A 57,671-nucleotide genomic window follows, 5' to 3' on the forward strand; every position below is an offset into this window, starting at 1 on the left:
TGAAGGATTTGCGCGGCGCCGGCCTGGTCACGTTCCGCGACAACCGGGTGACGATCCACGATCTGCCCGGCCTGCGCCGCGCCGGCGAATTCGATCCGACCTATCTCTATCTCGATCAGTTGCACCGCCAGCGCGGAGACCTCGAACCCACTGCTATGCTGGTCGCGACCGCACGTTAACGCGATCCCACCATCTTTCGTTTGGGTCGCAGTTGCCAGCGCAGATAGGCGGCGTAGCGATCGGCCAGCTCGTGGTGTATGCTGGCAACATGCGGGTCGCTCACCCGCGCCGCCATATCGCGCTCGCGCTGCTCGCGGCTCTGGTAATATTCGAGATTTTGCTGGTCTGACACCGTCGTTGCTCCTGTTGCCCGGACAGGATGTGGCACGAGCGCGGAAGCGGTCCCGATAACGTACGTTACTCACTAAATATATTAAGCTGTCTTCGCCCAAGCGATTGTGCTCAGCCACCATTTTTCCGCACCCATTCCGCCACTTGATAGCCGGCGAACGGCTTGGCCAGCACCGCGTGGTTACGCAGGGCCGGCGGCACGACCGCCGACTGCAGCAGCGATAGGTAGGGAATGCCCCGCTCGGCCAACGCCGCCACCAGGCGGCCGCGCGACTCGAGACTCTGCTGGCGGCCCAGGATCGCGGTCTGCGGCGGGGTGTCCACGATCGCGGCAAGTGCCGTCTCGACATCGCCAAACGGCCCCAGCACCGCAACATTGCGCTCGGTCAGCACGCTGGCGACGTATCCGGCCTCAAAGCTGTCGGTATCGACGACCAACGCCGTGACGCGCGGCGGCTGCCGATCTTCCGGGGCGGCCGCCATCACGCCACTTTCTGGCCGAGCTGCATCGCGGCGGTCTCGGACCGGGCGTCCGGCGTGACCACGGCCAGCCGACGATACGTCGCCAGCGCCTGCCCCACCACCTGATCCATATTGTAGTAGCGATAGGTCGCCAACCGGCCCACGAAGCTCACGTTCGGCTCGGCCAGCGCCAGCGCCTCGTAGCGTTTGTACAACGCCTGGTTCTCGTCGCGCGGGATCGGATAGTAGGGATCGCCCGTCGCACTGGGATATTCGGTGGTGATGCTGGTGCGTTCGGCAGTCTGTCCGGTCAGATGCTTGTATTCGGTGATGCGCGTGTACGGCACATCCTCGTTCGGATAGTTCACCACCGCGACCGGCTGGTGCCATTCCTGCTCTAGCGTACGATGCTCGAAGCGTAGCGAGCGGTACGGCAGCCGGCCATAGCGATGCCCGAAATATTCGTCGATCGGCCCGGTGAAGACGAGGTGATCGTGGGGATAGGCTTCGCGCACATCGGCATAATCGACGCCGAGCAGCAGATCGATATTGGGGTGATCCAGCATCCGCTCGAACATCAGCGTATAGCCTTCCAGCGGCATCACCTGATAGCGGTCGCTAAAATAGCGATCGTCGGTATCAGTGCGCGTCGGCACCCGTGCAGTAACCGATTTGTCGAGCTCGGACGGGTCCATGCCCCATTGTTTCCGCGTATAGCCGCGGAAGAACGTCTCGTAGAGTTCGCGTCCCACTTTGGAGACGACCACGTCGGCCGAGGTGCGGATTGGATCGACCGGCTCCGCGCGAGCCGCGAGAAACGCTTCCACGTCCGCCTCGGTCTGCAGATCGAGACCGTACAGCATGTTCATCGTGGTACGGTTGATCGGCATCGGCACCTGCTTGCCGTCCACCTCGGCGAGCACGCGATGTTCGTACTGCCGCCACTCGGTGAAACGCGACAGATAGTCGAAGATCTCGGTCGAATTGGTGTGGAAGATATGCGGGCCATATTGGTGGATCAGGATGCCCGCCGCATCCCGATGATCGAACGCATTGCCGGCGATATGCGGTCGGCGATCGACCACCAGCACGCGCTTGCCACCATCGCGCGCCAACCGCTCGGCCATCACCGCGCCAGCAAACCCGGCGCCGACGATCATCACGTCGTAATGCTCCGCCTTGGCCGGCCAGGTGGTCGGCGACACGACCGGTTCATGCGCGTCGCGCGTCGCGATCTCTGCCTCGATCAGCGCCGTCATCTCCAATGCGGTGCTGCTCCACGAGCCGCGCCCGAGCTGCGCATCCGCCGCATCGCGCCACGCGTTGCCTGCGCTGCGCAGCGCCAACGCATTCTCGCACGCAGCGATGAACGCCTCCGCCGTGTCGGCGATCGCCACCGCGTCGAGCGCACCATAATGCCGCACCACGTCGGTGATCGGAGTCGATACCACCGGGCACCCGGCGGCGAGATATTCCGGCGTCTTGGTCGGGCTGATGAAGCGCGTTGCTTCGTTGATCGCGAACGGCATCAACGCCACGTCCCAGCCGGCCATATATTCCGGCAGGGCGGCATAGCTCTTGCCGCCGAGATAATAGATGTTGGCGCGGCGCGGCAGTGCATCCTCGCCGATCTTAACCACTGGGCCGACCACCACCAGCGACCAGTCAGGCCGCGCATCGGCGATCGCTGCGAGCAGATCGAGATTCATCCGTTCGTCGATCACGCCGGCAAAGCCCAGCCGCGGCCCCGGGATCGCAGCCTGGTCCGCCGGCACCTCCGTCGCGCCGCGCGCGCGCGCGAAATGCGCGGCGTCGATGCTCGAGGGGAAAGCGTGGACGTTGGCATGCCGGTCGCGCTTCGCTTCGTACAGGCTAGTCCCGCCGGTGAACACGATGTCCGCGCGCTCGATCAGCCGCTGCTCGCAGACGAGCAGCTCGGGCGGCGCATCCTTGAACGCGGACAATTCGTCCATGCAATCATAGACCACGCAATCAGCAGCCAGATGATCCGAGAAATCGAGCATCATCGGCGTATAATACCAGCGGATCAGCGACCCGTCGGCGCCGCTCAGTTCCGCATCTAGCAGGTCGCGCAGCATCGCCTCCTCCTGCCCGCGCATCGCTTCGTCCAATTCGGGCGTCAGTGCGATTACGCTGCTGTCGGGGCACACGCTGCGCAACAGCCGCGCGGCTCCAAGACCGGTACGATAGATCGGCTCTTCCCAGAACAGCACGCGGTGGTTGGCGGCGAAACGCGTCATCAAATGTTGCGGCCGCTGGAATACGAAGCTCCAGCGCAAATGGCTGAAGCAGATCAGTACCGGCTGACCGACGCGCAGTTCATGGTCAGAAGACGGCGCAAAAATCGATGGCGTTTCAATGTTCACGTCCGGCCCTTTATGATTGTGTTCTGGCCACTGAAAACCGGAACGGCGGACGGAATGTTCCCGGATGTGACGGGCGCTAATACAGGTTAGCGCGTTTCCAGGAACGTTGCCGAACGGCGATCCGTTGGCACGGTGGCAGTTCGGGGAATCGACATGACGGCATTGCAGCTCTGGGGCGGCCTGGAATGTACGGTCAATCGAACGCACGACGGTTATGGCGACCAGGTCCGGCTTAGCGGCCATCACGACCGTGCCCAGGATCTCGACCTGTTCGCGGGCCTCGGGCTGCAGGCGCTGCGCTATCCGGTCCTGTGGGAACGCGTCGCGCCCGGCGATCCGGCCAGGCCGGATTGGTCATGGACCGATGCGCGGCTCGGCCGGCTCCGCGCGCTCGGCATCCGGCCGATCGCGGGATTGGTGCATCATGGCAGCGGCCCGGCGCACACGCATCTGCTCGACGACGGCTTCGCCCCCGGCCTTGGCCGCTTCGCCGGACAGGTCGCCGAGCGCTATCCATGGATCGAGGACTGGGCTCCGGTCAACGAGCCGCTGACAACCGCACGCTTCTCGGCGCTGTACGGCCATTGGTATCCGCATGTACGTGACGAGACCGCCTTCTGGCGCGCGATGCTCAACCAGGTCGATGGGACGCGCGCGGCGATGCGCGCGATCCGGCGCGTCAATCCGGCAGCGAGGCTGATTCAGACCGACGATCTCGGCCGCACCTACGCGACCAGCCGATTGGCCGAACAGGCCGCGTTCGACAATGTCCGCCGCTGGGCCGGCTGGGATCTGCTGTTCGGCTGCGTCACGCGCCACCACTCGTTATGGCGCCGGCTCGATCGCATGGGGCTTGGCGATCGGCTACGCGCGATCGCCGACGATCCCTGCCCGCCGGACGTGATCGGCGTGAACCACTATCTTACTAGCGACCGCTTCCTTGATCACCGCCTGCAACTCTATCCGGCCCAGACGCACGGCGGCAACGGTCGCACCGCCTATGCCGATATCGAGGCGGTGCGCACGCTCGATCCGGCCCCGCCGGGCTTGGGCGGCGCGCTGCGCGAGGCGTGGCAACGCTACGGCGTACCGCTGGCGATTACCGAGGTGCACAATGGCTGTACGCGCGAGGAACAACTTCGCTGGGTCGTCGAGGCGTGGGACACCGCGCTCGCCCTGCGCGCCGACGGCGTCGATATCCGCGCGGTCACCGCCTGGGCCTTGCTCGGCAGCCACGGCTGGAACACCTTGCTGACCGCCCCCGGCGTCTACGAACCCGGCATCTTCGACCTCGCCGCCGCCACGCCGCGCGCCACCGCGCTCGCAACATTGTGGCGCGGGCTGCCGGGCGGCGCTCCGCGTCACCCCGTAACCGCCGAGCCCGGCTGGTGGCGCCGCCCCGACCGACTGAGCTATCCACCTTTGCCGCGCCCTGCCAGCGCCAGCGCCAGCGCCACGCAGACCAAGCCGGACGACGCTTCCCCCACGCTGCTGATCTGCGGCGCGACCGGCACGCTCGGCCAGGCCTTTGCGCGCGCCTGCACCGCCCGCGGCATCCGCCACGTGCTCAGCGGGCGCGACACGCTCGATCTGGAGCAGACCAACACGATCGCGCCCGCGCTCGATCGCCTGCATCCCTGGGCGGTCGTCAACGCCACCGGCTGGGTGCGCGTCGACGATGCGGAGCAGGACGAGGCCGCCTGCCACCGCATCAACGCCACCGGCGCGATCGCGCTGGCCGAGGCGTGCGCCGCCCGCGGCGTCGGCTGCGTCACCTTTTCCAGCGACCTGGTGTTCGATGGGCAATTGGAACGCCCCTATGTCGAATCCGATACCCCCAACCCGCTCAACGCCTATGGCCGTAGCAAGGCGGCGATGGAGGCGGGCTGCGCCGGCCTGCCCGGCATGCTGGTGGCGCGCACGGCGGCGTTCTTCTCGCCGCACGATGCGCACAATTTTGCCGCCGCTGTGGTAGCGACGCTGGCGCGCGGCGAGCGTTTCGTGGCGGCGCGCGACCAGATCGTCACGCCGACCTTCGTGCCCGCTTTGGTCGATGCCGCGCTCGATCTGCTGATCGACGGGGCCGCCGGCATCTGGCATCTCGCGGGCGACGAAGCGGTCAGTTGGGCGCAGTTCGCGACCCGGATCGCGCAGGCATGCGGCCACGACGCCGGGCTGATCGATGCGGTCGAGGGCGCGACGCTGGGCTGGCCCGCCCCACGCCCGCTTAACGCGGCGCTCGCCAGCGAACGCGGCGCGCCGGCCGGCACGCTCGCTGCGGGCATCGCTGACTTCGCTCACCACTATTGGCAGCACCGCGGACAGGCTCAGGCAGCCTAGCTTACAGTGGCCGCCCCTGCTGGCAGCGCTCCAGTTCGACCGGATCGTGCGCACAGGTCACGACCAGTTCGACGCGGTGCTCGCGCGACAACAGGCGTAATCGTTCCTGGTTGGTCATGCGGCTGGTGGCATCGACTTCCATCAAGCGCTGATAGGCGCGCAAGCCCGGTGTGCATTTGCGCCGCGCACCGCGCATTTCCCCGCGGTAGAAATAGGCGTCGCCGGCGTGGAGCAGCCACTTGCCGTCATCGCCGCGGATCGCAACCCCAGCATGCCCCCAGGTATGGCCGGGCAACGGCACCAGCAGGATTTCGGGCGGCAGCCCATCGAGATCGCGCACCGCGTCGAAGCCGAACCAATGGTCCCCGCGCGCGCCGTAAAGGCGCCAGTTCTGCACGTCGTTCAGCTGCCGCCCCCGCCAGCGATTGCGCGCGACCACGCCGGCATGCGGGCCCGTCGCATCGTCATATTCGCGTTGCATCACGTGCATTCGCGCATTGGGGAAATCCTCCAGTCCACCGGCATGATCGAAATCGAGATGCGTCAGCACGATATGCTGCACATCGTCGGCGCGAAAACCGAGCGCTTCGATCTGTCGGATTGCTGTTTCCTGCTCGCGCAGCCGGATGTTGAGCATTAGCCGCCACGGCAAGGTAATCCGCGGTTCGGGATGGCGATGGGGGTGCGCCACGTCGCGCAGGCCGTAGCCGGTATCGACCAGCACCAGCCCGTGCGCGTCGGTCTCGATCAACAGGCAATGGCAAACGAGGTGGCCGAGCGGCCCCAGGCTGCGACCGTCGAACAAGGCGCCGCCAAGCGGGCAATCAGTGCCGCAGTTAAGGTGATGGATACGCAAATCTCGTTCCTCAATAGGGCTAGGCACGGCGGGACACTGTCCCGCCGTGCTCACCGTCAGCCGATCTGGTTGAGCTGAGCGCCGCTGTCCGGACGCGCTGGTCCGAGCACCGGTTCTTCGCCCAATGGACGATTGGCGAACACCGTAAACTCGCCCCGGCCGTCCGGCGTCGGCCCGCTGGTCCAGGTGCCTTCGGGCACCGTACCGTCGACCGAGGTTGCGTAAAAATTGTAGTTGTTCTCCTGGTCTTCCATTTCTTGGGGGAAGCTGTTGGGGATCGGCATGTTGCCCGGCGCGCCGCCCAATTCCTCAACTACCGACAGCCATTGCTGCTGATGCATCGTGTCGCGCGCGATCATATAATGCAGCATCTTCTTCATGCCGTCATCTTCGGCAGCGTTGAACAGCCGCACCGCCAGCACGCGACCGGTGGCCTCGGCAGCGACGTTGCAATACATGTCTGCCGCGATGTTCCCGCTGGCATAGATGTGGCTCATGTTAAACGGCACGCCATCGGAATCGATCGGCATCGCCGCGAGCCCGCTGGAGAGCAGGTTCTTGTGAATCATGCCCTCAATCGCATGACGACCGTTACCGCCACCCATCACCGCGCCGACAATGCTGTCCGCTGCGCCTTCTTCCTGTAGCGTGGTCGGCGCCTTGTCGAGATTGAGTGCGACCGCGGTGGCGAGCATCTCGATATGGCCGATTTCTTCGGTCGCCGTGTGCAGCAGCATGTCGCGATATTTGGTCGTCGGCGCGCGATTGCCCCAGGCCTGGAAGAAGTATTGCATGCAGACGCGGATCTCGCCTTCCACGCCGCCGATCGCCTGCTGCAGCATGCGCGCGAATTCTGGATTGGGCTTATCGACGGTGACCGGAAACTGCAGGCGCTTGTCGTGATAATACATGATCGGTGCTCCGCTGGTTGTGGCATCGTGCCGCGGAGAGAACAAACGAGGCGACGCCAAGTCGCTGATCTTCTTGGATCAAATTGCCAAATCGCGCTGATCCATATTAGCCCCAGCGTTACCGCCGGCGTTCCTTGCCGCGTCGCGGGCGGGGCCAAATGCCCTGCCGCGCGTGGAGGCGTGTCGCAAACCGCCAGGGCGGCGTGTATCTCACCATTGATCCACCTCGGTTGTTCGGGCTGTAGATCCGCACTGGCGCAGGTCTTCCGTCCGCAGAAGCTTGCGGTGCAGGACTGGTTCGCCTTCTGTGCCGACATTTCGACACGGTCGAAATCAATAACAGCTACTATCCTTTGCCGGAGGCATCGACGTTCGCAAGCTGGCGCCTCCAGGCGCCCAAGGACTTTCGCTACGCGGTGAAAGCCAACCACTACCTCACGCAGGCCAAAAATCTGAAAGACTGGGAGGAACCCCAAAAAAGGATGATGGAGCTGTTTCGACATCTGCGTCTGCGCTGGCCCGATCTAAACCCATAAGGCGACATTGGCATGCCGTTCTTGGCTGCCCGATACCTGCCATTATGGGATGGCCCGCCCCTTTTCCCAACATCGGGTATGGTGCTGGCGTCAGTGGAAGGAACGGACTGATGTCTATTGTGATCCTTGATGCTGATCTCGGCAAGATCTCGTGCAGCATTGTGCGCGTCGACGTAGCTGGCGCGGTAGTCGTTCGCCGAACGATGCGCCGGCAGACATTGATCGACTATGTGCTCAAGCTCCCATTATGCGTTGTCGCGATGGAAGCGTGCTGTGGCGCGCATCATCTCGGCGCTTGCTTGCCGCGCGAGGTCACGAGATTCGCTTGATGTCGCCAGAGTATGTGCGACCGTACGTAAAAGCGCAAAAGAACGATGGCCGCGACGCCGAGGGGATCGCCCAGGCCGCATCGCGCCCGACGATGCGGTTCGTCGAGTTGAAAAGCGAGGAGCAACTGGACATCAAGACTCTGCATCGGGTGCGCTCCGCCTCGTGGCCGGGCCCACGAACCTGATCAATCAACTGCGGGCAATACTGCTGGAACGCGGAGTGATCTTCCTGGCTGGGCGGCGCAAGTTCGAGCTGGGCCTCGAGCCCACGGTCAAGATGGGCATCCGCGCGCTTGGAGTCTCATAATGTCCTCGGCATCGAGTGCCAATTCGTTCACCGGGCTTTCCAAACGCCGATCGACTGTCAGGCCATCTGCTCGATCCTTCCTCCAAACTTCGTAGGCTACACGCGCCGGAGCGCGCTGCCGATCTGATTACGCGGCGGCCGCATAGCCGCGCTCGAAACTTGTTTCCTTGCGCAGGGTCGCCCAGGCGATGCGCGCCAGCTTGTTGGCCAAAGCGACCACCTCAGCGTGGCGGTGAACACCGCGCTCAAGCATGCCCCTTAACCATTTGCCCAAAGGCGTATCGCTCTCGGATAGCGATGGTAGCGCTGCTCGGGCTCCGTGGATGAGCAGGGTGCGCAAGAAGGTGTACCGCGCTTGGAGATGCCCATCAGCCGAGGCTTGGCCGCTAGGCGTCCGTCCGCCTTTCACTGCCGATCTAGTTAAGCCGCCATTGGTTTAGCACGCAGTCGCCGCGTGGCCGAGCGCTCCCGAGCGGCCGCGCGGCCGCTCAGGAGCAGCCTTCACGTCGAGGAGCCGTGACCCCATCCGCCCAAGTTCTTGCGAAAGGCGCAGCGTCGCGGCGTCATCCGAGAGTGATAGGGACCAATTCTGGCTGAATATGGCCTTCGTCGGCTTCATTGAGTTGTAAGGCCGCGAGGTTGCGTTCGTGTTGCTTTCTGTCGATTTTATAAAGAAACAGTAGCCCGATGGCCACGACGGTCATCCCGATTACCGTCGGCAGATACAGTAGGCCGAGCCCATAGATCATGTCGGGATCCACCGCGCCGGGTTTCGCGTCGCGCGGAAAAGCGATCAGCGAAAGGACGCCGCCGGACACCATAACACCGAGGCCCGACACTGCCTTCGTGAAGAATTGATCTGCCGAAAAAAGCAGCCCTTCCGATCTCTGGCCGGTGCCGACCGCCACATCCTCGACCACGTCGGCGAGCATCGAGTTCATCATTACCGCGCTCATCACGTAGAGCAGACCGAGGAAGAAAGCCTCGCCCGCGAGTATGGCAAAAAGTGCGTCCGATCCGTTCGGTGGCATCAAATCCAACAGCCTAAGAGCGATTGGTACCACGCCGTTTAGCAGACCCAGCGTATAACAGGTTATCGTCCCGCGTCGCTTGCCCAGCTTGCGGCTGACGAACCCCACTGCCAGAGCACCGCAGAGTGCGCCCACAGCACCGAGCGTGGCCATGAGTGAGAGCTGAGCCTGTGACAGCTCCCAGAAAAACAGTCCGAAGTAGAGATCGAGGCCGGTCTTCGCCCCGGCCGCCACCGACTGGAACGCACCTACCCCTAGCATCACGAGCGCCGACCGGTTGCGGAGGATGCCTCGCGTATGGCTCCAGAATGTACCGCCTCTTCGGTCCTTCGGGGCCGGACGCCGTAAAAAGGGAATGAAGCGGTGCGTCGCTGCGGCCGAGATCACGATCACCGCGAACATGATCATCGACATCGTCAGCGAGAAACCGAAATAGCCAGCGCTCTCCGTTGCGCCGCCCGATCCGTCCGGCCGCTCGCGCATGAAGACTTCAAGCCCAAGGACCGTCACCAGAAGCCCGGCGATGGTACGAAAGAAGATGCGGAAATTCACGATCCGCGTGCGGCCATCGTAATCCTCTACGAGTTCGGGGGCGAGCGCAGCGGACGGGAGTTCGAAGAAGGTATCAGCCACGCGGATCAAGAGCAGGCAACCGAACAGCCAGGCCAGCAACATATTATCGCCCAAGCCACCCGGGGGGTTCCAGAGCAGGAAGAACCCGACCGCCAGCGGCGCGGCCGAAAAATACATGAAGGGGTGCCGCCGCCCCCACGGCGAGCGAAAGCGGTCCGACAGATGACCGACGACAGGATCGCAGATAGCGTCGAACACCAGGATCACCGTGATGATCACGGAGACGCTCGTCGGCGACATTCCCAGAACCTGATTGTAGTAAAGAAGCAGGAACGCGCTGAGCGCGCGCATCTTAATGCCGCTCGAGACCGCGCCCAGCCCGTAAAGCGCCTGAGTGATGAGACCGGCGTTCGGTCTCCCGCCGACGCGAGAGAGTTCAGAGTTCGACATCAAGCAGCCTGACGTATTGCTGGCCGCCGTGCATATCGCGTTCGACCGCCCCGCCTTGCGGCGTGGCTCGGGGGTAGGAGAACTTGAGCACCGAGAGATCGGTCACCAGGAAGCGCTTCAACCGTACGGGATCGACGCCGAACATCGCGGCGACGGCCGAACTCGAGAGCGACGGCGCATGCGAATAGCGCGCGAAGGTCTCGGCATTGGGAAAGAACAGATCGACGGTGATCCAGAAGGGGCCGGCATTCTTTGAACGGACGTGCGAGCAGACGTCACTCAGCTTCGGCATGGCTAACCTTTTCCGTTGCGAGATATCGGATTCGGACGAGCTCCAGCGGGTCGTCGACCCGAACCACGTGATTCAGCCTGAACTCATAGACCTGCCCGCGCTCTATCTCGGCGGGAGAGAAGGGAAACGCGTAGCTCGGCAACTCCTGATCGGCGTTGAGCGGCATATGGAAGAATGCGGGGTTGCACGTCTTGGCGATCTGGGTCGCCAGCTCCTGCGTCGCCGCGGTGGCGACGAACATCAGGCCGATCTCGCGCGGCACTGACGCCGCAGCGTCCACCACATCCCCGGTGACGCCGTTCCAACCATAAGCACGAAGGGAAACATCGTAGTCGCCGAGACGGGGGCCGATCGTCGCCTGCAGCCTTGATCGAAAGAATTCCTCCATCTGTATGAGGAAGCGCGGGATTTCAGCCAGCACACGGCGGTCTTGGATGCCGACGAGCATGATGGTCTGAAAAGCCCCCCCGGATGCGCCCTCCAGCTTCATTGTGTAGGGTGCGGGCTCGAAAACAGACCCTGACACGCGCACGATCCGATCGTCGAGCGCCTCATAGCACGCCGCGCTGACGTCGAGGACGCCGCCGGGTTCGGTGAGCCGGAACGGATCACTGTTCTCGTAGAGCATGTGGGCCGATACCGTCGTCGTCGTGCACGCATTGCTCGTGGCCAGTGGCTCTACGTCGAAATGGTGGGCGCCGACCCGGACAATGACGCCGCCGTCGCGGGATCGAACCGTGCAAAGCCCGCCGCATTCCGAAGTCTTGCCGGCATGCCAAGCCGCACCCGCGCCGGCGCCCATCATCAACGGGACCGCGGCGATGACGGCGGTGTCGGTCGTCCGCCCGCCAAGGACGATGTCGGCACCCCCGCGCAGCGCTTCGATATACGGTTCGGGCCCCATAAGTGCGACGATGTGGTCGCACGCTGCAAAGACGCCCGGCAGAATGTCCTCGACCGGTGCCAGCGGCATAATCCCCCCGGCCGCAGCCCGCTCCTCGAGCAATGACGCTTCCTGTTCCGAATAGAGCAATGCGATGCGTGGGCTCAACCCGTTCTCGCGCGCGATCTCGACGGCGATGTCGTGCATCCAGTCGAGCGCCATGTCGCACCCGCTGGTGCCGCACGAGCCGATCAGCAGTGGGATGCCGGCGGCGGCTTGCGCTCGCATCAAGATGGCAAGATCGGCCTTGACCGCATCACGCGAGTATTTGGACCTGCCCGTCGCAAGATATGCCGGTCCGCTGTCGGTCGAACCGGCGTCGCACGCGATCGCGTGCGCACCCAACGAAATGCCGCGAGCGAGGTCCTCCGCACGCACGCCGGCTCCGAGAGCCCCGACCGGCACGATCACGTCGCAGGTGCGTCCAGGTGCCAGCGTCATGGTCGCGCCCTGACGGGAATAGCAAGGCCGAGTTCAGAAACGCGCATCGAGCGTCACTCCGATCTGTCGCGGGGCGCCATACTGCACGAATAGGCCATTGGCCTGGTCCACATTGTAGACGCGGTATTCCTTATTGGTCAGATTTTTGACCCAGAATCTTGCCGAGAACCGCTGGTCGGCATGATAGGTCACGCTCGCGTCCCAAAGGGTCCGCGGGCGACGATACTCGATGAAATCGTTGTCATTATCGTCGAAAATATCGCTCTGATAGTCGAGCGAAACGACGGCGCGTAACCAGCCCCAGTCCGATTTTGGTGATGTGAACCCCAGGTCCGCGGTCACCGCATGCTGGGGCGTACGGCTCAGCCGGCTACCCGCCAGGTCGCGCTGAACCGCACTACCATCGGCGAGGATCGCCGACGTTTGGGTCAGCCGATCGAAAAAGGGGTGTAGATACGTATAGCGCGCCGTTAGATCGACGAACTCGACCGGCGCCAGCACCAGTTCACTCTCGATACCCTTGATCGTTGCATCACCGGTGTCAGTAGATACGCGGGTGCCACCGGGTCCCGCCGTCGCATCCGGGATGACCTGGATCGTCTGCAGATCGCGGTATTTGGCCTGAAACACTGACACGTTTAACCGCAGCCGGCGATCGAGCCAGTCCGTCTTGATGCCCGCCTCGTAGTTGGTGACCTTCTCCGGCGCGGTCGCAACGCGGGCCAGGACCGCCGATCCCGGCTGTTCCTGGAACGCCCCCGACTTGAAACCCGTCGAGACCGTGCCGAACACGAAAATGTTGTCATTCAAGCGGAAGTCGGCACCGACGCGATAGGTCACGAGCTTCTGTCGCGTCACGCCAGGAGAGCCGAACGTGGAATAGCTCACCACCGGCAGCGTCGGATCGCCCGTCAGCCGCGTGACCTCGTACGTCTTTCTCTCATCGGTGTAGCGCGCGCCGCCAAACAGCCCGAGACCGAAGTCGAACTTGTACTGGGCCTCGCCGAAGGCGGCATAGCTCCGGTTGCGCGAATGCGCGACGAAGCGGTTCTCGCTGTTATCGATAACCGCGGTTTCGCTTTCGCGCTCCCGGTCGATGTTGTCGCGATTGTAGTAGAGCCCTGCGACCCAGCTGAACGGTCCCGAACCGAGCGAGGTCAGCCGAGTTTCAGCAGAATAGGAATCCGCCTGTTCCCTTGCGAGCACTTGGATTGCCGGCGCCAGCACGCCGGTGGCGGCGTTGACGGCGGCTGTCGTCCCGTCCAGATCATCCGAGGAGTCGTAGTCCAGCGTCCGCCACGCTGCGGTCGCCGTCAACGTAGCGAAGCCGAGCACGTCCGTGTTGAGTTCGCCGCGGACGCCGCCCGTCGACGTCTTAATGAAGCCGTAGCGATCGGGGTCGGCGACGCGCGGCTTGTTGTAGTCATCAAAACCAGCGTTCGGCCTCGTGGAATTGAACGCAAGCCGTCGTACGTTGAATCTCGATCCCTGTGCGAGATCCTGATCGGCAATGTCGGCTGAGATCAGGAAGGTCGTGTTTGTGCCGAGGCCAAACATCGTCTGCAAACGAGCGCTAATCTTGTTCTCGTCGTCCAGTGGTCTACCGATCGGGGTCTTGCGGAAACCGTCGTTGCTGACCGCGCCGAGCACGATGCGCGTGGCGATCGTATCGGTGATGGGGACGTTCAGCATCACGTTACCGTTCAACTGCTCGAATTCACCGGCGGTGAACTGGACCTGCGCCTCGGCGTCCCGGGTCGGCTTAGCGGTGATGAAGTTTATCGCGCCGCCGACGACATTCTTGCCGAACAGCGTACCCTGCGGCCCCTTCAGGACCTCGATGCGCTGCATGTCGAAGAAGTCGATGCCGAGCATCGCAGCCCGACCGAGATAGACGCCGTCGAGGAACGCGACCGAGGACGGGTCCCCCCCCGCTCCCTGGTTGGCGCTGCCGATCCCCCGAAAGAACGGGCGTGGAGCGGCTCTTGGAAAGGCGTCGAAGTTCACCCCGGGCGTGGCCTGTGCCAACTTGGCGAAATCGTTGATGCCCTTCTCTTGCAGCTGGGCGTTGGTGAACGCCGTAACCGTGACAGGCGCGCTTTGAAGCGTTTCCTCGCGTCGACGCGCTGTGACGACGATGTCGGCGATACCTGCGGCCTGCGTCTCCTCGGCCTCCGGCAACTCCATTGTCGTGGCGGTCTGTGCGCTGACGGGCATCGCGACAAAACTGCTTAGAGCGGTCGCGGCGCATAGGAGCGATCGGTATTTGATCATATTCAGGTCCTCCCCTGACCCCGCTGTTTATCAGCGGGGTTGTTGACGCGATGACGCTGTTCGCCATTCGCTGTCGGACGCGTGGACCTTCCGATGAGCTAGTACGTGTCACCAATGTTACACCCGATCGGATTTCTTACGGGTAGAGAAGTGATTGCTCATCGACATGGAGAGAGGATCGGCGATGGACGACGGCGTGGGACAACCGGCTCCCGGCATCATCAACCGGGAGAATTGGATCGGTGCGCTTCCAGACTCCGTACGTATTGCTGTCGAGGCGCGCATGACCAGCTTTGCCATCGAGCCCGGCCTGCCGGTCAAGCGCGCCGGCGAAGCAGCGACCCGCATCTTCCAAGTCGAGAGCGGTTTTCTGAGCTTGATCGGGCTGCACGCGGATGGACGCCAGGCGTTGATTACGATCTATGCGGCGGGAAACTGCTTCAGCGAGACCGCGATGATCTCGCGGCGCATGCACAATCACACGACGATCGCCCTCACCCCCGCCGTGATGCGCCAGCTCGACCGCGAGGACTTCTGGGAACTTTACCACCGACACCCGGAGATACCTGAAGCGCTATGCCGAAAGTTCGCTGAGGCGATCTCTCGCCAGATGGCCAGCCGCGAGCAGCGTGCGACCCAGCGTCTTGGAAAGCGCGTGGCGATGATGTTTTCCAACTTCGCTGAACATGCCGGATCGGGTACGGGCGAAGGTGGCGTCCGCATCGCTCTGCCAATCACGCAAAGTGACATTGCCGATCTTTTTGACGTTACCCGCCAGAGCGTGCACCGCGAAGTGACGTATCTTAAGCAGTTGAAGCTGGTCGATAGGCACCACAAGGAATGGATCATTCTGGATCCCTCGCGGCTACGCCAATTTTGCACCTACTAGATAATTATCTACCGGTTCGAGTACGCTTGGTTGACAGAGCAATAGGCGCGATTACCCGATGTCGGACCTGCGACCTAGCGGGTCGCTTTGTAAAACTGGAAGTTCGTTTACAAGATATGTTCGCGCACCGAGTCCATTCCGCGCGGCCGGACGTTGAGGTGGCTCAGTCGCTTTTCCGGTCCCGGCGGAGCCCTGCTCAGACGGAGAAGAGACATGCGCGCATTATGCTGGCACGGTAAGGGCGACGTTCGCGTCGATACCGTCGCGGACCCCGAGATCAAGCATCCGCGCGATGCGATCATAAAGGTCACCGCCTGCGCGATCTGCGGCTCGGACCTCCACCTCCTTGACGGCTATCAGCCAACCATGGAAGCCGGTGATATCCTTGGCCACGAGAACATGGGCGAGGTCGTTGCGCTCGGTTCAGAGGTCACTAACCTTCAAATCGGTGATCGCGTGGTAGTGCCGTTCACGATCAGCTGCGGGGACTGCTGGTTCTGCCGCAAGGGCCTGTTTGCGGCTTGCGACCGGACCAACCCGAATGCCGAAATGGCCGCGAAGGCGATGGGCCACTCGCCCGCTGGGCTGTTCGGCTTCAGCCATATGCTAGGCGGCTATTGCGGTGGCCAGGCCGAATACCTCCGCGTGCCGATGGCCGATATCGGCCCGATCAAAATCCCGGACAGCGTCACTGACGATCAGGCGCTATTTTTGTCCGATATCTTCCCAACCGGCTACATGGCCGCTGAGAACGCGCAGATCGAGCCCGGCGATACGGTGGCTATCTGGGGCTGCGGCCCGGTCGGCCAGTTCGCCATCCGCTCCGCGCTGATGATGGGCGCCGGCCGCGTAATCGCGATCGACGAGGTGCCCGAGCGCCTTGCCATGGCCGAGGCCGGCGGTGCCGAGACGATCAACTTCGCTGAGACAGACGTCTTCGACGAATTGCAAGCGCGGACGAAAGGACGCGGCCCTGACAGCTGCATCGATGCCGTCGGTTGCGAGGCGGCAGGACATGGAGCGGCGGACGCTGTCATGGACAAGGTCAAGGCGTCGATGTTTCTTGCCACCGATCGCGTTCACGTGTTGCGACAGGCGATCATGAGCTGCCGCAAGGGTGGCACGATCTCCGTGCCGGGGGTCTATGTCGGCATGGGCGACAAGTTGCCGATCGGTGCAGCCATGAACAAGGGGCTGACCATCAAACTCGGCCAGACCCACGTCCAGCGCTATACCAAGCCACTGCTGGAGAAGATCGTGGCCGGGGAGATCGACCCTAGCTTCGTGATCACCCATCCAGCCAGCCTGGAGGACGCGCCTGAAATGTACGCCAAGTTCCGCGACAAGGAGGACGGCGTCATCAAGGTGGTCATGCGCCCGCACGGGTAAGCAGCACCATTCACCTCTGCGGCATCCAACTCCTTCAAAGGGATTGGATGCCGCAATGACCTAAGTCCGGTCACTCGCGCCGCCTTCGCTGCTTCCTGAAACCGGCCACTATTCAAGTTTTCGTCGACTCGATTTCGGCTGATAGTTGCATCTTCGACCGGCAGCCGCCCGGACAAGCAGCGCTGATTCAGTGACATCCTGATCGGTCGATTGTTGTCCGTTCGCCTTGAAGGACCCGACGGCTGACACCCGCGCGCGCTCGACGGCTAGTCACCCTCAGACGCTAAGCCACATCCAACGCAACATCCTCGTTGACTGTGCAACACACAGGGTGTATCGCACCGCCTGTCCTGGAGGTGATTATGAGTGAATTGGTTGCCCTCATCGCCGCGACGATGTTGCCCTTCAATATCATCCCAGGTCGCGCAGAACCGACACCGGCTTTCTCAACCGCCGCGGACGCTACGATCGTCGCAAACGGGATTATCCTTACCTACCGCATCGTTGGTCCCGCGAACGGCCGTCCGCTGCTGTTGATCGCGGGCACCGGCATGCAACTGATCGAATGGCCACCGGCGCTGATCGACGGGCTCGTCAAGCAGGGCTTCCGCGTGATCATTGACGATCAGCGCGACGTCGGCGGTTCGACGCACTTTACCGCAACGGGGGCGCCCGACTGGTCCGCTATCATGACGGCGCTTGGCTCCGGAAAGGCGCCGCCCCTTCCTTATACAGCTGACGACATGGCGCGCGACGCAGTAGCGTTACTCGACGCGGTGGGCATTCAGCACGCCGATCTGCTCGGTATCTCTGGCGGTGCCACGGTGGCCCAGTTGGTTGCTGTCGTTCGGCCGGATCGCGTCCGATCCCTCCAACTCATCGCCGCTAACTCGGGCAATCCGACGATCCCTATGCCAGCCGAGCCTGCTCGCATAGCGTCCGTCCAGCAGCCGGAACCGGACGACAGCGCCGCAGTGTTGATCACTAAGCGAATTGCCATGCGGCGGGCCCTCGCGGGGCGGAGCTCGATGATCACAGAAAAGAAGGTTCGGGCGGCAGTGGCGCAGGCCGTCGCACGCGAGCCGGATCCGCTGGGCTACGCACGCCAGGGGGCGGCTCTCATCGCCCTTGGCGACCTGCGAGCGCGCCTGGCGGCAATCAACGTGCCGACCTTGGTTGTTCATGGCGACGATGACCCGCTCATTTCGCCCACTGCCGGCCGGGAAGTCGCAAAGGTGATACCGGGCGCGACCTTCTTGCCCGTCGCGGGCATGGGCCATACGATCGAGCCAAGAGACATCCCCACCATTCTAGCAGCGATCCAGATGAACGCGGCAAGAACCCAATGACGATCTCCGAACCCCTGCCGATGAAGCGCTCGATCGTCGACGCGCTCCGCCAGGAGCTGCGCAGAGGCACGCTAGTGCTTGCGGTGCTGGCCGTGCTTCGGGAAGAGATGAACGGTTCGGCCGTACGCGAAGTACTCGCGTCGGGCGATGTCGGAATTGAGGACGGTGCGCTTTATCCGATGCTCCGCCGTCTCGAGGAACAAGGTCTGCTCACCAGCGAGTGGCGCGTCGATGGGTCGCGCAAGAAGCGCTTCTATCTTCTGTCAGCCGACGGGATCGCGACATTTTCCACGCTACTCGACGAATGGCGTCGCCAGACTGCCGGATTAAACACCCTGACAAGGAGCAACTCCGATGATGACTCTTGACCGTTATTTGCGCAGGGTCGGTTTTTGGCTACCCCGACGCGAGCGTGCAGATATTCTCGACGAGCTACGCGGCGCGATCGACGAGCGCCTGGATGCGGCCGAACAGCGCACGGGCCGTCCGTTACACGAGCAAGAGCTCGAGGAGGTGCTCCATTCGTTCGGCGACCCTGTTCTCGTGGTCGCCCGCTACGTTCGCCGGGCGCCGGTGATCTCGGGCGGCCTTGCCTTTTTCTTCTGGCGCGTACTTGCAATAGCGCTGGGCGGCACAATCGTTGTCCAGCTCGCATTGCTTGCCGTGGAAGCGGCGCAAGCACCGTCGATTGCCGCAGCACTACTGAACGGCATGACGCGGATGGCAGTTGCTCTCCTGCTCGGCTTCGCCTGCGTGACAGCCGCGTTTGTCATCTTAGATCGGCGGTACGGCCTACAGTCGCCGCGATCCTCCGACTGACCGCGATTGACTGGAGTGTCAGTTCCCCCACCCATCGCAGACCTACTTTTGGGGGGGGGTGCTTTAACTGCGGTATGACTTTGTCGACCTTAGTTGAGTTTGCGCCCGTCAACGGCATGTGTGTTCGGAAGCAACCCAAACCCGATCAATAACTGGCTTATCGTCACTTCCCTAAACAATGCCTGGCAAGCCTGTAAGGAAAAACTATCTGGCGCGTCGAGGATCAACCCGCGCCAGAACTGCTGCTACGATTGCCACAACTGCTAGTATCGGGATGCCTATTAAGAATGGGAGCGGCCCAAACCACGGCGTGGCGGCAGCCCAGCCGTCTTCCATTGGGCCATGCTGGGCGGCCTGAAAGCCAGCGAAATAAAAGCACGCAAGTATGGTCACAGAGATGCAAAACAGCGCGGTGATCCTCCGGGAGCGCGTCCGCCTGGTGGCGACGCCACAGATGAGCGCGATGCCCGCAAATGGTACAAATAAGAATAGGATGCCCGGTATCGTGAACATCGCCCACTGTAGGTGGGTGCCTATGGCGTCTCTAAAATGCTGCCCACCGATTGTCATTCGAGCAAACAGGTCAGAGCCTGTGACGGCAACCAGAAACACCAGAAGTGCGGGTATAAGGTAATTTCTCGACGCCACGTCATCCATTCCTAGGCAGATTTACAGCCAGCATTTCCGACGTCGGCTGATCGCTTGCGACGTGGTCGGAGCATTTCTTAGAACGTGCCGTTATAAGCGGATACCCAGTCGTGGACAGGCCGACAGGTTCGTAGTTAAGGTGTCGCACGTTTATGCAGCAGGGGATCGTTCGATGAACTTTAAAATCATGGCGGCAGCCGCAGTTCTGGCCTCCGCCAGTAGCCCCGCGCTTGCTCAGGTGGCCCCCGCGGGTATCTCCTCCCGATACACCGCCTGCCAGGCCCGGGCAGAAGGGAACACCGTGCAGCAGGGTATCTGTGCCCAGTCAGAGATCGCTTCTCAGGATGCCCGACTGAACAAGGCGTATCAGCAAGTGATGCGCCAACTTGCTAAGACGCCAGACAGGCGTCTAGCCCTGCGTACCGAGCAGCGTTCCTGGCTGAAGGCCCGCGATTACGAGTGTAAGATTGACCAAGAGACGATCAACAGCAGCTGCTTGGTCATGAAGACAGCGCTTCGCGCGAACGAACTGGAGAGCATGGTCCGCTTCTAAAGTCTCGGAGGTCGCAAAGCCAACGTTGCACCTTCGTCGCGGCTTCGTCAGATGCTTGCGGCGCAGGGCGCAGCTCGTCTTCGTAGGCCATCCGCCGAAGATCCGGCCCGGCCGTGCGCATCGTTTCCTCAGCGCCGCGCCGCAGCCAGGAAATCTTCCCGCGAGGCTACGGGGTAATTGCACCCGATCAGCAGCATCTCAGAGTCGGGGGCGGCGGCGCCGGGGCCAGCTTCGGCGCCACATTCCCGCCGAAGGCGCCGATCAACAGCTTCGTCACAGCATCGCCGGTCGGTGCAAACGCGCCGATCATCGGCCCGACCTCAGGATCGACAAAACGGTAATATTGTTGCGTAATCGCGATCGGTGCGCGCTCCATCTTCTGCGCCTGAATGATCCGCTGGGCGCTCGCGCGGGGCAGCAGCGCGACGATCCAATCCTGCATGAAATAAACGTGATCAGCCGGCTCCCCGAAAACCGCCACATTCCCGTCAACCGCGAAGCCATACAACCCGGTCATGCCGTCGAGCGCCTTGGGCAGTTCGGCTGGACGCATCCAAGCCGGCGGGCTGTTCTGTAGGAAGAGCAGCTCGGCAAAGGTTCCGAGCGCGTCGCGCGACTGGCACGACAGCACATGCGTAAGTGAGGCGGGCGTTGGCGCTGGTTCGTCCTCGGCCAAGGCCACGGATGGCCTAACCGCTAGCATGCAGGCGACCATCGCTTGGACGAGCATCCCCAGCGGGGCAGAGCGTCTCCACGACGTGGTACAGTGTTAACGGTGATCCATGTGAAATTGTTAGCCCGTGGGTGCACAGGATCAACCGTAGCGTTTACGGATGCAGCTGGTATCTGCCTTCGTCGGCAGTCGCCCACTTCGGCACATCATCGAGAGCGCCGGTCTTGCGGAACGTCATCGCCCGAAAAGCGTTTCAAAGCGAGGCAGAGGGAAAATTACAATGAAAGCACAAGCTCTTATCGTTGCGTCAGCATTGGCGCTTGCTTCTTGTGGCGGCAACGGTGCCGCGACGAACAATACGGTCGTCTCTGGCGCCGAGATTGGCGCTGCGAACGACACGATGATGGGTAGCACCGGCATGGCGACCGACAGCGGTGCCGCGCCCGACAACGGTGGCGTCCTCGACAACACAGTGGCAGCGACACCGATGACGGCGCAGAATTTCGCCAATACCGCTGCCGCTAGCGATTCTTACGAAATCGCTTCGTCGAAGCTTGCGGCAACCAAAGCCGGGGATGCTGGTGTGAAGAAGTTCGCAGCGCAGATGATCAAGGATCACACCGCGTCGACAGCCAAGTTGAAGACGGCAGCTGGGGCGATCAAGCCCGATCCGACGATGAATGCCGAGCAAAAGGCAAACATTGCTAACTTGGAAGCCGCTTCCGGGGCCGATTTTGATACGACCTATAAGGCGCAGCAGCTGGCCGCTCATGGCAAAACGTTGGCGGCGCTTAAAGGTTATGAAGCAAGCGGCGACAACGCGGCGTTAAAGGCCTTCGCTTCCTCGACAGCACCGGTCGTACAAGGCCACCTGACCATGCTGCAAGGTATGTAGGTTTCGCCCAAAAGTGAGACACGGGGGCTTTGGCGCGATCACGTCAAAGCCCTTTTTCATCGGAGCCAAAGGGTTCGCGCCGTTAATTAGCGCCCCAGGACGCGCTGCTTTGTTTGCCAGACGAGAAACGCGGTTTGCCCCAACTTTGCTAACCTTTTTAAGCTCAGCAACGAGCAGTGCAAGAGACGCCCTTTTGAACTGCTGGCTCGAGGCCGGAGGGTGTTCCTTCAGAAGGTGGCGTCGATCACGATAGTCTTGCGCTCGGCACCCTGTGCGGCCAGTCCTTCCACCATGTGCAGGAAGATACAAATCTCGTCCCGGCGCTTCCAGGGATTGCGAAGCGTTTTGTACGGACCATGGTCCTGGGCGCATCACGCCAGCGCCGCCCGTTGCGATTGATGAAAACGATGCCGCTCAACACCCGCCCATCATCAACCGCGGCTCGCCATGGCTCTTGGGAAAATACGGCTGCTGCTGAGCCGTCTGCCGACCCACTCGTCCGTCAGCCGTTATAGGTCGCTCATTTCGCGGAGCCGGAATCAGATCGCGCGTCTCACATCAATGGTCCTGACCCTGGCGTCTCGTCACGTCCAGACCGTATTAAAGCCTGCCGCCGCTTCCGTCTTTGGACGAAACCGGTACCATCTCGCACCCCTGTCCTGGGCGTTAAGACCATTGCCGTTCGTTCACGGCGGAGGTGCTGCCCCCGAACTACGGTCATTCGTGCATGCCAATCTGTAGCCCAGGCTGGATACTGCCGAGTGCCCTACCGGTCGCGCTAGTTGATGTGTGACCTGGACCCGAGCTGCCACGTCAGCGTTCATGATCGTGGTATAAGAGGAGCGTGCGATGGAAGTGGTTAGATTGCCTGTCGGCAAGCAGGCACCGGTTGATGCTGATTGTATTCGCATCGAGCAGGCGGCTGAGGCGACGTTCAAGCTGACCGCGTCCGCCCTGTGTGTTAATACCGACGATGCCGAGTCCGTATCGATCGTTGACGGTCCGACATTTGAAAGTGCCGAGAAGGCTGAGACAGCTGGTCTTATCTGGGCGGAGAACGTTGGTGTCGAGCGGCTGACCGTCGCTGTGGGGACGCTGGAGCAGCCATTAGAGCTGATCGAGATCGACAAGCCCCTCTAAGCGCAGCTTCACGGCGACGACCCAGAAGATTCTTTTGCCGCCTCCCGCAAGCGGACAATCATTCAGGTCCCTATTTGGCGAGATGGGCAAGAAAGTTGGCGATTTCCCGGCGTCGGTTAATCTCTTTTGCCAGCTCGTCATCCACGCCGAGCGTCCGCCGTGTAGGACGATTCTCTGGATGGGCGTGTAGCCCGTCCAGCAACGAAGCGTAGCCCTGCACGTCGACCTCTTCGTCGGCCAATCCGGCCTCTACGAGGTCTATCGCCTGACTGCGTAATGCACTCGCTATCTCTGCAAGTGACAGTTCCGGGTGATACTGCACACCCCAGAACGTTCCCGCGTCGAAGTTGATCTCGGCTGCCTGGACACGCGTGACCGCGTTGCTCGCGAGCAGGCTACTGCCCGGCGGAAGTTCGTCGACCTCGTCGCCGTGGATCGCGGCGGCATCCCAGGTCGCCGGGCGTCCTGCAAGCAAAGGGTGGTTGCGGCCAGCCGCAGTAGCGCTGATCCGCCGCGCTACACCCGCCTCCATCCGCTGTGGCATCTTCCGCACGCGTCCCCCAGCCGCTGCGACGGCAATCTGAAGACCGGCGCACGACCCAAAAGACGGCACCCCGGATGCAAACACCACGCGCATAAAGGCAAGCACGCGATCTACTTCCGGAGTCTGCCGATACACGTGCATCGGCGAACCTGTTAGGAACACTGCGTCGAACACAGCAACCTCGTCCGGCGCATAGGTTCGGGCATCGTCGTCTGCGGGCGCAATGATAGCACCGTAGCGTCCGGCACCATCTGCAAGAGTGTGGCGGCGTAGGTCTCACCTGAGCTCTTTCCGGCCCGTCTGCGGCGTGCAGCCCGTTCATCAGGCAGTTCGCTTTCGGCGATAAGATAATGAGACAACATGACTTCCTCTGCGACAGAGCTACATAACGTTCAAGGGCGCCGGCAGACGCATCAGACGTCGGAGTCCCGCCAATCGATCCTCAGCCCAGCCGTTCAGGCACTCCGCTATAGGTGTAAATGACCCAGAGCCGGACAGTCGAGCAGCGCTACCAGCTTCCCAGCTTCGGCCATTCGTTCATATTTGTTGTGACCGCGTTCGCCGACCTAGGGTAATTGTAAGCTTCTTGGCGGGTGGGTGAGGAAAGCGCCGCGATAACCTCGACCCATCGATGGACGTTTTGAGCCGCCGTTCCCACTTTCCAAAACCCGTCATCGGTTCAGCTTCAGAATTCGGTTTTGACATAACCGCCTGCTAGGACGGCCGGCGATTGACCATGATCTAAAATGCGAGCGGGCAAACCGGCGCGATGGGGAGTGCGTTGAAGGCTAGGTCTTCACTCTTCGATCAAGCTCCGGATTCGTGTCGCCAGTACATCCATGCCAAACGGCTTGGTAAGCACGTGCATGCCAGCGTCGAGGTGCCCGTGACTGAGGACGGCGTTCTCGGCGTAGCCAGTAATGAACAGCACCTTTAGGCCGGGACGGACGCTACGGGCCGCATCGGCCACCTGCCTTCCGTTAAGCCCGCCGGGCAGTCCCACATCTGTCACCAGTAGGTCGATGCGCATGTCGGAGTTTATGACCTTTAAGCCCGCTGCCCCGTCCACCGCCTCGATCGCGGTGTAGCCAAGATCGGTCAGCACCTCGGCGACTAGCATCCGCACCGTCGGCTCGTCGTCGACGACGAGAACCGTTTCGCCTGCCTCGGCGCGGGGTGCGGCCTCGGTGTCGGAATCATCGTCCACCACCTCGGCGTCGCCGAGGTGCCGTGGCAGGTATACGCACACCATCGTCCCGTCGCCGACCTCCGAGTATATGGCCACGGATCCGCCCGACTGCTTGGCGAAGCCGTAGATCATGGAGAGGCCAAGCCCCGTCCCCTCGCCGATCGGCTTGGTCGTAAAGAAGGGGTCGAACGCTTTGGCGATAACGTCCGGTGCCATGCCGGTGCCGGTGTCAGAAACGCAAAGCGAGATGTACTGGCCGGGATCTAGGCCGCGCTGTTCGGCGGTGCGAACGTCCATCCATCGGTTGCAGGTCTCAATGGTGATCTTGCCGCCTTCTGGCATCGCATCGCGTGCGTTGATGCAGAGGTTGAGGACCGCGTTCTCAAGCTGGCTGGGGTCGATCAGGCTGGGCCACAGTCCCGCCGCGCTAACGGCTTCCACCTCTACTGCCGGGCCAACCGTCCGCCAGATCAGATCCTCCATCCCCGTTACGAGCTGATTCACGTTCGTCGGCTTGGGCGCGAGCGTCTGCCTGCGGGAGAAGGCTAGCAGCCGGTGCGTCAGGGCCGCCGCCCGCCTGGCCGCGCCCTGCGCCGCGCCCACGTACCGCTCGACGTCTGCTGTCCGGCCCTGCGCGATGCGGATCTGCATCATCTCCAGACTGCCCGAAATCCCGGTCAGGAGGTTGTTGAAGTCGTGTGCGAGGCCGCCCGTCAGCTGTCCAACAGCCTCCATCTTCTGCGACTGACGGAGCGCATCCTGCGCGGCGACGAGTTCAGCGGTACGCTCTGACACCCGGGTCTCAAGCGTCTCGTTCAGCTCCCACAGGTCTTTCTCGGCCCGCTTCCGGTCGGTCAGGTCGAGCATGGCGCCGATCATCCGCACTGGCCGCCCATCCTCGTCTCGGAACACGTGCCCCCGATCGAAGACGTCGGCAAAGGTGCCATCGGCCCGCCGGAAGCGGTACTCGGCGGTCCACTGGCCGCCAGCTCCATCGATGACGGCGTGAATGTCGGTGTCGATCCGGTCGCGATCGTCCGGGTGGATGTTGCCGATCCACCAGTCCCCCGTCGGCTCGACTTGGTGCTCGGCGTATCCGAACAGCACCATGATCGCCTCGTTCCAGTCGACGCGGTTGGTGGCGAGGTTCCAGTCCCAGATCGCGTCGTTGGTCGCCTTGGCGGCGAGCCTGTAACGCTGCTCGGTCTCGCGCAGTGCGGCCTCGGTTGCTCGCCGGTCGGTCTCGTCGCGGGCGATCTTGATGAAGCCGGTGATGGAGCCGTCCGCGTCGTGGAGCGGCCGTACCGATCCGTTCGCGAAGAAGCGGGTGCCGTCGCGCCGGACGTGCCAACGCTCGTCGTTCGCGCAGCCGGTAGCCCGAGCCGTCTCGAGTTCCTGCGCCGGAACGCCCCGCTCACGATCCTCGGGTGTAAAAAGGATCTCCGCGCTTACCCCCGCCACTTCGTCCGCCGACCACCCGAACACGGCCTTGGCTCCAGGCGTCCAGTCGACGATCCTGCCATATGCATCGATCGTGAAAATGGAGTGGTCCTTCACGCCTTCCACGATCCGGCGAGCACGTTCCTCGCTCTCGCGAAGACCAGTCTGCGCGCGATGCGCCTCGGTCGCATCCTGGCCTTCGATGAAGATGCCAGTGACACGCCCGGCGTCGTCGGTGATCGGCTCGTAGATGAAGTCAAGGAAGCGCTCGCCGGAAGCCGATCCGGGCCCGTCCAGCGTGATCGGGATGCGGTCGGCGACGAACCGCTCGCCGTTTTCGTAAACGCGATCCAGCAGTTCGTAAAAGTTCTGACCCTCTAGTTCCGGGAACGTCTCGCGAACGGTCTTGCCGACATAGTCCCGCTCGCCGAAGAGGCGGCGATATGAGGCGTTCGCGAATTCGAAGACGTGATCGGGGCCATGCAAGATCGTGATGAAGCCCGGCGCCTGCTCAAACAGGCGACGCTGCCGTTCCGTGTCCCTTGCGCGGCGCCGCTCCGCGAGCACCTGTTCCGTGATCTCGGTGCACGCGCAGAACAATCCATTCACTGCCCCGCCATCGCCCCTGATCGGGGTGTAGGAGAACATGAAGTGCGTCTCCTCCATGTAGCCCCGGCGGTTCATCATGAGCGTGATGTCGTCCATGTGGACTGGCACGCCTCCATACGCTTGGTCGACGATAGGTATCAGGTCCGCCTCGATCTCCGACCACACCTCCATGAAGGGACGGCCCAGCGCTTGGGGATGCTTGTCGGCTAGGACCGTTGCGTACGCGTCGTTGTAGAAGAGGAGTTGCGCGGTGCCCCACGCGACAAACATCGGCTGGTTGGAGCCAAGCAAAACGCCAATTAACGTCTTCAGCGGGGTAGGCCAGGTGGCGGGGGCCCCCGCCGGCGTCCCTTCCCAGTCATAGGCGCGCATCGCCGCGCCCATTTGGCCGCCGTCTGAGAGGAAGCTAAGCATCTGCCACCTTTGCAATCTTCTAGAGCGGTTAACAAGCATGTCGAGGGCGCGCTGGCGTACGAAGCCTCGTCATTGACGCCGAAGCGTGTTGCGTCTGAACATGCTACCTATCTTGGAGCCCTCTCGCGCCCTAAACTGAGGCGCTGAAAAACCTAGATTTGCCAGGTTTCAGTGGCCGATCGGCACAGTGAACCCTCGTTAAGGCATTCGTTACGCAGACCCAAAAACAGACGTTCGGCGCCGTTTTAATTCTACCCGCATTCGGACATTTGTTCATCCGAAGCTTAGTGCGCGGGCGGAGCTTCGAAGAAGCGGCTTCCAGAACAATGCTGAAGCGAAGGGCAACCGGGCGCCCATCGCCTTTGCGTGGGAACACCTGGGATTCGAGGCGATGGCAATCGACCGCAACTTCTTCGTCAAGATCAACGCCAATATCGGCAATTCGGCGTACTTCGCGCCTGATCCGGAGGAAATCCCTCAGCGCGCCCTCGCCATAGAGAACGGTGCTGCTTAAGACCGGACTATGCGGATCGCGATCATCGACACCAGCACGACGCGCGCGGCGATCATTTCCGACGGGCTCCGCGAGGCCGGGCTCAATGACATTGTGGTCATCGATGGTACAGCTGGGATGGTGGGTGCGCTCGAACAGGCCGCGCCCGAAGTGGTGCTGATCAACCTCGAAAATCCCAGCCGCGACGTGCTCGAGGAGTTTTTCGCGGTATCGCGCGCTGTGGCACGGCCGATCGCCATGTTCGTTGATCAGAGCGATGCCGAATCCACTGCTGCCGCGGTCGATGCCGGCGTCTCGGCCTATATTGTCGACGGGCTGGCGAAGCAGCGCATCAAGCCGGTGATCGATCTTGCCATCCGCCGCTTCCAGGCCTTTGCCCGGCTGCAGGCCGAACTGCACGAGGCGCGCAGCGCATTGGCCGATCGCACCACGGTCGACCATGCCAAGGCGATCCTGATGAAGCGCCGCGGCATCGACGAACCGACCGCCTATGGCCTGCTCCGCGCGCAGGCGATGCGCTCCAACCGCCGCATCGCCGAGATCGCAGACGCGATCATCACCAGCGATGCGCTTATGGGAGATTTGTGATGGCGCTCGATCGGGTCCTTATCGGCTTCCTGCCGCTGGTCGACGCCGCCCTGCCGATTCTGGCGCGCGAACAGGGTTTTGCCGAAGCCGAAGGCCTGGAGCTCGAATTGGTCCGCGACATGACCTGGGCGACGGTGCGCGATCGGCTGCTCTATGGCCATACCGACGCGGCGCACATGGTCGCGCCGCTCGCCATCGCCACTGCGTTAGGGCGTGGCCGGCCGGCGGTGCCGATGGCGGTGCCGTTCGTGCTCGGGCTCAACGGCAACGCCATCACGCTGTCGCTGCCGCTCGCGGCGCAGGTGCTTGACGGCGATGCGCTGGGCGATCCGGTCGCGCTCGGCGCGCGCCTGAAGGCGGTGGCGCTGGCGCGCGTCGCCGCGGGGCGGCGGCTGCGGTTCGGCGTAGTGCACCGCTATTCGAGCCACAATTACATGCTGCGCTATTGGCTCGCCGCGGTCGGCATTCGACCCGATACCGACGTCGAGATCGTCACCACCAGCCCGACCTTTGCCGCGGATGCGCTGGCGGCCGGCGAAGTCGACGGCATCTGCGTCGGCGAACCATGGAACGGCGTCGCAGTCGATCGCGGCGTCGGGCGGATCGCGCTGGTCACCGCGCAGGTCTGGCGGCGTGGCGTGGAGAAGGTGCTGGCGATGCGCGAAGCCACATTGGTCGAGCGCGGCGACGTGATCCCCCGGTTAATCCGTGCGCTGCACGCGGCGGCCGCGCATTTCATCGATCCCGCCACGCGAGAGGCGAGCGCCGCGATCCTGGCCCGCGCGGACTATCTCGATGCGCCGATCGATGCCGTCACCCGCGCGATCGCCGATCGCGTGCGACTGGTAAAAGACGCCGCCCCGATCCATGTGCCGGACTTCATGTTTCAATATCGCGAGGCGGCGAACTTCCCGTGGCGCAGCCAGGCGGCGTGGCTCTATTCGCAGATGGTGCGGTGGGACGGCACGCCCTTTTCGGGCCCCGAAGCGCAGATCGCGCAGCGCGTGTTCCGGCCCGACATCTATCGCGCCGCGCTCGCCGGATCCGGCGCGCCGTTGCCCAATGCCAGTTCCAAGCTGGAGGGCGCAATCGGCGCGGTCAGCATCGGCGCGGGATCGACGCAAGGCCGGCTGATCCTGGGGCGCGATGCATTCTTCGATCGGCGCGCGTTCGATCCCGATGATATTCCTGGCTATTTATCCTCCCTGCCGTGAATCCTGCTGCATCTGCGAAATGATGCTTGCGTGATGGGGTCGCTTCGGTCATCTTCATCTTGTCTGGCAAGGGAGTCGGACACGAAATCATCGCGGGCTCGGTTCCAACGAAGGGGCCAGACCGCGTAGGACGATCACGCGATCGTCCATAGGCAACGAAGCCGCTCCGATGCGCCCGCCAGGGCGCCGTCGGGGCGGCTTTTTCTTTGTCCGTCGCAGATGGGGGAAATCATGCTGTTCGCATCGCCAGGGATCACCGCCACGGGATCGAAAGCCGCCAGGATCGATCTGTTCAGCCTCGCCACGCCGCAAATGCGCGCGTTCCACGTCACCTGGCTGGCTTTCTTCGTGTGCTTCTTCGCCTGGTTCGCCGCCGCCCCGCTAATGCCGCTGATCAAGGCTGAGTTCGGCCTGAGCAAGGACCAGATCGCCAACATCAACATCGCCGCGGTAGCGGTCACGATCCTGGTCCGGCTGGTCGTTGGGCCGCTGTGCGATCGCTTCGGCCCACGCCGCGCCTACACCTGGCTGCTGTTGCTCGGCGCTATCCCGGTGTTCGGGCTGGCCTTTGCGCAGACCTATGAGACGTTTCTGTTCTTCCGCCTCGCCATCGGCGCGATCGGGGCGTCGTTCGTGATCACGCAATATCATACCAGCGTGATGTTCGCGCCCAACGTCGTCGGCACTGCCAACGCCACGGTCGGTGGCTGGGGCAATGCTGGCGGCGGTGCCGCGCAGAGCTTGATGCCGCTGGTCGTCGCCGCGCTGATCGGCCTGGGCGTCGAGCATGCCTGGGGCTGGCGCGCGGCGATGTTCGTGCCCGGCGTCGCGATGCTCGCCATGGCGTTCGTCTATGCGCGCTATACGCAGGATACGCCTCAGGGCGATATCATCGACCTACGCGCCCACGGGATCGCGCTTGATGGCGGCAAGGCGACGGGCATGGCGATCTTCCGCCGCGCCGCCGCCAATTACCGCACGTGGATGCTCGCCGCGACCTATGGCGCGTGCTTCGGGGTGGAGATCTTCATCCACAACATCGCCGCCAGCTATTATGTCGATCGCTTCGGCCTGTCGCTAACCAATGCCGGGCTCGCCGCCGGCGTCTTCGGCGGGCTCGCGCTGTTCGCCCGCGCGCTTGGCGGGATCGCCAGCGATCGTATCGCGCTCACCAAGGGGCTCGATGGCCGTGCAATGCTGCTGTTCGCGCTGATGCTGGGCGAAGGCATCGGGCTGATACTGTTCGGCAATGCCGGCAGCGTCACGCTCGCCATCCTGGCCATGACGGTGTTCGGCCTGTTCACGCACATGGCCTGCGGCGCGACCTATGCGCTGGTGCCGTTCATCGATCGCCAGGCGTTGGGCGGCGTCGCCGGATTGATCGGCGCTGGCGGCAATATCGGCGCGGTCGCGGCGGGCTTCCTCAACAAGGCCTCGGCCACGCCGCAGCAATGCCTGATCGTGCTCGGCTATATCGTCGCCGGCACCGCGGTGTGCGCGCTAGCCGTGCGTTTTTCGGCCACAAATCGCAGGAGCAGGCGTTGTTCGATGCCGCGCTGGAGACGCGACGCGGCGGCGTGGTGGCGGCATGAGGCGCGCGATCCTCGCCGGGCTGCTGCTCGGCAGCGCGTTTCGGGCGCACGCCCAGACCGTCACGCTCGCGCCGGTCGGCGAGGCGCGGCTGCGCTACGAGACCGTCGCGCAGGATGGCCTGGCCGACGACGCGCAGGCGGTGACGCTGCGGGTGCGCGCGGGGGTGCAGGCGACCTCCGGACCGTGGTCTGCCCTGGCGGTGGCGCAGGGCAATCTGGCGATCGTCGACGACTTTTATAACGGGCTGGGCGGCCCCGCGTCGCGCCCGCAGGTGGCCGATCCGCAGAATGTCGCTCTGTACCTCGCGCACCTGCAATACCGCACGCCGGCACTGGCGGTGACCGCCGGCCGGCAGCGCATCACGCTCGACGACGAACGGTTCGTCGGCAATGCCGCCTTCCGCAACAATGCGCAGACCTATGACGCGGTGCGCGTCGAATGGAGCGCGGTGAAGGATGTGAAGGCCGACGTTACGTACGCCTGGGGGGTACGCACGATCTGGGGCATCGACGGCGTCGGCGCGCGGCAACAGGCGATCGGGGGCAGCAACGTCTTCGCCAATCTGAGCTACCGGACCCCGCTCGGCACCGCGACGGCGTTCGCCTATCTGGTCGGTCAGGACGAGCTCGTGGTGCAGGGCTATCGCCTGTCGAGCCAAAGCTATGGCGCGCGCTTCGCCGGCGTCCGCTCGATCGGCGCGGCGAAACTAGCCTATCAGGCAAACTATGCCCGCCAGTCCGGTTATCGGCGCAACCCCAACGAGTATGCGGCGGACTATTATCTCGCCGATATCAGCCTAGATCTGGGCGGTCCGAAGCTCGGTGCGGGCTATGAAGTGCTCGGCGCGTCGCAGGGCACCGCACTCACCTCGTTCCAGACGCCACTCGGCGCCGTGTTCAAATTTCAGGGCTGGGCCGACAAGTTCGTCACCACTCCGCCAGACGGGGTTCGCGATCTATACACCCGCCTGGGCTATGGCTGGAAGGCGATCGGGCCGCTCCAGGCCGTCTCGCTCCAGGCGGTGTATCACCGTTTCGCAAGCGACCGGCTGCTCCGTCATTATGGCGACGAAATCGACCTGCTCGTCTCCGCCAAGCTCGGCCGGACGACGGCGACGATCCGCTACGCCGATTACGCTGCCGACCACTTCGCCACCGACACGCGCAAATTCTGGGTACAATTAGATTGGACGATCTGATGGAACATCACGTCATTATCGCCGACGGGGAGCGCCGCGAGCACCTTGTCGTGATCGGCAACGGTATGGCCGGTTGCCGCGCGGTCGAGGAACTGATCGCGCGTGACCCCCGCCGGTTCCGCGTGACGATCTTCGGCGCGGAGCCGCATGTGAATTACAACCGCATCATGCTCTCGCCGGTGCTAGCGGGGGAAAAGACGTTCGAGCAGATCGTCATCAACGATCGTGCCTGGTACGCGACCAATGCGATCGAGTTGGTGACCAGCGATCCGGTGCAGGCGATCGATCGCTTGGCCAAGACGGTGACTGCGCGATCGGGGCTTACCGTGTCCTACGACAAGCTGCTGATCGCCACCGGTTCCGATCCGTTCATCATACCGGTGCCCGGCACCGACTTGCCCGGCGTGATATCGTTCCGCGACATGGCCGATGTCGATCACATGCTGGAAGCCGCGGAAGCCGGTAAGTCCAAGGGGGGCGGCGCGGCGGTGGTGATCGGTGGCGGGCTGCTCGGGCTGGAAGCGGCGCACGGGCTGACGCTGCGCGGGATGAAGGTGACGGTGATCCACCTCATGCCGACGCTGATGGAACGCCAGCTCGACGAGGCCGCCGGCTGGCTGCTCAAATCGGCGCTCGAAGCGCGCGGACAAGTGATCTTGACCGAAGCGAACACCGCCGAGATCGTCGGCGATACCCACGTCGAGGGCGTGCGGCTGAAGGACGGCACACTGATCCCGGCCAGTCTCGTCGTCATGGCAGTCGGCATCCGCCCGTCCGTGGCGCTGGCGCGGGCGGCAGGGCTGGAGATCGGCCGCGGCATCAAGGTCGACGATCACATGGTCACCAGCGATCCCGCGATCCTCGCGGTGGGCGAATGCGTCGAGCACGACGGCAACGTCTATGGGCTGGTCGCGCCTTTATGGGACATGTGCCGCGCGCTCGCCGATGGCTTGGTCGATAGCCATAGCGGCTATCGCGGATCGGCCACCTCGACCAAGCTCAAGGTGGCCGGGCTCGACGTATTTTCGGCCGGCGACTTTTCAGGCGGTGACGGCGCGGAGGACATCGTCCTGCGCGACGCCTCGCGCGGTATCTACAAGCGCGTCGTGGTCAAGGACGACCGCATCGTCGGCGCGGTGCTGTACGGCGACACCGCCGATGGCGGCTGGTATTTCGATCTGCTGCGGCGGCAGGAGAATATCGCCGAACTGCGCGACTCGCTGATCTTTGGCCAAGCTTTCGCCTCGGGAGGGGGGCAAGGGGACCCTAACGCGGCCGTTGCAGCCCTCTCGGACGATGCCGAGATTTGCGGCTGCAACGGCGTTTCCAAGGCAGCGGTGTGCAAGGCCATCGTCGACGGTGCGGTCAGCCTCGACGCAGTACGATCGACTTGCAAGGCATCGGCCAGCTGCGGGTCATGCACCGGCGCGGTCGAGCAATTGCTGAGCCTGACGCTCGGCGCCGATTATGGCGGCGAGCGGACGATCAAGACGCTCTGCAAGTGCACCAGCTTCGGGCATGACGATGTCCGCCGCGAGATCGTCGCACAGGGCATGCGCGCGATTCCCGAGGTGATGCAGAAGCTGCATTGGTCGACTCCGGATGGCTGCTCGGGCTGCCGCCCGGCGCTCAATTACTACCTGCTGTGCGCGCTGCCCGGCGACTATGTCGACGACCAGCAGAGCCGCTTCGTTAACGAGCGGATGCATGCCAACATCCAGAAGGACGGCACCTATTCGGTGGTGCCGCGGATGTGGGGCGGCCTGACCAATCCGCGCGAACTGCGCGCGATTGCCGACGTGGTCGAGAAGTTCAACGCGCCGATGGTCAAGGTCACCGGCGGCCAGCGGCTCGATATCTTCGGGATCAAGGGCGAGGATCTGCCTGCGGTGTGGGCAGATCTCAACGCCGCGGGGATGGTCTCGGGGCATGCCTATGGGAAAACCCTGCGTACCGTGAAGACCTGTGTCGGTTCGGACTGGTGCCGCTTCGGTACGCAGGATTCGACCGGGCTTGGCGTCAAGACCGAGCAGATGACCTGGGGCTCATGGATGCCGCACAAGTTCAAGATCGCGGTATCGGGCTGCCCGCGCAATTGCGCCGAGGCGACGATCAAGGATTTCGGCGTGGTCTGCGTTGACAGCGGGTACGAACTTCACGTCGGCGGCAATGGCGGGATCAAGGTTCGTGTCACCGATCTGCTGTGCAAGGTGACGACCGAGGAGGAAGCGATGCATTATTGCGCCGCCTTCATCCAGCTGTACCGCGAAGAGGCGCGCTATCTCGATCGCACCGCGCCGTGGATCGAGCGCGTCGGGCTTGAGTACATCAAATCGCGCATCGTCGAGGACGAGGCGGGGCGCAACGCGCTGGCCGAGCGCTTCCTGTATTCGCAACGCTTCACGCAGGACGACCCCTGGGCGAAACGCGCGGCCGGCGCCGACGCCGAACAGCATGCGCCAATGGCGCGTTTCACTCCGATGCAGGAAGAAATGGCATGATTGGCGAATGGCTCGATATTGGCTGGGTGGACGAAATCCCGGTGCGCGGCAGCCGCACGGTGCAGGTGACCGGGGGCGACGATATCGCGGTGTTCCGCACTGGCGAGGGCAAGGTGTTCGCACTGGCCGACCGCTGCCCGCATAAGGGCGGAAGGCTCAGCCAGGGCATTGTCCATGGCGGCGCAGTGGCCTGCCCGCTGCATAATTGGCGGATCGCGCTCGATACCGGAGAGGCGCTGGGCGAGGACAAGGGCTGCACGCCGGTGATTCCGGTAAAGCTCAGCGGCGGCCGTGTGCTGATCTGCCGGACCAGCACGATGGCGGCGGCGGCGTGAAGGCATCCCGGTGAACGCCCCCGTCCGCACCACCTGCGCGTATTGCGGCGTCGGCTGCGGCATTCTCGCGACGCCGACCGGCGAGCGCAGCGCGTCGATCGCGGGCGATCCCGAACATCCGGCCAACGCCGGCAAGCTCTGTTCCAAAGGCACGCATCTCGGCGAAACGATCGGGCTCGAGGGGCGTCTGCTCACGCCAATGATCGGCCAGCGCCGGGCGAGTTGGGACAAGGCGCTCGACCTCGTCGCCAAGCGCTTCCGCGACACGATCGCGCAGCATGGCCCCAGCAGCGTTGCCTTCTATGTGTCGGGCCAGCTGCTCACCGAAGATTATTACGTCGCCAACAAGCTGATGAAGGGCTTTATCGGCTCGGCCAATATCGACACGAATTCGCGTCTGTGCATGGCCAGCGCGGTGGCCGGGCACAATCGCGCGTTCGGCGAAGATGTCGTGCCCGCCAGCTATGACGATCTCGATGCCGCCGATCTTTTCGTGCTGGTGGGGTCAAACACCGCCTGGTGCCACCCGATCGTCTATCAGCGCATCCGCACGCGTTGCGCGGCCGGCGCTAAATTGGTGGTGATCGACCCCCGTCGCACCGAGACCGCAGACGAGGCCGATCTGCATCTGGCAATCCGCCCGGGCACCGATGTCGCGCTGATGAATGGCCTGCTCGCGTGGTGCCACGATGAGGGTGTGGTCGATCACGCGTATCTCGCGGCGCATGTCGCGACTCCGGAGGATTTCTGGGACGGGGTTGGAGAGGGAAGCGACCTGTGGTCGGTGGCGCGCACCTGCGATGTGGCGCCGCAAGACCTTAGGCGCTTTTTCGAACTGTTTGCCGCGCATCCGCGCACCGTGACGATGTTCAGCCAGGGCGTGAACCAGTCGCTGTCGGGCACCGATCAGGTCAATGCGATCACCAACCTACACCTTGCCACCGGGCGCATCGGCAAGCCAGGCGCCGCGCCCTTCTCGATCACCGGACAGCCCAATGCGATGGGCGGGCGTGAGGTCGGCGGGCTCGCCTCCAGCCTCGCCGCGCATATGGATTTCACGCCCGAGAACGTCGCGCGCGTCGGCCGCTTCTGGGCCGCGCCCAACATGGCGGCCAAGCCGGGCCTGAAGGCGGTCGATCTGTTCCGCGAGCTTGGCCATGGCCGGATCAAGGCGCTCTGGGTGATGGCGACCAACCCCGCCGTATCGATGCCCGATGCCGGCTCGGTGCGCGAGGCGCTGGCGGGGTGCCCGTTCGTCGTGGTGTCGGACGTGATCGCCGATACCGACACGTCGCGCCACGCGCATGTCCGCCTGCCCGCCGCGGCCTGGGGCGAGAAGGACGGCACGGTGACCAATTCGGACCGCACGATCAGCCGGCAGCGCGCTTTCCTCGCTGCCCCGGGTGAGGTGCAACCCGATTGGTGGATCGTCACGCAGGTCGCCCGGCGCATGGGCTGGAAGACCGCCTTCGCTTATGATCGCGCGGCCGATATCTGGCGCGAGCATTGCCGCCTGTCGACCTATGAGAATGCCGGCGCGGGGGCCCCCGGCGGCCGGCTGTTCGCGCTGCCCGGGCACGCGGCGATGGGCAATGCTGCCTATGACGCGATGGCCCCGTTCCGCTGGGGCGGGTCGCCGTTCGCTGACGGCCGCTTCCCGACCGCCGATGGCCGCGCGCGCCTCGTATCGGTGGTCCAGAAGCCGGTCGCCGCGCGGCTCGTAAATTGGCCGATGACGCTCAACACCGGCCGCTACCGCGATCATTGGCATAGCATGACCCGCACCGGCCTGTCGCCCAAGCTGGCGCGCCACCGCGAAGAACCGTTGGTCGAGATCCATCCCGACGATGCCGCGCGGCTGGGCATCGCCGATCGCGGCTTGGCGCGTGTCATCACGCCGCAGGGCGACAGCGTGTTTCGCGCCAGCGTGGTGGCGACCGAGCGCGCCGGCGACCTGTTCGTGCCGATCCATTGGACCGATCGCACCGCGCGCGGCGGTCGCGCCGGCCTGCTGCCCCGCCCGCTCGCCGATCCGATCTCCGGCCAACCTGGCTTCAAGCTGACCCCGGCGCGGATCGAGCCGGTTACCAGCGCATGGCGCGGTTTCGCCATCGTGCGCGATGAGCTGGATACAATGCCCGACTGCCTGTGGGCAACGCGCATCGCCGTGCCCTGCGGCACCGCCTGGGATCTGGCTGGGGACGGTGATCCTGAGCGGCTGGAGACGTTGTTGCCCAAGGGCCAGCGGCTCGAGGCGATCGATGCGGCGCGGGGCAGCCGCCGGATCGCCATCCTGAGCGGCGGCCGGCTCGCCGCGGTGCTGTTCGTCACCCGCGACGGCACCCTGCCGCCACGCGACTGGCTGGTGGCGCAACTCAGCGAAGCGGTTGCTGCGCCAACCTTGCTCGCCGGATGCGCACCAGGCGTACAGGTCGATCGCGGGCCGATCGTATGCGCCTGTTTCGATGTCGGGCTGAATACCATCCTCAGTGCAATTGCCGAGCAGCACCTGGCAGATGTCGCGGCGATCGGCGCCGCACTCGGCGCGGGCAGCAATTGCGGCTCGTGCCGCCCGGCGCTCGCCAAACTGCTCGCCAGCGAAGGATCGATCCATGCCGCATGATTTCCCGCCCGGGTCGGTCTGGTTGGTCGGCGCCGGCCCTGGAGACCCCGAACTGCTGACGCGCAAGGCAGAACGGCTGATCGCCGCAGCCGACATCGTGTTTTACGACGCCCTGGTCGGCCCGGCGATCCTCGCGCTGATCCCGCGCGGCACCGAGCGCGTCGGGGTGGGCAAACGCTCCGGCCGCCATTCGAAGGACCAGCGTTCGATCAACCAGCTGCTGGCCGCCGCTGCTCTCGCCGGCAAACGGGTCGTGCGCCTCAAGGGCGGCGACCCTTCGATCTTCGGGCGCTCGACCGAGGAAATCGAACAACTCACGGGGCACGGCGTTGCGGTCAGGATCTGTCCGGGCATCACCGCCGCCAGCGCCGCCGCGGCCGCGGGCGGGGCGTCGCTGACACTGCGCGGGGTCGCCCGCAAGCTCACATTTGTCACCGCGCATGCCCGCGCCGGCGAAGCGCTCGAACTCGACTGGATTGCCCTGGCCGCCCCCGATGCAACGCTCGCAATCTATATGGGGCGGGCGGCGGCGGGCGAAGTGGCGCACAAGCTCATCGCAGCCGGGCGCGCGCCCGACACGCCGGTGATGGTCGCGGTGAACGTGTCGCTTCCCACCGAGCGCATTGTGCGCGGGCGACTTTCAGCGTTAGCGTTCCTCGTCGAGACGATCAGCGATAGCGCTCCGTCGCTGCTCCTGATCGGCGAGGCGGTCGCGGCTGGACGCGTTGAACGCGGTTGGGCTTCCGGACCAGTCAGTGTCGCTTGTGACGGTCAACCATGAGGCCACGTTGATCTCGATTCGCATCCGCGTCGCCGCCCGACGACGCTTTAGCTTGCATCGTCGCGCCCACCGCGTTCGCGGTCGCGTCGCCCGAAGCAAGCGCGAAGCCCTCCGCGTCGGTCACCAGCTGTTGCTCCGCGCCGTCGGCAAAGCGCACGGCCACAGTTATGCCGCGCGCCGGGTGCCCGGACTCCGGATCGAGGATCTGGATTCCAAGCCCGGGGGGCAACGCGCCGGGCTTGTCCGTGATCGGCTCGTCCGCCGGCATGGTGCACGCCGCAGGTAACACCGGATCGGTAAGCGCGGGTGTTACCATGCCAGCGTCGTGGGCCGCCTGGAGTGCGGCGTTGCGGGCCACCAGCCAGTCGGACATGGACTGTCGCACCTCATCTGCGCCCGGCAGTTTGGTACCCGACGCCGCGGGAACCGACATCAGGCGCGCCGCCAGCGTTTCGACGGTCGTCCGCGAGGCCGTCGCAGCGCGTAAGGCCGTGGCGGCGCGCTCCTGGAGAATGGGCGCTGCGGCGGCTTCGCCAAGCGTCAGCGACGTCGTCATGACTTGGGGCTCTGGAAAGATCGGGCAGCGTACACGGACTGCGGCCTCGATCGCGCTGCGCTTGCGCTCGCCACGCTCACGCTCCGCCTCAACTGTCCACGGCCCGGTCGAGAGATACGAGAAGAGCGGCGCCCGCGCGCTTGGGGCGGACGTGACGAGGACGACCTCGTCACGCTCGACGTGCCAGGCGCCCTGTGCCTCCTGATCCACCGTGCCATAACTCAGCGACCAGTCGAACAGCCCGTCAGGGCGCAGCAGGAGCTCCGATCCGGTCTCCATCACGCCCGTGAGATAATAATGGCCGACCAGCGTGCCCTGCGTGGCGCTACTGCCCGCGATAGGCCGGTTGGCGGGCGCCTCCTTCAGATTCGCCGCTCCGGGTTGGCTTAGCGCGTCGAGCGCGTCGCGCAGGTGGCAGCTGTTGCGGCTCCCCTCGTCGCTGTAGCTCGCCATCACGTCCGCATAGGCAGGCTTGCCGTATGCGCGGTAGCGCGTCACTGCCTGCGCGCCGGTCGCATCGCGGAGCACATAGCGCGAGTTGCCCAGGTCGCAACGCGTGGAGATGACCTCGCCCCGCTCGATCGACAGCGTGCCGATGAAGCTGTCCAGCCTAGACTCATGTGCGACCGCAGCTGCCGGTGCGATCACCATCAGCCAGGCGGCGGCGATGCGGTGCCCTAGCAGGCCAAAGTGGCGTTCCGTCCTCGTCGAGCATCTCAAACCGATAGCTGCAGCCGTAGAAGGTTTTACCGGGATGCGTCGTGGCGTTGGAGATAGTCCGCGCTACGATCATATGGCTGCCGTAGCTTTTGTCCGTCCCGGCAGGCTCGGTGACACCCTTCACGATGCGCTCGCCCAGGAACTTGCGGAACGGGACCGCGGCCTCAGCCTGCGCGCGGGTCATCTTGCCGGTCGCGACGAGCGCGTCGATCATTGGTTCGGCGGACATGGCGTTGTCGACCTGCTCGGAACGCGCAACCGTGGTCGGGTCGGCCAAGTCAAGAATCGCGAGGATCGCGTTACCGGTGAAGGCGATCCGGCGGGTGCTGTAGGTGCCGGCGACCGTGATCGGTTGCGGCAGCTCATATTCGTTCATGAACGCGTTGCGCGAGGCGATCCGTTTCCAGTGGCGCTTTTGCGCGAGCTTCTCCTCGCCATCAATCGCCATGGCGAACTGCATGTAGCCAGGTACGTCGAGGCGGCAGTTTATGGCGTCGACCTCGGATGTGTCCGCGGGACCGCTATTGGTGTTGTCCGCGTACTGGAGTGTCGCGGCTAGGGTCAGGGCGTAGAGGAAATTCATGCGCCCCCATAACCCCACGCCCGGCATTTGCTAGCAGATGCGCGACGCCGGCCCGGAGGTCAGGTACTAGCTGCGCTACCATCTGCCAGCATTACATGCGTTCGGAGCTTTGCGCGGATGACCCAACCCCCGTCATTCACGCTGCGCTTCGCGCTTCCCAACTTCCGCCATTCGTTCATTTCGGCAAATGGCCGGTTATGGGCAGGCCACCTTGGCGGCTGAACGGCATTGCCGGGTGGTAAGCGGTGGCTGCTGTTGACGGCGGGGAGCGGCAGGCTGCCTTTTATTCAGCCCAGAGGATCGCAGCTGGCGGTATCGCGTTGCGGTCCTCTAAATATTGGCCGGTTTGCGGATCGATACCGCGCACCGTGCCGACAACCTCACGGGAGCCTTGTACCAAACGGCAGGTTTCCGGTTCATTGATCGAGAAAAAAGCGATCCGCTGGCGCCGCCATCCTTGTTCCTATTGCTCTGTAGAACCTGAATCGGGCGCCGGAACAGCATGACCATTGGCGGGGTCAGCGGTGTCGTCGATCCAAATAAAGATAGCCCGGATCGAATTCCCCGGCATATCGCAGACCGGGCAGATCGTGAATCGTCACCCGGCTTTCGCGAAATGTGACTAAGCCACTGTTGCGCAGATCTTTCAGCACGCGATTAACATGCACAGCGGTTAACCCTGCGCAGTCGGCGAGATCGAATTGGGTTAGCGGCAAATCGTAGCTCGCCTCGTCCGCCATGCCGACGACTTGCAGGCGCAAAAGCAGTTCGTAAAACAGCGCGGCGAGCCTGGCCCGCGCGCTCCGACGGCCGAGCGATACCTCCCATTCGCGATGGATTGCAGCGTCAAGGTTCGTGGTGAACCAGTAGACTCGGGTGAGATGCGGGAGTTGCTCGGTGATGCGGCGGAGGTTGTCGTGAGGCATGGTAGCCAACCGGGCTGGCGTTAACGACATCACGGCATGATCGAGATGCTTGAGTGTAAAACTGTGCAGGTCGACGAAGTCACCTGGCAAGTGCAACTCCGTGATCTGGCGCTCACCGCTGCGCACGTCCTTGTACCGGCAAAGCCAGCCTTCGAGCAGCAAAGTGCAGTGATCCAGCTCCACGTTAGGGCGGATCACCGTGCGATCAGCGGGAATGTCGCGATAGTCAGAAATCGCGTCGCGAATGGCCCGCTCCTCGTCTTCCGAAATGTCATCCCGCGCTCGTAGCTTCGACAGATGGCGGTCGATCACGACCGTTGGATTCGCGAGATTGGACGGGGCATTTCGCCCTGGGCCCGGCGCTCGTATTCGGTGGCGATCTGCATGTGTATTAGTCCTATAGCTTCATCAGTCGCGGCTTCCGCCCGCGCGCGCTCAGCCTCGGCCCGGCAGGCAAAATAAGCTTTATCCTGGTCATCGAACATAGCGTGATCTCCCTTCCGCTAAGGATCTACTGCCGAAAACTATAGTTCGGTGTCAAATGGTGCGGGCCGGGGAGTTCAGGAGGGCAAGCGACCCAACCCGGACGCCTAAAGTAGGTCGATTTTTAGCGCGATGCGGCGCTATCGCGTTGTGTTAGGCTTGGGGACTCCACGGTGAGCAATGAGTAGAAGTGTTTGCGGATAGCGGGAGGCCCCTTCGACAACGCCAGTGCCATCTGCGCATTATAGGTATCAGGCTGCTCGCTTGTTCTCCGGTGCGTCATCGCCCGTCTCCCAAACTCAACCCGCCGGATAGGGTTATCTACTAGCACGGTCAGGGAATGGTGGCGCCGATCGGCAACGATCCGCGCCACGGTCAGCGCGACGCTCGCGCGCGGCCCCTCAAGTACCTGCAGAAAGCGACGTTCATCTGACCAAAGATGCCGGTGATACCGTCTGTTACGTTGTTACGCCGAGATTGTCGTAGGATGCCTACCAGATCGGCTGAATCGCCAGGCTTTGTACTCCAACTCACGTAGAGGACTTGTCGCATTCCACTCCGCTCCTCGCACCCTCGCGACATTAGAGGGTCCTATGGGCATCGTCCTTGGCCCGGATCAGTCGCTAAAAACCGACAAATGTGTAGTCGATGGTGCCACCGCCGGAACAGCAAAAGGAGGGGAGAGACAGAAATATACGATTGTTATTAATCTAGGATAACTATCTAGCGTTGTCCGATGCTACTTCATGCCAATGTTATTTCGATTCAACTTATGTGAGCCAGGCGAAGATGACCTGTTTGATGATGAGGGCGTCGACCTGCCAACTTTGGGCGCTGCCCGCACAATGGCGTTGGTGGCAGCCCGTGACATTCTTGCCGGGGAGGTTCGAGACGGCGATCCGGTCTGCCTCCGACGAACCATTGTTATAATTGATAAGACGGGAACTATCGTTCTCACTGTCCCCTTCGCCCACGCCATTACGTTGACAAGCGCGTCGGCATTTAATGTCACCTGACCTATGCCCGGCGATTATATCGGGCTTGCAAAAAAGCAACTGCGCCTAAGGTCAAGTGCTTCGCGCTTCCTCGGCATGACGGGCCGAAGCTCAGCGTGCTTGAAAGCGGCTTGCGAGCCGGAAACTAAGCCGAATGCCGGAGTTTTGGCGCATACGTTGGCTCCGGATAAAGCAGAAAGGTGGGGACGAAATCGGCGATCGACGCCAGCAGCTTCCAGTCGTGGACTTCGACGACAGAATTCTTCATCGAGACTGCGCCTGCGTCGCGAAGGCCCTGCAGCATCCGGTTTACGTGCACCGGGGTCAATCCCAACGATTCTGCAATCCGCACTTGGGTGACGGGTAGATCGTACCGCTCACGCAGACCGAGTCCCGCATGCTCTGCGCGCATTCCCATCTCGCAAAACAAATGTGCCACGCGCGCCTGTGCATCTCTGCGGCCCACGTTCACGACCCACTGCGCAAGTATTGACGCATCGACGATCGTGTCTCGCCACAAAGCGATCGCTAAATTAGGGTACCGATCTGTGGCGGCCCACAAGTCTTCGTGGCTGATGCGAAGGATCACGCAATCGCTCAGAGCGGTGATGCCCGATCCGGCTATAGGGGCAACTAAAGAATGGAGGTCGCAGGCATCGCCCAAGATGTAGAAGGCAGTGGTCTGCCGGCTGCCGTCTCTCGTTTGCTCGAAACGGCCCACGACGCCGCTGGCGACGATACATATGGTGTTAACAGCGTCGCCGGGCAAAACGACATCGCGCCGCGCCTTGAAGCTCTGTTCCTTGCTCGGTAGTTTGAGCACCGCTTGCTGTTCTTTTTCACTCAGCGCAGAACGAAGCAGGAGCCGATCCAGGAACGTTAACAGAGCAGGGTGGCATGAGATAGGCATCGAGCGCTCCAGGTTGACGAGAGCGCGAACACTCCTAGTATGGGTTCCGAAGGCGGCCGACGACAGACGCAGCCTATCCGAGCAAGCCATCTGATGTAATAGATCTAAGTCTACTTGCGGCCGATTATCTGCCCGCGCGTGTTTTTCAGCTTGAGGCCGGCTAACGAGGAGGCACCTCAGAATTTTCGACCGCCCTCATCAGATCAGTCGAGCCTGACCTCGGCAACAGGCGGCTATTGCGAAGGCGATTTGCACGGGTCACGAGAGGCCTTTGCGCGGTTGCGGAATGTCCGCAAATCGGGGACGCCGCAATTGGCTTCTGCTAACCGGCAATGAACATTCCCACCGTCTCAACGGGTTGCGAGCATTTTTCTGCTAGCGAAGCGCTTGAATCGCGGAATCACGAGATGTTGTATTAATTTCTAGCTCGAGTTGAGGTCGTCCTTCTGCTGGTTAGTTTATAGGTGTATGGATACGGGCGTGGCCAAGGGCCTACAGAATAAGCGGACGAGTAACTGCGTTTCAGATCGTCGGGCAGGTCCGTGTCCGAGGAGCGCTCGGCATCCAGCGCATTTCAAGCCGGCATTCTCCGCACAGCGTTAACGGCAGATACATGCTTCGGGCTTATGCCAACGGGGTGGTACCGGTCGCATGATCGTCGCCCGCATTGAACGGGTGCCGATCCACCTCGGACAGCACTCGGCGCCCGTTCACTATGCATCAGGTTTGTCATTGCCGGCCTACGTCCGCGGCACGTCAGACGCGAGATTGCAGGTGATGATGCATCAATTTGGTGCAGCTTACTGGACTTAGCGTGCACGTGCATCGCTGCCGATCAACGCGTGCACGCTGCGCTACCAGCTGGCCGCCACATGCGCGAAGTCGCCTCCCCCGCTGTGTTTTCATGGTCGGCGATAAATTGGTTTAGCTGCGTATCGGTGAAGGGTATGCGAAACTCTACGCCAGCACGAAGGCCCAACACCCATACGACAGTCGCGACTTTTGCGGCTCGGCCGTAGCCGATTGCAACGGTGCGCCCTGGCTCGGTTGGCGTCACCAGAGACACGAGCGCTCCCCTGGAGATACATTAAGCAGGTGGATGCGCACCGGGTTTCGATCGTTCAGCATTTGCGTTGGAAAGAAGACCTTGCAGCGAGGCTGAGCACGCGGAAATAGCACCTGAGCATCACGAGACCGCACTGTATCCCCCGGTTGTTGCCAATGAAAGCGCCGTTGAATCACATCGTTCCAGCGGAAGTGGGTTAACCGCGTTCTAGCATCATGCTCGAACGCGCTTTTGCGACCGCATGCACAGCAATCGCCTTCTCCAGCTCGGCACCGTCCATTCGCCAGTTGCCCCTTCGCCCGCAAGCAGCGACATCAGGCGCGCCGCCTCCCTAAGTAATGCCGGACCGGCACGGTCGTCGGTTGCCCACCGGCAACGCGCGACTTGACTGGAGCACGGCCCCAGTTTCGCACGTGACAACGAGAGGTTAAGCGGGCGCGACTAGCCGTTAAGCAACCGCCGCGAAACCAGCCATTCTAGCTCATGAACAGCCGTAGCAGTTTACATTATATGCTCGGCCGCGAGCCTAACTTATGTCTAAAAATGTATGAGTCCATTTGCCGCTAAGTTAGCGTGGCAACAGCTCCTTAACTCTCCTATGCCAGGGAGCTGTCATGGCCGCTCTAGCGCAAAAATCTCGTGGGGGGGCAGGGCGGCGCTATGTCGTCCGGATCATCGCACCAACGGTCGCCGCGGTTTTGATCGTGGCGGTGATAGTTGCCGCTCTTATGCTGTTGTCGGCCCGTCAAGCAGACTATCTTGCTACGCACCGTCAGCAGAAATTGGTCGCTACCGTGCTCGCGCAGAGCATCGCTCGTACCGCTCATGATCAGGAGTCGAGCACCATCTGGGACGATGCGGTGCGTGAAGTTCGTAAACCCGTTCTGGATCTGGATTGGATCGATGCCAACTTGGGGGTGTGGCTATACAGCTATTACAATCACGATGAGGTCTTTCTCGTCGATCCGAACGGCCGCCCGATCTACGGAATGCGTGCTGGTCGGCGGGTCCCGCTGATTACATACGATCGAGATATTCGATCGATGGCAATGCCGCTGATCGAACAGCTGCGCCGCAAGCTTAGGCATCCTTCGCCCGGTGACGTGAGCACATCGGTACGGTCCCCGGGCGCGATCGACCTCGGCGTCGTAGCGAGCCATCCCGCTATCGTCAGCGTGAAGCCGATCTTGGCCGATACCGGCAAGGTGGAGCAAGACCCGGGCGCGGCATTCCTTCACATCAGCGTTCGCTATATCGACGGCACTTTCGTCCACCAATTAGCCGAGCAGTATCAGCTAGATAGGGCGACCTTCTCAAGATTCGCGCCTGCTGAACAGCGAAAGGGTGTCGCCCTTACGAATACGTCTGGGCAGCGGTTGGGCTATCTCACCTGGGTGCCTTTTCGTCCTGGATCACTCATGATGAGGCGGGTCGCGCCACTGCTAGTGCTCGCTCTGTTGGTCATCATCACAGTAGTGACGGTACTGTTGCGTCACGTACGTCGGAGTACCTTGGCACTAGAGGCAAGCGAGGCCCAGGCGCAGCACCTTGCGTTTCACGATCCGCTTACCGGCCTGCCAAATCGTGCAATGTTCGAGGATCGGCTGGCGCACGAACTCGCCGGCATACGAGGCCCCTCCCAATTTGTAGCGTTGCTATATCTCGATCTGGACGGCTTCAAAACCGTCAACGACACGCTCGGTCACCCAGCCGGGGACGAGTTGGTCCAGGAGGTCGGAAGGCGCTTGGCCGCAACTGTCCGGTCAACTGATCTAGTCGCCAGGATTGGCGGCGACGAGTTCGCGATCGTTCAATGCGATATCGACACGCCGGCTGCGGCTGAGATCCTGTGCATGCGAATCATCGAGGCGATCGACGTACCGTTCGAGATCGCGGGCAGCCAGGCAAGGGTCGGCATCAGCCTCGGCATCGCTATGGGACCATCTGACGCTGCAGAGCGCAGCGAACTTACACGTAAGGCGGATATCGCCCTGTATGAGTCCAAGGCAGCGGGCAAGGGCCGCTATACGTTTTTTGCGGAAGGAATGGATGCCAGCATCCAGCGACGCAGGGGGATCGAGGACAGCCTACGAACCGCACTCGAACGCGGAAACCAGCTCGAGGTCTATTATCAGCCACTATATTCAGGTCGGACGGGTGCAGTCACCGGGGCGGAAGCGCTAGTGCGGTGGCATCATCCCCAGTACGGCATGATATCCCCTGCGATGTTCATACCGATCGCGGAGCAGGTTGGCCTGATCGAGCAGCTGGGCGAATGGGTGCTGGAACAGGCATGCCGCGCGGCCGTTCACTGGCCAATCGATACGATCTCGGTCAACGTCTCCGCCGTTCAACTGCGCAATTCGGACTTTTTCGATCGGGTGATGGCGGTGCTCGATGCGTCCGGTCTGGATCCGTCGCGGCTTGAGCTAGAAATCACCGAGACAAGCTTCATCGAAAATGCTGCCAACTGCCAGCCCAACTTAATTGCTTTACGCCAGCGTGGCGTCAAGCTCGCGCTCGACGACTTTGGAACGGGCTACTCCTCCTTCACGCACCTTCAGAACTTCGCCGTTGACCGGCTTAAGATAGACCGCTCTTTCGTGAGCGCGATCGGCGCCGACGAGGAGGGAAGTCCTATCATCCAGGCGATTGTCGACCTTGCCAAGGCCAGCGGCTTGAAGATCACTGCGGAAGGCGTGGAAACAATGAAGCAGAGTGCTTTCTTGTCACAGGTCGGCTGCAACTCGCTCCAGGGTTTCTTCCTTGCCCGGCCGATGCCGGCGTCGGCCATCGATTCAATCTTTGGCCTTCCAGAAACGGCCAGCGCCTTCGATCCGCTCAATGCCGAGGAAGCCTCGATATAAGCATGACATGCGGGCCTGTGTCGGGGTCTGTCGCGGCGTCTAAATTACTGCCGCCCCTGAGAATTAATCCGAACCTTACGCTTTTGGCGCATCCGCCGATACATGCCGATCAACGTCCCCCATTCGCGTCCCACCCTGGTTCTGGCAGCTCTATTCGCAGCCTGCCCCGTGGCGCCCGTCCTAGCGCAGGAAGCGGCACCCCCAGCCCCCGTCGAAGCAACCGAGAGCGAGGAAATCACTGTAACGGCACAGAGCCGCGCTCAATCAATTGTTGAGACGCCGCTGGCGATTACCGCGATCAGTCAGAGCGCGATCGTTCACCGAAAGCTCGACGACATCAAGGATCTGATAACCTACACGCCGGGATTCTCGGGCAATTCCGATGACAGCTTTATTGACCAGCTCGCCGTTCGCGGCATCGTCTCCAACGACTATGGCATCGGTGGCGATCCGTCAGTCGGCGTGTTCAAAGACGGGGTCTACCAGGGCCGCACCGGCAGCGTCGTGACGTCGCTGTACGATGTCGAGCGCGCCGAAGCGCTACGCGGGCCGCAAGGATTTTTGTTTGGCCGAAACGCTATTTCCGGGGCGATCAGCGTTGTCACCAATAAGCCAAAGCTTGGGGCATTCGGCGGTCATGTCTACCTGGGTTACGGACAGAGCGACCGGAAAGAGGCGGAAATCGCCGTCAACTTGCCGCTTGGCGAGCATTGGGCTTTGCGCGTCGCTGGCTATCATACAGACTCCGACGGCTGGGTTGATAACGCGTTCACGCAGGAGACGAATGATCGCCTGATGGCGGAGAATAAGTGGGCTGGGCGAGGATCTTTACTGTACGACAACGGTCCTCTGCGCATTGTGGTCACAGGCGAGTATGAGCGACGCCGACAGGACGGCACGCCTTACCGCGCGTCCAATGACGACCGCGAAGTGCTCGATACGCTAGAGCAGGCGCTCGACACCGAGATCGTCGTCCGCGGTGGCCCTGATGACGTCGATACCGACCTTGTTAATCCGCGCGATGACGGTTCCATCCTTAGCGTCAACATGCAGGCCGATCTGGATCTCGGCTTCGCAACGGTCACCTCGATCAGCGCGCACCGCAGCCATAAGTTCTTCTATTCTGAGGATTATGATGGGACATCTCTGCTGCTCGGCAACTATACCCAGAACCAGAATGGTAGCTATGCAAGCCAGGAACTGCGGCTGGTCTCGCCCGGCGGCCGCCCATTGACCTGGTCATTCGGCTTGTCCGGGTACCGTGAGAAAGTTCGCGCCCAGTTTACCAACGAAGCCAGCGAAAGTGCGGTTTGCCTCGCCGGTTACGGTTACGCCGGTTGCGAGGAGCTCACCCAGGACCTTTACGGCATCGCCTATTTGACCGCCCCTGGCGGAATCTTGGTGGACATCAACCATGCACGCACCGTCAATACCGGCCTGTCGGCATATGCTGACGCAAACTATCGGCCGCTGCCGAAGCTGCAACTTGGCGTAGGCCTGCGCTACACGTGGGATCGCAAAAAGTTCGCGCTAAATGTCCTGCCCAGCGATAGCACGCTCGGGAATATTTGGACCTTCACCTACTATACCAACGGGTTTGTGGAGCGGGCGAGGTCATGGCAGGGGCTCACCCCACGCTTCTTCGTGCGCTACGAACCGCGTCCAGATCTCAGCATCTATGCCAGCGTAACGCGGGGCTACAAGGCGGGCGGGTTCGGCTCATTCACCGTCAACGCACCATCGCCAGTTGAGGATTATGGGCAGGTGCCGGCGGGTACGCAACCCGACGCCTTCGAGCCAGAGACGGTGTGGAGCAAGGAAGTTGGCATCAAGGGCGCGGTGCTAGACCGTATGCTTCAGTTTGACGTGACCGGCTTTCACTACGTCTACAGCGATCTACAGACCGTGTTCTTCGACACAGCCAGCCGCACGCAGCGCGTCATCAACGTTGGCCGAGTCCATGGCTATGGCGTCGAGGCGCAGGCAACGCTGCGACCTAGCCGCTATTTCGACGTAAACGGCAATATCGCCTATACGCGCACGGTGAAGCGCGGAGATCGGGATTGCACGCTGCGCGACTGCGGCGGTTTGCCAAACCCGACCTGGGCGTCGAGTGGGACTGCCACGTTTCGGTACCCGGTCGGCGAGGATGAAGCCTACCTTTCGGGGGAATGGTCCTACCAAGGCAAGGCCCGCCAAGCCTATGATTGGCGTGGTATAACGCGGCGCCAAGGCTCCACCACGGCCAATGTCCGCTTTGGCTACCGCTCTATGGGAGGCTGGGAGGCCAACCTCTACGTAGAAAACGTGTTCGACAGCCTCTATTATCGTGGCGCCGAAAATAACGGCGACCTCACCCCCGCGAATGTCTGGGGTGTTGCGCAGCCGCGCAACGCCGGACTGAACATAAGGTGGATTTTCGGCCAAGCACCGTAAATGTCGAATTCGCAAAAGGACGCGGCTGGACAGTAGCACAGCTGCTCTCTTTATCGGAACCGGCCTGGCGGGTCATCGGCCGTTGGCAATGTGGGTTGGTGGTATCAGCCTTGTCATGGCCGCGGCGAACGCCCGTCGAATACCAGATGCTGAAGAAAACACGGCAGCCGGTACGGCAAGAGCGCATCCTTTAGCCCAACGGATCGCTCCGGTGGCATTGGCGGTTTACGTTCGAAACGTGATCAACTTTCGCGTCTAAGCTGCTCGGATTGGGAACGGCAGGCCAATATCTCGCGTTGGCCCGGTGGAATTGGAGACAAGCGAGCAATGCTACTATTATGAACCGCTGGCCCGCAAAATTGTGGATCGTCCGGCACGGCCAAAGCGCCGGCAATGTCGCGCGCGACGCCGCTCACGCTGCTGCGATCGACCGTATCCCGCTCAACGGGCGCGACGTCGACGTGCCGCTCAGCCCGCTCGGCGAGGATCAGTCCCGGGCACTTGGACGGTGGTTCGCCGCGCTGCCCGCCAATGAACGGCCAGATGTTGTTCTTGTCTCGCCCTATCTGCGCGCACAAGATACCGCCCGCCTGATCCGCGAGCAGCGCGGCCTCGCCGACGAAGACGTGCCGTTATGCGGCGACGAGCGGCTGCGCGAGAAGGAGTTTGGCGTCCTTGACGGGCTGACTACCTCGGGCGTCTCTAACGTGTTGCCCGAACAGGCCGAATTTCGCCGCATCCTGGGTAAATTCTATCATCGTCCGCCGGGCGGCGAGAGCTGGTGCGACGTGATTCTGCGGCTGCGCTCGTTGCTCGATACGGTGTCGCTTCATCACGCCGACCAACGCGTGCTGATCGTTGCGCACCAAGTCGTCGTGCTGTGCCTGCGCTATATCATCGAGACGCTCGACGAGGAGGAGATCCTGGCGATCGATCGCGAGGGCGATGTCGCCAACTGCTCTCTCACCGAATATCACTGCGATCAGGGCAGCGGGAGGTCCGGGCGGCTGGCGCTCGAGCGCTACAATTACGTTGTGCCGGTGGAGGACGAGGACGTCCCCGTTACCCAGGCACCCGATGCGCCGGTCGCCGCACGAGCATGACGTTGCAACGCATCGACGCCGCCTGGTGCGCCGCGCACCCGCTGCCGAATCTCGGTCAGGGCGAGGATAAGGATGCGCGCGGCCAAGCTCTGGTGATGGGCGGCTCGGCGTTCGTGCCCGGCGCGTTGCTGCTTACCGGGGAGGCGCTGCTGCGCGTCGGCGCGGGCAAGGTGAAACTGGCGACGTTGGCGCAAGTAGCGATCGGCTTAGGGTTAGCCTTCCCCGAAGCCGCGACGATCGCGTTACCCGGAGACGCGGAAGGCGAGATCGCCGCAGACGCGCTGCCGATGCTCGACCGTCATCTCGACAGCTGCGATGCGTTGGTGCTTGGCCCGGGTATGATGCCGCGGCCGCATACCGCCGACCTGATTGCGGCGGTGATGGCTCTGGCCGGGGCGAGGGCTCCAGTGCTGCTCGACGCCGGCGCACTCACTTCGATGCGTGGTTGCGAAGCCGTGGTCAGGGCGCATCCCGGCCCGGTGGTAATGACGCCGCACCACGGTGAACTTGCCGCGCTGATGGGCATCGACAAGGATAGCGTCGCTGCGGACCCGGTCGCCGCGGTGCGCAATGCCGCCGCTGCTTTCGGCGCGATCGTCGTGCTCAAATCGAGCGAAACGCTCATCGCCGACCGGCAGGGCGCGTTGCTCGGCTACCAGAGCGCGGCACCGGGACTTGGCACCGCCGGGTCGGGCGACGTGCTTGCCGGCGTTATCGGCGGGCTGCTGGCGCGCGGCGTGGCGCCCCTAGTCGCCGCCGCCTGGGGCGTGTGGCTGCACGGCGAAGCCGGGCGCGCCGCGTCCGACACGATCGGCCCGATCGGCTTCCTTGCGCGCGATCTCTTGTCGCCCCTGCCGCGGCTGCTCGCGACGGAGCGATAACGGAACCGATCTCTCTTGCTGATGCCATTACGCCCAGGGAGGCACGTCTTGTCTCGGCGCTTCCTCAGGGTCGGGAATGGCAGTTCGAGCCTAACTGGGACGGCTTTTGCGATCGACGTGCGTGACGGCGACGGGGTCGTAATCTGGTCGAAATCTGGCAAGCCACTCGGCTGTTATTTTCCCGAGCTCGTCGCGCTGCTCCTGGCATGCAAAACGACACGCTTCGTGATCGACGGGGAGATTGTCGTGCCGCTCGCCGAACGCCTGTCGTTCGGCGCACTACAGGCACTCCACCCTGCCGCCCGTCTGATCGACCGCTTGTGCGCGCGAGACGCCGGCGCAACTGATTGTGTTTGACATGCTCGCCACGACGGACGGCGCGATCGAACACGAACCGCTGTCGCGGCGCCGCACCGCGCTCGGGCGCTTTCACCGTTACGAAGGCAATTGGCAGCTGCGGCTCTCGCCGATTACGCAGGACACCGCAGTCGCGGGTGACTGCTTGCGCGTGCCGGCGGTGCGCTTGATAGTGTCGTCGCCAAGCGGCGTGATCTGCCCTATCGGCGCGGCGAGCGCGCGATGGCCAAGATTAAGCAGGTGCGCAGCGCCGACTGCGTGTTGGCGCTATCGCACCAACGGCGACGGCAGTGGCATCGCCTTGTTGCTACTCGGCCTGATTAACGAGGCGGGGCGGCTCGATCACGTCGGCTTTACCTCGGGCATAGCCGCGGCCGAGCGCCCGGTACTGCTCGAACGCTTTAGGCTATTGGCAGGCGGCGCCGGCTATTCAGGCAAAGCGCCGGGCGGCCCGAGCCGCTGGGCTACCGCGCGATCCGAGCAAAGGACGCCGGTCAACCGTGATTGCGTCGTCGAGAAAGCCTATGATCAAGTCACCAACAATCGGTTCCGCCACGCCACACCACACGGTTACTCCGGTGGCGTCCGGACAAGAGCTCGGCGCAGTGCACGATGGAGCAACTCGTTCGCCGAAATCAGCCCCGCTGCGCTCGACACGCCGATCCCAGCCCGCCTCCGGCATGAATGCATCCAAACGGGGTGCGATGTGTTTGCGCTCCATGGTCACGCCACCCGGTAGAGCGCTGCGGTCGGGCGGCCGGCCGCCACTGGTGGCCGCTTCCGCCGGCCGCAACACCGTCGGCGATCACCACGGCTCAGCGTGGGGCATGAAACAGGACCGTAGCTAATGAAGTTTCCCTATCGCATCGCGCTCGTGCTTGGCGGCGGCAACGCGCTCGGCAGTTATCAGGCCGGCGTCTATCAGGCGCTACAGGAACGTGGGATGGACCCCGAGTGGGTGGTCGGCACGTCAGCCGGAGCGATCAATGGTGCCTTGATCGTCGGCAACAGGGCGGCGAACCGTCAGGATCGCCTGGCCGAGTTTTGGCGTCCGGACAGCGGACAGGGCGATTCAAGCTGGTGGTCGCCCTTTGAAACGCTTCGCCGCTCTGCTGCGGCGATTGGCGCGATGACCTTGGGCCGCCCGGGCGTCTTCGGCCCGATCGGGCCCCTTGGCTCTTGGTGGGACCTCGATCCAGTGGCCGCGGCGCCGAGCCTGTTCGATTCCAAGCCGCTAGCGCTAAGCCTGCAGCGGCTTGTCGATTTCGAGCTCTTGAATGCCGGTACTGCGCGATACACAGCGGGTGCCGTCGATCTGCAGACCGGCGAAGACGTCTTCTTCGACAGCGCCGACCTGAAAATTACCACGGATCATATCCGGGCAAGCGCCGCGCTGCTGCCCACCTTTCCGCCGATCCGCATCGGGGATCGCGTGTTTGTTGATGGTGGCTTATCGAACAATCTGCCGCTGGATCCCGTGTTGGGCGATCGGCCAAGCGACTCCGTTTTATGCATTGCAGTCGATCTGCTGCCGCTAGCGGCGGCTGCCCCCAACACACTGGGCGAGGCGATGAGCCGCGCGCAGGACCTGATGTTCGCCGCACAGAGCCGGCGGACGATAGAGCGCTGGCACAACGCCTATCTACACGACCCGGCGTTCGCGGCAGCTTCGGTGACGTTGGTCAGGCTCAGCTATGCGAATCAGGACAAGGAGGTTGCCGGCAAAGCAATGGATTTCTCGTCCACCTCGGTGCGCTATCGGTGGTCGGCGGGGTATGCCGATGCTGGTGCGATGCTGGACCGGATCGAACGCGGGCAGATCCCGACCGAACGACAGGGATTGACGATCATCGATATCCAACCCCGTCGAGCGCAAAAAACGAGCCTCTGAGACACGAAATCGCCGAACTCCCTTAGTATCCTAATCTGGTCTACAACGGACGTCAGGCTTCCATTATAAGGCGGTGCGCGGGATCAGGCGGCGTTCGCGATCAGGCGGAGGCCGGTCGGGTCACCGCTAATGGAGCCGATGCCTCTCCACAGCAGCGAGGAAGCGCGTTGAAACCTGCAATGCATCTCCGACGCCCGTGGCGAAACGCTGGCGGGGCTATCGCGCTTCATCGACTCACCAATGGCCATCTTTTCCCAATGAACAGCGTGTCCGTTGGGCCGTAGCCGCTAACGATAACGGTGACCGGCTGGGTACCGGTGATGGCGAAATGCCGCGTCGCCAGCTGGCTCGGTATAGAAGCTGCCCGATGCCAATGCCTTGGTTGCACCCGGCTCGGCAACGGCGCCATAGCCGAAATACCAAGCGCCCAAGACGACCACGACCGAGCGGTTGTCGCGATAAGTGTGAGCAGCGATGCGGCTGCGCGCAGGAACGCGAAGCTCGATCGTATAAGGGCCGGGCTTGGTCGGTCTCCAGCGAGGATTGCGGTGCGGATGCCGGCCACGCCCGAGGTTTCAGCACCACCAGCTCGCTGTTGAAGATCGGCGATTTCGCCGGGCGTTAGCCGCACCTCGGTTCTGTTCGTCGATGGACCAGCCAGCGCTGGCACGGCGGCGACCGCCAATAATGCGAGCGTCCACCTCATAGCTTGGCGTCCAGAAAGGTACGGACCGCCGCGACCGTTACATAAGGCTACTCTTCCATCAGCCAATAAATGCCCACTTAGCTCATATGTTCGGGCGGCATTTGTTTGTTCGTTCGTCTAGCGGCTGTCACGACCAAAACCCGACATTCGTGGCGCCTTTTCGCCCCCCCCCAACTCCGGCCACACATCTGTCGCGATCCAACCAAGCTAAAGCTTGGTGCCGAAACCCAGTCTTACGAAGCGTCGTGACCAAGCTGACCGCTGGCTGCGTCAAGATCTCGAAGATCACGTCCTCGTGTCTCGCGTCCGAAGCAGGCAACGAACCCCAGCGACATGGCTGTTGGCACCATTACCATCAGCGACGATACACCCATTGACAGGACGACGCCGCTGATAGTCAGGCCCTGCGCTAACAGCCCACCCCCCTTTGTACAGGCGGCGACCCATCCGGTCGCGCGGCCACGCACGCGGAGCGGGAAGCTTTCCGCAGAATAGGGCAACACAATCGCGATGATTCCATTTGTGCCAACGATCAGCAGCGCGACCGGAACGACGGGACTGCCAGTCCCCGCCAGCTCCAGCCGCAGCACCAGCAGCAGTCCCGCCAGCGTCACGGCGATCATCGTCACGAGCGCCCACTTGGTGCTCCACCGGCTGTACATCAGCGCCGCAAGGAATACGGTTGGAAACGCGATCAACGCGCTTTCGGCCAGCAGACGGCTCGATACACCAACCGAATAACCTTTAGCAACGAGATCTGCTGGCAGCCACAGCAGCAGTCCAAAGTTGATGAGCCCCCACGACAATGCGCAGATGGTAAGCGCCGCCAATTTGCCGTAAAGTTTCAGCCCGGTGAGCATGTGCGATCCGTGCTTCTGAGCGACCACGGGCGCACTCGCCGTTCGCGCCGTTGCGCCAAACTTGCGCATCACCACCTCGGCTTCTGCCACCCGGCCGCGGGCCAGTAGGAACCTGGCCGATTCAGGGATAAGCGCGCCGAGGAGGACTAAGGTCAACCCCGTCGGCAAATTGGCGAGCCAGAGGATTCGCCAACCGAAGATCGGTTGCAGCATCGCGGACATGCCACTGGCCGCGAAATAGCCGCCAACCGCACCGAGCCCGCCGACCAGGACGAGGCTCCAGCCGCGATGGCGGTTCGGCATCATCTCGGCAAGCAGCGCATAAGTCACTGGCAGCATCCCCCCGGCCGCCGCACCCATCATGAAGCACATGCCAATGTTCCAAGCGAGGCTTGGCATCGCACCGCAGATTGAGGTGCCAACGAACATTACCGCCGACAGCAAGATCGACGCCTTGCGTCCATAGACGTCGGCGATCCAGCCCCACAGAACCGATCCCGTGACCGTGCCCGCAAGCGCGAAGAACGGCACCAGAGAAACCGTCTTTTTGGGCACGCCGTACTCACTGATCATCCCGGGAACGGTAAAGCCCAGCGAGGCTGGCTTCATCACGTCGATCACCAACGCGATGACTAGCACCGTCATCAGACTCCAGTGCGCGGCGCTGAGCGGAGCGTCCTCAGGCGCGGCAACCACGATATCCGCAGCCGCCGCGCGCTGCGCCGCCACGTTACGCGGCAACAGCCCGTAGGCGGCTAGTAACGTCCCAAGAACGATCATCACCATGCCGGCGAGCATCGTGCCGTCCATCGGCATGCCCGCCAGACGGTAATTCATGGTCCGCGCCATCGCAAACATCGGCAGGTGCGCGCAGACGCCGGCCGTCACAGCGATGCAGCCTAGCACGAACGCCCAGACCGCCTGACGATCGGACAGCGTGCTGTTCAATGCCCGCATTTATGCCCCCCCTGTGACCAAACCTACGTGACACTTTCTAGGTGAGCCAAGGCCATTGGTCTACGATCCCAGTGAGCTACTACCGACTGAACTCGTCCTGGCGACAAGACCCTTATCCCGGTCATTCAGAGCGACCTTGCGCTTCCCGAAACCGGACGCTCGTTCAGTAGCGGCGCGCCCAATCGAATCAATATGACCATCGTGACACTGGCATCCGGCAAAGCAGAAAAGCTGTGAGCCTCAGGCCGGGCTGGACATTATTCCACCGGTCGTTGACGGTGCCCGTGCGGGAACAGGATTTGGCTTTGCGAGTGTGATGGGGCACGTAACGAGCGATACTGCCGGCGGGCTGCTCGCTGTCTTCGATACGCACCGGCTGCAATTGCTGGGCTTTGCGCGGCGGTCCGGCGCGATGCATGACGCCGAAGACATTATTCAAGACGTGTGGTTGCGTATTCAGGCGGTCGATCGGCCGGTGGGGGATCCACTGGCGTATCTGTATCGCGTAACATACACGGTATTGCTCGATCGGCGGCGCGGCGAGCGGCGCGCGAGCAATCGCGATGGCGACTGGCATGCAGCCGAAAGCGGTCCCTGGCCGGGCGCATCAGAGGCGCCCGCGTCGGACCGGATACTGGTGTCCCGCGAGGCGCTCGCCGCGGCGCAGGCGCGGCTCGCGGCGCTAGGCGAGCCGATCGTTACGATCTTCCGACGCCATCGGGTGGACGGCGAGACGCAGCGCCATATCGCCGCCGATCTCGGCCTGGGGTTGAGCACGGTGGAGAAATATCTACGGCGGGCTTATGCCGCCTTACTCGAGTTGAGGGGCGACAAGGATGAGGCATAAGCGCATCCGCGGCGTCTTGGAATCATGGCAATGAACCGGCAACAGCAGATCGAGCAGGAGGCGCTGCACTGGCTGACCCGCGTTAATGACACGCTGTTTGCCGACTGGACCGCGTTTTCCGAGTGGCTGGCGTCCGATCAGGCGCA

At 62.9% G+C, this 57,671-nt stretch carries 46 protein-coding genes and 4 pseudogenes (1 of these 50 running past the window's edge); 30 read left to right on the forward strand and 20 right to left on the reverse strand.

The window, feature by feature from the left end; all coding sequences use genetic code 11:
* Window positions 1-175 precede the first annotated feature (175 nt).
* From U1739_RS13015 to glf, 3 genes are all read right to left on the reverse strand, one after another.
* On the reverse strand, window positions 176-352 hold the full coding sequence (locus U1739_RS13015) for a hypothetical protein (RefSeq protein ID WP_332708740.1): 177 nt from the start codon (window positions 350-352) through the stop codon (window positions 176-178).
* A gap of 110 nt (window positions 353-462) precedes the next feature.
* Window positions 463-837 (reverse strand): response regulator, encoded by a 375-nt coding sequence (locus U1739_RS13020; RefSeq protein ID WP_332708742.1) that lies wholly within the window; start codon window positions 835-837, stop codon window positions 463-465.
* On the reverse strand, window positions 834-3,200 hold the full coding sequence (gene glf, locus U1739_RS13025) for a UDP-galactopyranose mutase (RefSeq protein WP_332708744.1): 2,367 nt from the start codon (window positions 3,198-3,200) through the stop codon (window positions 834-836). The genes U1739_RS13020 and glf overlap by 4 nt, the downstream gene beginning before the upstream one ends.
* 153 nt (window positions 3,201-3,353) lie before the next feature.
* Here glf and U1739_RS13030 point away from each other — a divergent pair, with 153 nt between their 5' ends.
* Window positions 3,354-5,540 carry a family 1 glycosylhydrolase gene (locus U1739_RS13030; protein WP_332708746.1) on the forward strand — a complete coding sequence of 729 codons (2,187 nt, stop codon included), beginning with the start codon at window positions 3,354-3,356 and terminating at the stop codon, window positions 5,538-5,540.
* A 1-nt stretch (window position 5,541) separates the two neighbouring features.
* On the opposite strand, the gene U1739_RS13035 is transcribed toward U1739_RS13030, so the two are convergent.
* Together U1739_RS13035 and U1739_RS13040 are read right to left on the reverse strand one after the other, a co-directional pair.
* Complete coding sequence (locus tag U1739_RS13035; RefSeq protein WP_332708748.1) at window positions 5,542-6,396, reverse strand: MBL fold metallo-hydrolase; 855 nt, start codon at window positions 6,394-6,396, stop codon at window positions 5,542-5,544.
* 56 nt (window positions 6,397-6,452) lie between these two features.
* On the reverse strand, window positions 6,453-7,307 hold the full coding sequence (locus tag U1739_RS13040) for a manganese catalase family protein (RefSeq protein ID WP_332708750.1): 855 nt from the start codon (window positions 7,305-7,307) through the stop codon (window positions 6,453-6,455).
* A gap of 353 nt (window positions 7,308-7,660) precedes the next feature.
* Here U1739_RS13040 and U1739_RS13045 point away from each other — a divergent pair, with 353 nt between their 5' ends.
* Complete coding sequence (locus U1739_RS13045) at window positions 7,661-7,843, forward strand: DUF72 domain-containing protein (protein ID WP_332708752.1); 183 nt, start codon at window positions 7,661-7,663, stop codon at window positions 7,841-7,843.
* 110 nt (window positions 7,844-7,953) lie between these two features.
* Window positions 7,954-8,425 (forward strand): annotated as a pseudogene (locus U1739_RS13050) (IS110 family transposase); the annotation flags it as partial.
* A 181-nt stretch (window positions 8,426-8,606) separates the two neighbouring features.
* Here U1739_RS13050 and U1739_RS21195 read toward each other — a convergent pair.
* The 5 genes from U1739_RS21195 to U1739_RS13075 form a co-directional block, all read right to left on the reverse strand.
* On the reverse strand, window positions 8,607-8,732 hold the full coding sequence (locus tag U1739_RS21195; RefSeq protein ID WP_443025557.1) for a hypothetical protein: 126 nt from the start codon (window positions 8,730-8,732) through the stop codon (window positions 8,607-8,609).
* Window positions 8,733-9,042: 310 nt separating this feature from the next.
* Window positions 9,043-10,533, reverse strand: coding sequence for an MFS transporter (locus U1739_RS13060; RefSeq protein ID WP_332708755.1), 1,491 nt, complete (start codon window positions 10,531-10,533; stop codon window positions 9,043-9,045).
* Complete coding sequence (locus U1739_RS13065) at window positions 10,520-10,825, reverse strand: DUF4387 domain-containing protein (RefSeq protein WP_332708757.1); 306 nt, start codon at window positions 10,823-10,825, stop codon at window positions 10,520-10,522. Before U1739_RS13065 ends, U1739_RS13060 begins: the two co-directional genes overlap by 14 nt.
* Window positions 10,809-12,209: an acyclic terpene utilization AtuA family protein gene (locus tag U1739_RS13070; protein WP_332708759.1), complete on the reverse strand. Its 1,401-nt coding sequence runs from the start codon at window positions 12,207-12,209 to the stop codon at window positions 10,809-10,811. Before U1739_RS13070 ends, U1739_RS13065 begins: the two co-directional genes overlap by 17 nt.
* Window positions 12,210-12,242: 33 nt before the next feature.
* A complete protein-coding gene (locus U1739_RS13075; RefSeq protein ID WP_332708761.1) occupies window positions 12,243-14,483 on the reverse strand; it encodes a TonB-dependent receptor in 2,241 nt (746 codons plus the stop codon).
* 154 nt (window positions 14,484-14,637) lie between these two features.
* Here U1739_RS13075 and U1739_RS13080 point away from each other — a divergent pair, with 154 nt between their 5' ends.
* The 6 genes from U1739_RS13080 to U1739_RS13105 all read left to right on the forward strand — a co-directional run bounded on the left by U1739_RS13080 (window position 14,638) and on the right by U1739_RS13105 (window position 20,130).
* Window positions 14,638-15,372 carry a Crp/Fnr family transcriptional regulator gene (locus U1739_RS13080; RefSeq protein WP_332708763.1) on the forward strand — a complete coding sequence of 245 codons (735 nt, stop codon included), beginning with the start codon at window positions 14,638-14,640 and terminating at the stop codon, window positions 15,370-15,372.
* 213 nt (window positions 15,373-15,585) lie between these two features.
* Window positions 15,586-16,761 (forward strand): zinc-dependent alcohol dehydrogenase, encoded by a 1,176-nt coding sequence (locus tag U1739_RS13085; RefSeq protein ID WP_332708765.1) that lies wholly within the window; start codon window positions 15,586-15,588, stop codon window positions 16,759-16,761.
* A 362-nt stretch (window positions 16,762-17,123) separates the two neighbouring features.
* Window positions 17,124-18,110, forward strand: coding sequence for an alpha/beta fold hydrolase (locus U1739_RS13090; protein ID WP_332708767.1), 987 nt, complete (start codon window positions 17,124-17,126; stop codon window positions 18,108-18,110).
* The gene (locus tag U1739_RS13095) at window positions 18,107-18,478 is read left to right on the forward strand and encodes a PadR family transcriptional regulator (RefSeq protein ID WP_332708769.1); all 372 of its coding nucleotides are present in this window, start codon (window positions 18,107-18,109) and stop codon (window positions 18,476-18,478) included. Before U1739_RS13090 ends, U1739_RS13095 begins: the two co-directional genes overlap by 4 nt.
* Entirely contained in the window at window positions 18,465-18,929 is a 465-nt protein-coding gene (locus U1739_RS13100) for an HAAS signaling domain-containing protein (protein ID WP_332708771.1), read from the forward strand. Before U1739_RS13095 ends, U1739_RS13100 begins: the two co-directional genes overlap by 14 nt.
* Before the next feature lie 820 nt (window positions 18,930-19,749).
* Window positions 19,750-20,130, forward strand: coding sequence for a lysozyme inhibitor LprI family protein (locus U1739_RS13105; protein ID WP_332708773.1), 381 nt, complete (start codon window positions 19,750-19,752; stop codon window positions 20,128-20,130).
* 187 nt (window positions 20,131-20,317) lie between these two features.
* Here the strand turns inward: U1739_RS13105 and U1739_RS13110 are convergent, their stop codons facing one another.
* On the reverse strand, window positions 20,318-20,806 hold the full coding sequence (locus tag U1739_RS13110; RefSeq protein WP_332708775.1) for a hypothetical protein: 489 nt from the start codon (window positions 20,804-20,806) through the stop codon (window positions 20,318-20,320).
* A gap of 277 nt (window positions 20,807-21,083) precedes the next feature.
* On the opposite strand from U1739_RS13110, the gene U1739_RS13115 reads away from it, so the two are divergent.
* Window positions 21,084-21,698 carry a DUF4142 domain-containing protein gene (locus U1739_RS13115; RefSeq protein ID WP_332708777.1) on the forward strand — a complete coding sequence of 205 codons (615 nt, stop codon included), beginning with the start codon at window positions 21,084-21,086 and terminating at the stop codon, window positions 21,696-21,698.
* A 328-nt stretch (window positions 21,699-22,026) separates the two neighbouring features.
* Here U1739_RS13115 and U1739_RS21200 read toward each other — a convergent pair.
* Window positions 22,027-22,211: pseudogene (locus U1739_RS21200) on the reverse strand (transposase); the annotation flags it as partial.
* 336 nt (window positions 22,212-22,547) lie between these two features.
* On the opposite strand from U1739_RS21200, the gene U1739_RS13125 reads away from it, so the two are divergent.
* The gene (locus U1739_RS13125) at window positions 22,548-22,838 is read left to right on the forward strand and encodes a hypothetical protein (RefSeq protein ID WP_332708779.1); all 291 of its coding nucleotides are present in this window, start codon (window positions 22,548-22,550) and stop codon (window positions 22,836-22,838) included.
* A 70-nt stretch (window positions 22,839-22,908) separates the two neighbouring features.
* Here the strand turns inward: U1739_RS13125 and U1739_RS13130 are convergent, their stop codons facing one another.
* Window positions 22,909-23,556: a type 1 glutamine amidotransferase gene (locus U1739_RS13130; protein ID WP_332708781.1), complete on the reverse strand. Its 648-nt coding sequence runs from the start codon at window positions 23,554-23,556 to the stop codon at window positions 22,909-22,911.
* A gap of 622 nt (window positions 23,557-24,178) precedes the next feature.
* Window positions 24,179-27,004, reverse strand: a complete 2,826-nt coding sequence (locus U1739_RS13135) for a PAS domain S-box protein (RefSeq protein ID WP_332708783.1) — start codon at window positions 27,002-27,004, stop codon at window positions 24,179-24,181.
* A 421-nt stretch (window positions 27,005-27,425) separates the two neighbouring features.
* Between U1739_RS13135 and U1739_RS13140 the strand changes: the two genes are divergently transcribed.
* The 9 genes and pseudogenes from U1739_RS13140 (at window position 27,426) to cobA (ending at window position 38,381) form a co-directional block, all read left to right on the forward strand.
* Window positions 27,426-27,548 (forward strand): hypothetical protein, encoded by a 123-nt coding sequence (locus tag U1739_RS13140; RefSeq protein ID WP_332708785.1) that lies wholly within the window; start codon window positions 27,426-27,428, stop codon window positions 27,546-27,548.
* Window positions 27,549-27,557: 9 nt separating this feature from the next.
* Window positions 27,558-28,136, forward strand: coding sequence for an ANTAR domain-containing response regulator (locus U1739_RS13145; RefSeq protein ID WP_332708787.1), 579 nt, complete (start codon window positions 27,558-27,560; stop codon window positions 28,134-28,136).
* On the forward strand, window positions 28,136-29,350 hold the full coding sequence (locus tag U1739_RS13150; RefSeq protein ID WP_332708789.1) for a CmpA/NrtA family ABC transporter substrate-binding protein: 1,215 nt from the start codon (window positions 28,136-28,138) through the stop codon (window positions 29,348-29,350). Before U1739_RS13145 ends, U1739_RS13150 begins: the two co-directional genes overlap by 1 nt.
* Window positions 29,351-29,662: 312 nt before the next feature.
* Window positions 29,663-30,754 (forward strand): annotated as a pseudogene (locus U1739_RS13155) (MFS transporter); the annotation flags it as partial.
* A 184-nt stretch (window positions 30,755-30,938) separates the two neighbouring features.
* A complete protein-coding gene (locus U1739_RS13160) occupies window positions 30,939-32,141 on the forward strand; it encodes an alginate export family protein (RefSeq protein ID WP_332708791.1) in 1,203 nt (400 codons plus the stop codon).
* Entirely contained in the window at window positions 32,141-34,642 is a 2,502-nt protein-coding gene (nirB, locus tag U1739_RS13165; RefSeq protein ID WP_332709233.1) for a nitrite reductase large subunit NirB, read from the forward strand. The genes U1739_RS13160 and nirB overlap by 1 nt, the downstream gene beginning before the upstream one ends.
* A complete protein-coding gene (nirD, locus tag U1739_RS13170; RefSeq protein ID WP_332708793.1) occupies window positions 34,639-34,977 on the forward strand; it encodes a nitrite reductase small subunit NirD in 339 nt (112 codons plus the stop codon). The genes nirB and nirD overlap by 4 nt, the downstream gene beginning before the upstream one ends.
* A 10-nt stretch (window positions 34,978-34,987) precedes the next feature.
* Window positions 34,988-37,600, forward strand: a complete 2,613-nt coding sequence (locus U1739_RS13175) for a molybdopterin-dependent oxidoreductase (protein ID WP_332708795.1) — start codon at window positions 34,988-34,990, stop codon at window positions 37,598-37,600.
* Entirely contained in the window at window positions 37,590-38,381 is a 792-nt protein-coding gene (cobA, locus tag U1739_RS13180) for a uroporphyrinogen-III C-methyltransferase (RefSeq protein WP_332708797.1), read from the forward strand. Before U1739_RS13175 ends, cobA begins: the two co-directional genes overlap by 11 nt.
* Here the strand turns inward: cobA and U1739_RS13185 are convergent.
* The 4 genes and pseudogenes from U1739_RS13185 to U1739_RS21205 form a co-directional block, all read right to left on the reverse strand.
* The gene (locus U1739_RS13185; RefSeq protein ID WP_332708799.1) at window positions 38,353-39,588 is read right to left on the reverse strand and encodes a hypothetical protein; all 1,236 of its coding nucleotides are present in this window, start codon (window positions 39,586-39,588) and stop codon (window positions 38,353-38,355) included. The two genes, cobA and U1739_RS13185, sit on opposite strands and share 29 nt — an antisense overlap.
* The gene (locus U1739_RS13190) at window positions 39,554-40,240 is read right to left on the reverse strand and encodes a hypothetical protein (protein WP_332708801.1); all 687 of its coding nucleotides are present in this window, start codon (window positions 40,238-40,240) and stop codon (window positions 39,554-39,556) included. Before U1739_RS13190 ends, U1739_RS13185 begins: the two co-directional genes overlap by 35 nt.
* Before the next feature lie 518 nt (window positions 40,241-40,758).
* The gene (locus U1739_RS13195; RefSeq protein ID WP_332708803.1) at window positions 40,759-41,478 is read right to left on the reverse strand and encodes a Crp/Fnr family transcriptional regulator; all 720 of its coding nucleotides are present in this window, start codon (window positions 41,476-41,478) and stop codon (window positions 40,759-40,761) included.
* Between the two features lie 295 nt (window positions 41,479-41,773).
* Window positions 41,774-42,231, reverse strand: a pseudogene (locus U1739_RS21205) (BLUF domain-containing protein).
* A gap of 170 nt (window positions 42,232-42,401) precedes the next feature.
* Here U1739_RS21205 and U1739_RS21210 point away from each other — a divergent pair.
* The gene (locus tag U1739_RS21210; protein ID WP_443025570.1) at window positions 42,402-42,665 is read left to right on the forward strand and encodes a DUF6894 family protein; all 264 of its coding nucleotides are present in this window, start codon (window positions 42,402-42,404) and stop codon (window positions 42,663-42,665) included.
* A 124-nt stretch (window positions 42,666-42,789) separates the two neighbouring features.
* On the opposite strand, the gene U1739_RS13200 is transcribed toward U1739_RS21210, so the two are convergent.
* A complete protein-coding gene (locus U1739_RS13200; protein ID WP_332708805.1) occupies window positions 42,790-43,554 on the reverse strand; it encodes a Crp/Fnr family transcriptional regulator in 765 nt (254 codons plus the stop codon).
* Between the two features lie 1,680 nt (window positions 43,555-45,234).
* On the opposite strand from U1739_RS13200, the gene U1739_RS13205 reads away from it, so the two are divergent.
* The 7 genes from U1739_RS13205 (at window position 45,235) to U1739_RS13235 (ending at window position 54,155) form a co-directional block, all read left to right on the forward strand.
* The gene (locus U1739_RS13205) at window positions 45,235-47,487 is read left to right on the forward strand and encodes a putative bifunctional diguanylate cyclase/phosphodiesterase (RefSeq protein WP_332708807.1); all 2,253 of its coding nucleotides are present in this window, start codon (window positions 45,235-45,237) and stop codon (window positions 47,485-47,487) included.
* Window positions 47,488-47,589: 102 nt separating this feature from the next.
* Window positions 47,590-49,923: a TonB-dependent receptor gene (locus U1739_RS13210; protein ID WP_332708809.1), complete on the forward strand. Its 2,334-nt coding sequence runs from the start codon at window positions 47,590-47,592 to the stop codon at window positions 49,921-49,923.
* 338 nt (window positions 49,924-50,261) lie between these two features.
* Entirely contained in the window at window positions 50,262-51,026 is a 765-nt protein-coding gene (locus U1739_RS13215) for a histidine phosphatase family protein (protein WP_332708812.1), read from the forward strand.
* Complete coding sequence (locus U1739_RS13220) at window positions 51,023-51,907, forward strand: NAD(P)H-hydrate dehydratase (RefSeq protein ID WP_332708814.1); 885 nt, start codon at window positions 51,023-51,025, stop codon at window positions 51,905-51,907. Before U1739_RS13215 ends, U1739_RS13220 begins: the two co-directional genes overlap by 4 nt.
* Window positions 51,908-52,024: 117 nt before the next feature.
* Entirely contained in the window at window positions 52,025-52,264 is a 240-nt protein-coding gene (locus tag U1739_RS13225) for a DNA ligase-like domain-containing protein (protein ID WP_332708816.1), read from the forward strand.
* A 1-nt stretch (window position 52,265) separates the two neighbouring features.
* The gene (locus U1739_RS13230) at window positions 52,266-53,003 is read left to right on the forward strand and encodes a hypothetical protein (RefSeq protein ID WP_332708818.1); all 738 of its coding nucleotides are present in this window, start codon (window positions 52,266-52,268) and stop codon (window positions 53,001-53,003) included.
* Window positions 53,004-53,138: 135 nt separating this feature from the next.
* Entirely contained in the window at window positions 53,139-54,155 is a 1,017-nt protein-coding gene (locus U1739_RS13235) for a patatin-like phospholipase family protein (protein ID WP_332708820.1), read from the forward strand.
* A 939-nt stretch (window positions 54,156-55,094) separates the two neighbouring features.
* On the opposite strand, the gene U1739_RS13240 is transcribed toward U1739_RS13235, so the two are convergent.
* On the reverse strand, window positions 55,095-56,678 hold the full coding sequence (locus U1739_RS13240) for an MFS transporter (protein ID WP_332708822.1): 1,584 nt from the start codon (window positions 56,676-56,678) through the stop codon (window positions 55,095-55,097).
* 316 nt (window positions 56,679-56,994) lie between these two features.
* Here U1739_RS13240 and U1739_RS13245 point away from each other — a divergent pair, with 316 nt between their 5' ends.
* Window positions 56,995-57,525 (forward strand): RNA polymerase sigma factor, encoded by a 531-nt coding sequence (locus tag U1739_RS13245; RefSeq protein ID WP_332708824.1) that lies wholly within the window; start codon window positions 56,995-56,997, stop codon window positions 57,523-57,525.
* Window positions 57,526-57,555: 30 nt separating this feature from the next.
* On the forward strand, window positions 57,556-57,671 hold the start of the coding sequence (locus U1739_RS13250) for a FecR family protein (RefSeq protein WP_332708826.1). It continues 826 nt past the right edge of the window; only the first 116 of its 942 coding nucleotides appear in the window; its start codon is at window positions 57,556-57,558; the stop codon falls past the right edge of the window.

It is taken from the genome of Parasphingomonas puruogangriensis, from assembly GCF_036663635.1.
In the GTDB taxonomy this organism is placed as follows: Bacteria; Pseudomonadota; Alphaproteobacteria; order Sphingomonadales; family Sphingomonadaceae; genus Sphingomonas.

Excerpts from the sequence above, each read along its gene's own strand:
- U1739_RS13100 (WP_332708771.1), top strand. The coding sequence starts at position 18,465 with ATGATGACTCTTGACCGTTATTTGCGCAGGGTCGGTTTTTGGCTACCC.
- U1739_RS13205 (WP_332708807.1), top strand. The coding sequence starts at position 45,235 with ATGGCCGCTCTAGCGCAAAAATCTCGTGGGGGGGCAGGGCGGCGCTAT.
- U1739_RS13090 (WP_332708767.1), top strand. The coding sequence starts at position 17,124 with ATGAGTGAATTGGTTGCCCTCATCGCCGCGACGATGTTGCCCTTCAAT.
- nirB (WP_332709233.1), top strand. The coding sequence starts at position 32,141 with ATGGAACATCACGTCATTATCGCCGACGGGGAGCGCCGCGAGCACCTT.
- U1739_RS13070 (WP_332708759.1), bottom strand. The coding sequence starts at position 12,209 with ATGACGCTGGCACCTGGACGCACCTGCGACGTGATCGTGCCGGTCGGG.
- U1739_RS13200 (WP_332708805.1), bottom strand. The coding sequence starts at position 43,554 with ATGCCTATCTCATGCCACCCTGCTCTGTTAACGTTCCTGGATCGGCTC.
- U1739_RS13210 (WP_332708809.1), top strand. The coding sequence starts at position 47,590 with ATGCCGATCAACGTCCCCCATTCGCGTCCCACCCTGGTTCTGGCAGCT.
- U1739_RS13220 (WP_332708814.1), top strand. The coding sequence starts at position 51,023 with ATGACGTTGCAACGCATCGACGCCGCCTGGTGCGCCGCGCACCCGCTG.
- U1739_RS13230 (WP_332708818.1), top strand. The coding sequence starts at position 52,266 with ATGCTCGCCACGACGGACGGCGCGATCGAACACGAACCGCTGTCGCGG.
- U1739_RS21210 (WP_443025570.1), top strand. The coding sequence starts at position 42,402 with ATGTTATTTCGATTCAACTTATGTGAGCCAGGCGAAGATGACCTGTTT.
- U1739_RS13240 (WP_332708822.1), bottom strand. The coding sequence starts at position 56,678 with ATGCGGGCATTGAACAGCACGCTGTCCGATCGTCAGGCGGTCTGGGCG.
- U1739_RS13040 (WP_332708750.1), bottom strand. The coding sequence starts at position 7,307 with ATGTATTATCACGACAAGCGCCTGCAGTTTCCGGTCACCGTCGATAAG.
- cobA (WP_332708797.1), top strand. The coding sequence starts at position 37,590 with ATGCCGCATGATTTCCCGCCCGGGTCGGTCTGGTTGGTCGGCGCCGGC.
- U1739_RS13150 (WP_332708789.1), top strand. The coding sequence starts at position 28,136 with ATGGCGCTCGATCGGGTCCTTATCGGCTTCCTGCCGCTGGTCGACGCC.
- U1739_RS13065 (WP_332708757.1), bottom strand. The coding sequence starts at position 10,825 with ATGCCGAAGCTGAGTGACGTCTGCTCGCACGTCCGTTCAAAGAATGCC.
- U1739_RS13095 (WP_332708769.1), top strand. The coding sequence starts at position 18,107 with ATGACGATCTCCGAACCCCTGCCGATGAAGCGCTCGATCGTCGACGCG.
- U1739_RS13185 (WP_332708799.1), bottom strand. The coding sequence starts at position 39,588 with ATGGTGATCGCACCGGCAGCTGCGGTCGCACATGAGTCTAGGCTGGAC.
- U1739_RS21195 (WP_443025557.1), bottom strand. The coding sequence starts at position 8,732 with ATGCTTGAGCGCGGTGTTCACCGCCACGCTGAGGTGGTCGCTTTGGCC.
- U1739_RS13140 (WP_332708785.1), top strand. The coding sequence starts at position 27,426 with ATGGCAATCGACCGCAACTTCTTCGTCAAGATCAACGCCAATATCGGC.
- U1739_RS13190 (WP_332708801.1), bottom strand. The coding sequence starts at position 40,240 with ATGAATTTCCTCTACGCCCTGACCCTAGCCGCGACACTCCAGTACGCG.
- U1739_RS13145 (WP_332708787.1), top strand. The coding sequence starts at position 27,558 with ATGCGGATCGCGATCATCGACACCAGCACGACGCGCGCGGCGATCATT.
- U1739_RS13030 (WP_332708746.1), top strand. The coding sequence starts at position 3,354 with ATGACGGCATTGCAGCTCTGGGGCGGCCTGGAATGTACGGTCAATCGA.
- U1739_RS13125 (WP_332708779.1), top strand. The coding sequence starts at position 22,548 with ATGGAAGTGGTTAGATTGCCTGTCGGCAAGCAGGCACCGGTTGATGCT.
- U1739_RS13135 (WP_332708783.1), bottom strand. The coding sequence starts at position 27,004 with ATGGGCGCGGCGATGCGCGCCTATGACTGGGAAGGGACGCCGGCGGGG.
- U1739_RS13115 (WP_332708777.1), top strand. The coding sequence starts at position 21,084 with ATGAAAGCACAAGCTCTTATCGTTGCGTCAGCATTGGCGCTTGCTTCT.
- U1739_RS13085 (WP_332708765.1), top strand. The coding sequence starts at position 15,586 with ATGCGCGCATTATGCTGGCACGGTAAGGGCGACGTTCGCGTCGATACC.
- U1739_RS13245 (WP_332708824.1), top strand. The coding sequence starts at position 56,995 with ATGGGGCACGTAACGAGCGATACTGCCGGCGGGCTGCTCGCTGTCTTC.
- U1739_RS13075 (WP_332708761.1), bottom strand. The coding sequence starts at position 14,483 with ATGATCAAATACCGATCGCTCCTATGCGCCGCGACCGCTCTAAGCAGT.
- U1739_RS13160 (WP_332708791.1), top strand. The coding sequence starts at position 30,939 with ATGAGGCGCGCGATCCTCGCCGGGCTGCTGCTCGGCAGCGCGTTTCGG.
- U1739_RS13215 (WP_332708812.1), top strand. The coding sequence starts at position 50,262 with ATGAACCGCTGGCCCGCAAAATTGTGGATCGTCCGGCACGGCCAAAGC.
- nirD (WP_332708793.1), top strand. The coding sequence starts at position 34,639 with ATGATTGGCGAATGGCTCGATATTGGCTGGGTGGACGAAATCCCGGTG.
- U1739_RS13060 (WP_332708755.1), bottom strand. The coding sequence starts at position 10,533 with ATGTCGAACTCTGAACTCTCTCGCGTCGGCGGGAGACCGAACGCCGGT.
- U1739_RS13105 (WP_332708773.1), top strand. The coding sequence starts at position 19,750 with ATGAACTTTAAAATCATGGCGGCAGCCGCAGTTCTGGCCTCCGCCAGT.